Here is a 52,847-nt window from a genome sequence, read left to right as displayed (position 1 = left end):
CCTCTCTGTCTTTGTCTTTTGGTGCGTGGGTCCCCCCACCCGCGCCGTTCACTTTGTTGTTTGGGTTTCAATTTTTAGTTTGTTTTTTGGCCCCCCACGCCCTGGTGTTCACCCGGTGCAGCTCAAGCAGTTCCTCGTCGCCGACCGCGGCGGCGAGAAACCCTATCCACACCACGCTTTCCACCGTGCCGGCCTCGGTCGTGGCCAACCCCTGGGCGAGCACTGCCCGCAGCGCCTCCCGAGGACCGGCGGCTGCCGCCTCCAACGCCTCGACGCGTTCCAGAGTGCGCGAGTGCAGCAGCTCGCGGGCGTGCCGGAGCAGCGCTCGCCGATTGGGGAACCGGTGCATGACGAGCCCGGTCGTGCACCCCGCGGCCGCCGCCACCGCACGGATGGTGAGGTGCTCCAGCCCCTGCTGGGCCAGCACGTCCCACACCGCCTGTGACAGCTGCTCCGCCGCCCGCGGGTTCGCCGCTCGTGACATGGCCGCCCTTCCGTTCGGAACAGACGTTACCGTAACATCTGTTCCGTGACGACGATCGAAGCCCGCCCCTGGGACGACCCGCACGGCGTCTACCTGCGGGAACAGCAGCGTGTAGAGATACTGGCCCGCTACGACGGCGAGGACACCGAGCCCGGCGTGCACCCCAGCGCCGACGACGTGGCGGTCTTCCTGATCGCCTTCGACGACGCCGGCTCGCCCCTGGGCTGCGGTGCCCTGCGTCAACTCGACGACACGTCCGCCGAGGTCAAGCGCATGTTCGTGGAGAAGTCGGCCCGCGGCACCGGCGTGGCGACGGCCGTGCTCCGCGCCCTGGAGCAGGCGGCCGTCGACCGCGGCTGGACCACCGTGAGGCTGGAGACCGGCACCGGCCAGCCGGACGCGATCCGCTTCTACGAGCGCGAGGGCTACGTCCCGATCCCGGCCTACGGCGACTACATCGGCTCCGAGACCTCGCTCTGCTACGAGCGCGTGCTCAGCTCCGGTGTGCCAGCAGATGCTCGATGAGCAGCCGGCACAGCTCCTCGGCCGCCTCCTCCGGGATCCAGTGCGAGACGTCCTCCACGATCTCCAGCCGGTAGGGGCCGGTGACGTGCTTCTCGGTGGCCAGCACGCCGGCCGAGCCGACGGCGTTGTCCTCGGTGCTCCACACCATCAGCGTGGGCACCTCGACCGGCCCGACCGCCCCGCCCAGGTCCATCGCCCGGTACCAGTTCAGCGCCGCCGTCAGCGCGCCCGGCTGCGTGAAGCGGTCCAGGTAGTGCTCGATGTGGTCCTCGGGGACCTTCCAGTCGTAGATGCGGCGCAGCTTGTCGGCCTCGTCGGCCAGCAGCGTCTTCTCCGCCGACCCGGCCGCCCGGAACGTGCCGATGTAGCGGGACCGCTCGTGCTGGTCCTCGTCGGTGGCCCGGGCGTGCTCGAAGGCCGCCGGATGCGGCACCGACACCGCCGTCAGCGTCCGCACGCGCTCCGGCATCGCCGCCGCGGCCGCCCACGCCACGATCGCGCCCCAGTCGTGGCCCACAAGGTCGAACCGCTGCCAGCCCAGCTCGTCCGCGATCGCCGCCACGTCCCCGACCAGCTCCTCCAGGCGGTAGTCGCTGACGTGCTCCGGGCGCACCCCGGGGGAGTAGCCGCGTTGGTCCGGGGCGACCGCGCGGCAGCCGCCGCCCCCGAGCACCCGCAGCTGCTGCTCCCATTCCAGTGAGGACTCCGGAAACCCGTGCAACAGCAGCACCTCGCGGCCGTCCTCGTCCCCGCTGGCCAGCGCGTCGAACGTGCCGGCCGGCGTGGAGATGCGCGTTTTCTCGATCACACGGTCGACTCTAGCGCCCGCCCGATCACCGCTTCTCGATGGACAGGCCACCCTGCTCGTCGTCGATCTTGATCACGGAGGTCTGCGGGGTGGTGTTGCCGCACAACAGGCCGCTGGTCACGGTGTGGCACAACGTCAACGACGCCGGCCTTCCGGTGGGTCGCTCGCGGCCCACCGGCCAGGGGGTCAGGCGCTGTGCTCCAGCTGCCGCTCCGCCTCGACCGGCACGGGCGTGAACCGGGCGATGAATCGGTCCTGCCAGAGCAGCGTCGCGCCCCACACGGCCAGGCCGGCCAGGGTGGACAGCAGCGCGCCGGCGGTGATGTCGGCCGGGTAGTGCACGCCGACGAACACGCGGGAGATCGCGACCAGCGCGGCCACGCCCATGAGGTACGGCCCCCACTTGGCCGAGATGAAGAACCACACCGAGATGGCCAGCGCGAACGACGCCGTGGCGTGGTCGCTGGGCAGCGACACCCCGGGCTCGTGCGTGATCAGCATGTGCACCTGGTGGGTCTGGAACGGCCGCAGCGACAGGTGGAACGTCCGCACGGTGACCGAGAGCGTGAGCCCGATGGCCAGCGTGGCGCCGACCTGCCCGATCCGCCACGCCCCGACCGGCCACCACCCGTCCTGCCTGGCCCGCAGGAAGGTGGCTACGGCCCCGGCGGCGAACAGCAGGAAGACCAGGTACTTGGCGGCGAAGACCATCAGCAGGTCGAGCGGGCCGAACGCGCCGGCCAAGCCGTTGACGATGCCGAAGATCTCGTAGTTCACGCCCGCTCCTCGTGCTCACTGATGTCGATCAAGGATGCCGCACCGGCTGTTGGCCCCCGATTCACCCCCTGGACACCTTCTCCACAGTGCCAGAACATTCGGCGACGCGTGGGTACGGAAAGTCACCGCGAACCGGATGACCGTCGCGTGCGAACGGAGTGACATGTCCAGCTCAGTCACACCCGTCCTGCGGGAACGAGGCCGCAGGCCCACCGGGGTGGCGCTGCTCCTGCACGGCGGCCGCGCCCGCAGCCACGAGCCGGCGACCAGGGCGAACCTCACCTATCTGCGGATGGTGCCGTTCGCGAGGGACCTGGCCCGGCAACCCGGCCTGCTCGTGGCCCAGCTCAGCTACCGCTATCGCGGCTGGAACGACCAAGACCCGGTCAAGGACACCCGCTGGGCGCTGGACGACCTGCGGCGGCGGCACGGAGAGCTACCGGTGGTCCTGGTCGGGCACTCCATGGGCGGCCGCGCCGCGCTGCACGCCGCGGACGACCGGAGCGTGCTGGGCGTGTGCGCGCTGGCGCCGTGGACCGAGCCGGGGGAGCCGGTCGCGCAGCTGGCCGGCAAGTCCCTGCTGATCGCCCACGGCGACCGCGAGCGCTGGACCGATCCGCGCCTGTCCTACGACTACGCGGTCCGGGCCAAGGCCGTCACCGACGACGTCTGCCGTTTCGAGGTGCACGGCGACGGGCACGCGATGCTGCGGCGCGCGCGTGAGTGGACGAGATTGGTGCGAAGTTTTGTCCTTGGTCGCCTGGATTACGAACCGATGCCCGGGTGGATCGCGAACGCTGTGCGTGAGCCGTCGCCGCGGGGCCTTCGGGTGCCGCTGAGCCTGGAAGGGGCCGCCGGATGAGCAGGGACAAGCTCGCCGTCATCGGGTCGGGGGTGTCCGGGCTGACCGCCGCCTACCTGCTGCAACGCCGCTACGACGTGTCGCTGTTCGAGTCCGACGCGCGCCTGGGCGGCCACGCCCACACGCACGACCTGCCGACCCAGGGCGGCGGCTACACCGCCGTGGACAGCGGCTTCATCGTGCACAACGAACGCACGTACCCGAACCTGCTGCGGCTGTTCCAGGAGCTCGGCGTGCCCACGCAGGACTCGGAGATGTCCATGAGCGTGCGGTGCGACGGCTGCGGCCTCGAATACGCGGGGGCGCGGCGGCTGCCGGGGCTGTTCGCCCAGCGCGCCAACGTCGTTCGCGGGCGCTACCTGCGGATGTTGGCCGAGGTCAAGCGGTTCCACCGGCACGCGCGGCGGGTGATGGACGACGAGCGGGCCGGCGACGTCACGCTGGGCGCGTTCCTGGCGGTCGGTGGCTATTCGACGTACTTCATGCAGCACTTCATGGTGCCGATGGTGGCGGCGGTGTGGTCGTCGGGCGAGGCGTCGTCGCTGGGCTACCCGGCGCGGTACCTGTTCACCTTCCTGGCCAACCACGGCATGCTGTCCGTCGGCGGTTCGCCGCAGTGGAAAACCGTGGTCGGCGGGTCGCGGCGGTACGTGGAGCGGGCGGCGAAAGGCCTGTCGGCGGTGGAGATCTCGACGCCGATCCGCGCGGTGAGCCGGACGGCCGGCGGCGTGGCGATCAGGGACGACGCCGATCAGACCCACGAGTTCGACAAGGTCGTCGTGGCCACCCATCCGGATCAGGCGCTCCGTCTGTTGGCGAATCCGACCGCGGCGGAACGCGACGTGCTCGGGGCGTTCGAGTACTCCCGCAACGAGACCTGGCTGCACAGCGACCCTTCCGTGCTGCCGGTCTCGTCGAGGGCGCGGGCGTCGTGGAACTATCTCAAGGCCAGCTGTCACGACGGCGGCGGTCCGGTTCTCGTCAGCTACGACATGAACCGGTTGCAGCGCTTGGACGCTCCCGTCGGCTATGTCGTCACGTTGAACGCCACGGACCGGGTCGCGCCCGACGCGGTGATCGCCAGGATGGTGTACGAGCACCCGATCTACACGCCGGCCGCGCTGGCCGCCCAGCGCCGGTTGCCGTCGCTGAACGACGGAACCGTGGCGTACGCGGGTGCCTACCACGGCTGGGGGTTCCATGAGGACGGTTGTGCCTCCGGCGTGCGGGCCGCCGAATCCCTGGGCGTCACGTGGTAGCGCCCGCGCTGTATGACGTGGAGGTCGCGCACGCGCGGCGGGAACGCATCGACTACGCCTTCAAGCACCGGGTGTTCCTGTGGCTCGTCGACCTCGACGCGCTGCCGTCGCTGCCCCGGTGGCTGCGGCCGTTCGCGCGTTTCGAATCCCGTGACCACCTGGGGATTCCGTCCCGCACCATCCGCCAGAACCTCGACGCCTACCTGGCGTCGCACGGCCTGGAGTGCGACCGGATCCTCATGCTGGCCAACGCCCGCTCGCTCGGGCACGTCGTCAACCCGCTGACCGTGTTCTGGTGCTACCGCGAGGAATCCCTGGCCTGCGTGATCGCCGAAGTGCACAACACGTACGGGGAACGGCACAACTACCTGCTGTTCCCCGACGAAGCCGGCCGGGCCCGCACCGACAAGGAGTTCTACGTCTCGCCGTTCCTCGACCTCGGTGGCGAGTACCTGATGCGGTTCGGCGAGCCCGGGCCGACGTTGTCCGTCACCATCGCGCTGCGCCAGCACGGCAAGACCCCGCTCACCGCCACGCTGCGCGGTCACCGCCGCCCGGCGACCCCGCTCGCGTTGGTCAAGCTGCTGATCACCCGGCCGCTGACCACGCACCGGGTGTCGGCGCTCATCCGCACGCACGGCATCGGCCTGTGGCTGCGCCGGATCCCGATCGTCCCCCGCACCCCGCACGAGGAGACCGCGCAATGACCAAGACCCGTGCAGTTCCGTTGCCCAGCAAGGGGATCTGGCCCGGGCTGGCCACCGTGCCCCGCTCGCCGCTGCGTGCCGTGGCGGCGGAACGGCTGTTCCGCCACGCCGTCCGCACGATCCCGGTGCGCGTGGAGTTCCCCGACGGCCGCGTGCTCGGGGCCGGCGGCCCGGACGCGCCGGTGATGCGGCTGCACCGGCCGGGCCACTTCTTCCAGCGCCTCGGCGCCGACGCCAAGATCGGCTTCGGCGAGGCGTACATGGTGGGGGACTGGTCGAGCCCCGAGGTCGCCGACGTGCTGACCCCGTTCGCCGCCCGCATGGCGACCCTGATCCCTCGGCCGTTGCAGGCGCTGCGGCGGATCGCCGAGCGCACCCAACCGGCCGTCGAGGACAACGACCTGGCCGGCGCGCGGGAGAACATCCACCGGCACTACGACCTGTCCAACGACCTGTTCTCGGTCTTCCTCGACGAGACCATGACGTACTCCTCGGCCTGGTTCGCCACAGCGCCTGATTCTTTGGAGAAGCAGGATCTGACGGACGCCCAGCTCCGCAAGATCGACGGCGTGCTGGACTTCGCCGGCGTCGGCCCGGACACGCACGTGCTGGAGATCGGCACCGGCTGGGGCGCCCTGGCGATCCGGGCCGCGCAGCGGGGCGCCCGCGTGACGACCCTCACGCTGTCGGCCGAGCAGAAGGCCATGGCCGAGCAGCGGATCCAGGCCGCCGGAGTCGCCGACCGCGTGCAGGTGATGCTGCGCGACTACCGTGAGGCACACGGCAGTTACGACGCCGTGGTCAGCGTGGAGATGATCGAAGCGGTGGGGAAGGGGTACTGGCCCACGTACTTCGCCACTCTTGACCGGCTGGTGCGGCCCGGCGGACGGATCGGGTTGCAGGCCATCACCATGCCGCACGACCGGATGCTGGCCACCGCCAACGCCTACACGTGGATGCACAAGTACGTGTTCCCCGGCGGGCTGATCCCGTCGGTGGAGGCCATCGAGGACGCCGTCGCCCAGCACACCGGGCTGCGGGTGGTGCAGGACCGGGCGTTCGGCCAGGACTACGCGCTGACGCTGCGGACGTGGCGGCGTCGGTTCCTCGGTCGCTGGCAGGAGGTCGCCGCGCTGGGCTTCGACGAGACGTTCCGGCGGATGTGGGAGTTCTACCTGGCCTACTCCGAGGCCGGATTCCGCGCCGGCTACCTCGACGTCCACCAGTTCTGCCTGGCCAAGTGAGCAGCTGTCACCCGCCCGGGTGCCGTTGATCTTGGTCGTCGCGGCGTCGGCGTCCTAAGGTGACCCAGGTGGCAACGGCGTCAGAACACCAGAGTCCCGCGTTCGACGTGCTGCTGTCCGGCACGGTGTTCCTGGACATCATCTTCACCGGGCTCGCGCACCAGCCCTCGGCCGGCACGGAGGTGTGGTCGACCGGGCTGGGCTCCAGCCCCGGCGGCATCGCCAACCTGGCCGTCGCGCTGAGCCGGCTCCAGCTCAGCACCGCGCTGGCCGCCGCGTTCGGCGAGGACCTCTACGGCGACTTCTGCTGGGAGGTGCTGGCCAACCAGGAGAACGTCGACCTGTCGTGCAGCCGGCGGTTCTACGGCTGGCACTCGCCGCTGACCGTGTCGATGGCCGTGGACCGGGACCGCAGCATGGTCACCCACGGCCACCCGTCGCCGGTCGGGCCGGACGAGCTGCTCAGCCCGCCGCCGCGCACCCGTGCCGCCTATGTGCACGTCGACCTGCAGGAAGAGCGGTGGATCCGCGCCGTGAAGGAGCAGGGGGCGCTGCTGTTCGCCGACGTCGGCTGGGACCCGACCGAGCAGTGGGCGCCGTCCATGCTGCGCAAGCTCGACGGTTACGACGTGTTCCTGCCCAACTCCGTCGAGGCCATGAGCTACACCCGCGAGGACACCCCCGAGCGGGCCGCCGTGAAGCTGGCCGAGGTCGTGCCGGTGGTCGTCGTCACCCGCGGCGGCAACGGGGCCTTCGCCGTCGATTCCGCCAACGGCGTCACCGTGGACGTCGGCGGCCTGAACATGGCCGCGCTGGACCCCACCGGCGCCGGCGACGTCTTCGGGGCCGGTTTCGTGTTCGGCACCCTCGCCGGCTGGCCGCTGGCCGATCGGGTGAACTTCGCCAACCTGTGCGCCGCCCTGTCCGTCCAGCACTTCGGCGGCTCCCTGTCGGCCCCCGGCTGGCACGACATCGCCAGCTGGTGGCGCCACCTCGGCCGCCGCGACGCCTCCGAGCTGCACGCCTACGAGTTCCTCAACAACGTCCTGCCCACCGACCCCGCCGCCATGGTCCGCCGCGCCAGCCCCACCATCGGCCTCCGCGGCCTCAGCTGACCCCCGCGAGCCTGCCCCCGGCGTGGTCCGCCCCCGCGAGTCCCGCCCAGCGTCACACCGAATCACGCTCTCCAGCACATTCGAATGTCGCATGTGGCCCACGTTCGACCTCCAGCGCCACACGTGGCTACCGGGGGGCGCGGGGTGAGACCCGAGGCTCAGTTCTGCCCGACAGCGTAATTCGGTGTGCCGGAGAGCGGGACTCGCCGGGGTTTTACGTGGGGGCCTGTTAACTGGGGCCCGTGGGGATCGATTCGTTCGCGTCGCCGGTGTGGTTCGCGCTGCTGCTGGGCGTGGGGGCGGTGTTCGGCGCGTACTTCTGGGTGTCGAGGCGCCGACGCCGGCACGTGGTGCGCTTCGCCAACATGGCCGTGCTGGACAAGGTGGCGCCGAAGCGGCCGAACCGGTGGCGGATGGTGCCGCCTGTGATGTTCCTGGTTGCCTTCCTCGCGCTGACGGCCGCGCTGGCCGGCCCGATGGCCGAGGCGAAGGTGCCGCGCAACCGGGCGACCGTGATGCTGGTGATCGACGTGTCGCCGTCGATGGACGCCACGGACATCCAACCGTCCCGGATCAAGGCGGCGCAGGCGGCGGCCAAGTCGTTCGTGGAGGACATGACCGGCGGGGTCAACCTGGGCCTGGTCACCTACGGCGGCTCGGCGACCGTGGACGTCAGCCCGACCACGGCCCGCAAGCCGGTGGCCGACGCGATCGACGCCATCCAGCTCCAGCCGGCCACCGCGACCGGCGAGGCCATCGCCGCGGCGCTGCAGTCCATCCAGCAGTTCGAGCGCGGCCTCGGCGGCGCGGCCGGCGCGCCGCCGGCGCAGATCGTGCTCATGTCGGACGGCAAGCAGACCGCGGGCCGCGACGAGTTCGCGATGGCCAAGGAGTCCAAGGACGCCAAGATCCCGATCAACACCATCTCCTACGGCACCACCGACGGCGTGGTGGTGCTGCAGAACCAGGAGGTGCCGGTGCCGGTCGACGACGACTCGCTGCACCAGCTGGCCGACATCTCCGGCGGCCAGTTCTTCAAGGCCGACACCAGCGACAAGTTGAAGCAGATCTACGCCTCGCTCGGCCAGCAGATCGGCTACGAGACGCAGGAGGCCGACGTCAGCAAGCCGTTCGTGGCGCTGGGCGCGGTGCTCGCGGTCCTCGGCGCGGCCGGCGCGCTGGTTCTGTCCCAGCGCGTTCCCTAACGCAACCAGCGCGCCTCGCCACACGTCCCTATTGTTGACGTCTGTCCACAAAGCGGAGGTGGTCTGGTGCGCATCGGGCGTGTCATCGGGATCGTTGTCGTGGTCCTGATCCTGCTCGTGCTGGGTGTGTTCGTGTACGCCGACTTCTCGTTGAAGCGGACCGACGCGCTCCAGGACTACTCCGGCCGCCCCGCGGCGGGCGCGGGCACGAACTGGCTCATGGTCGGGTCGGACAGCCGAGAGGGGTTGACCGACGCGCAGAAGCAGCAGCTCGCCACCGGCGACGCCGCGGGCTCCCGCACCGACTCCATTCTGTTGCTGCACGTGCCGTCCAGCGGCAAGCCGACCCTGGTCAGCATGCTGCGTGACTCCTATGTGGACATTCCGGGGCACGGCAAGAACAAGCTCAACGCCGCCTTCGCCTTCGGCGGACCGCAGCTGCTCCAGCAGACGGTGGAGGGCGCCACCGGGCTGCGCGTCGACCACTACATGGAGATCGGCTTCGGCGGCTTCTCCGACGTGGTGGACGACATCGGCGGCGTGAACATCTGCGTCGAGCAGCCGATGGTCGACCCGAAGGCCGGCCTGAACCTCCAGCCCGGCTGTCAGGACCTCGACGGCGCCCAGGCGCTGGGCTATGTGCGCACCCGGGCCACGCCCTCGGCCGACCTGGACCGCGTGGTGCACCAGCGGCAGTTCCTGTCGGCGGTGGTCAGCAAGATCACCAGCCCCGGTGTGATGTTCAACCCGTTCAAGATCATCCCGTTGATGTCGAGCGTGCCCGGCGCGCTGACCGTCAACAACGGCGACCACGTGTGGAACCTGGCCAGCCTGGCGTTCTCCCTGGCCAGCAAGGACCTCGTCACCACGACGGTGCCGGTCGGCAGCACGCCGACCATCTCCGGCGCGGGCTCGGTCGTGCTGTGGAACAAGGACAAGGCCACCCGCCTGTTCGAGGCCCTGCGCACCGACGCCGAAGTGCCCGCGGACGTGCTCAGCGGCCACTAGGCTTCATCGGGTGTCGGAGCGCCCGTTGACGTTGCAGGAACTGATCCGCCGGCGGCAGGCCGGCGAGTTCGTCGGCCGCGAGCGGCAGTTGGCCCTGTTCGAGGAGAACCTGCGGCTGCCCGTGGACGACCCTCGCCGGCGCTTCCTGTTCAGCGTGCACGGCGCCGCCGGCATCGGAAAGTCGTTCCTGGTAAGGCAGTTCCGCCGCGTCGCCACCGATCATGGCTTCGCCACGGGACAGGTGGACGAGGCCGCCTACGACCTGCCGTCCGCGCTGGAGGCGCTGGCGGCGGGTTTGGGGCCGTGCAAGGAGTTCACCAAGCGGCTGACGGCGTATCGGCAGCACCGCCAGAACCTCGACGCCGATCCCACCGCCCCCGAAGGCCTGTCGTCGCTGCTCACCCGGGGCACCGTGAAGATCGGCCTCGGGGTCGCGGGCGAGGTGCCGGGGCTCGGGGCGATCACCAAGCCCATCGACGCCAAGGCCGCCGCCGAGGAGATCGACAAGCTGCGGGTCTTCCTGACCCGCAAGCTCCGCAACCACATCGACGTGCAACTGGTGATGTCGCCGGCCGATGTGCTCACCCCGGCCCTGCTGCGTGATCTCACGTCGCTGCGCAAGCCGCTGGCCCTGTTCTTCGACACCTACGAGCGGACTTCGCCCTTCCTCGACCAGTGGCTTCGGGACCTGTTGGCCGGCGAGCACGGCACCCTGCCGCCCGAGGCCGTGCTGGTGGTGGCCGGCCAGCATCCGTTGGACCTGAACCGTTGGGGCGACTACCTCGGCATCCGCACCGACCTGCCGTTGGACGTCTTCACCGACGCCGAGGCGCGCAGCTTCCTGGCTTCCCGCAACGTCACCGATGAGCGGGTCGTCGAGGTCATCCTCAGCCTGTCCGGCAAGCTGCCGGTGCTCGTGGCCATGCTCGCCGAAGCGAGGCCCGCAGAGGTGAGCGAGGTCGGCGACCCCAGCGGCAGTGCCGTGGAACGCTTCCTCAAGTGGGAGCCCGACCCCGCTCGCCGCACCGCCGCCCTCTACGGTGCCCTGCCGCGCCGCTTCTCGTCCGAGGTCTTCGCGGTCGCCGCCGGCTCGACCGACCACTTGTCATGGTTGCTGCAACAGCCTTTCGTCACAGAGCAGGCCGACGGTTACCGCTACCACGATGTCGTTCGGTCGCAAATACTCCGCGTCCTGCGCCGCCGCGAGCCGGGGGAGTGGCGCAAGCGGCACTTGGCCCTGGCAGCCGACGCCCCGGATCTGGAGAAGGCCTACCACCGCTTGTGCGCCAACGGCGCCGCCGCGCTGCCCGAAGCCCTCGTGGGTCTGGTCGAGGCCTTCGCGGTGCGGCGATCGCTGTCGCAGCAATGGGTTCCGATGATCGTCCAGGCCGGCCGCGACGCCGACGCACCCGAGGTTCTCCGGCGTGGCACCGAACTCGCCGAGGCGGTGCCCTACCTCGACTTGATCAGCCTGCTCGTCGACGACCGCTCCCTGCCGGCCGCGACTCGTGCGCTGGCCCATTCCGAGCGGGGCATTCTGCGCCGCGCCGACCGCCACTTCGACATCGCCCTTGCCGACCTGGAGGCCGCTGTCGACCTGGCCCCCGGTGTGGTCACCTACATCGGCGAACGCGGCGAGACCCTCCGCCGCATGGGCCGCCACGCCGAGGCCATGCCCGACCTGGACCGCTTGGTGGCGGCCAAGCCCGATGACGCCTGGGCCTGGGGCTGCCGTGGTGCCGCGCTCCAGGCACTCGAACGGTTCGAGGAGGCCCTTGGCGACCTCGACCAGGCCATCGAGCTGCGGCCGACCTACATCTGGGCCCTGGGCACCCGCGCCGAGACCCTGCGCCGCGTGGATCGCCTCCCCGAGGCGTTGGCTGATTTCGACCGGGCGATCGACCTGGACCCGCACTACCTGTACGGCCTCGTGAACCGGGCGGTCATCCTGTTCACAGCGGGGGAGCGGGACCGCGCGGCCGACGACCTCGCTCGTGTGATCGAGATCGACGGCGAGGACGGCGACTGGGCCCGGCGGCTGCTCGACGCCATCCGGGACCGCTGACCCGGTCGGCTGGATGCTGACCACGCCGTCCGGCGGTGTCGGATCGCACGTCCAGGGCCAACAATCCCCTCCGGAGGTGGTTCGAGGCCATGCGTCGGCATCGGCGGGGTTCACGGCGCGGGCGGTTTGTGCTGCCGGTGCTCGTCGCGGTGCTGGCGGTGGGTGCCGTGGTCACGGCCAATGCCTCCAACGCGGCCCGGACCTGCGGCGGGGAGCTGCCGCTGAGGGTGACGGTCACGCCGGCGATGGAGCAGGTGACCCGGCAGGCGGCAGACGGCTTCGAGCGCGACCACGCGGCGGTGAACGGGACCTGCGTCAAGGTCGAGGTGGTGGCCGAGCAGTCGGCGGACGTGGTGGCGGAGCTGCCGACGAAGCCGATCGACCCGCCGGCGCTGTGGATACCGGACTCGCAGCTGTGGGCGTCGACGGCGGCGGAGAAGGACGCGGCGGTGCCGGGGGTGACGCCGAAGATCAGCGCGAGGGGCTCGCTGGCGACCTCCCCGCTGGTGGTGGTGGGCGGCCAGGACGAGGTGGCGAAGCTGGGCTGGCCGCAGTCGTCGGTGAGCTGGAAGCGGCTGGTGGACCCGGATGTGCCGGTGGACATCGCGGACCCGCTGACCAACACCGAGGGCATCGCGACGCTGGGCCTGGCCGAGGGCATGGCCCCGGCGCAGAACGGGACGCCGCCGCCGGAGCTGATCGCCACGCTGCTGCGGCTGCGTGACTCGACGCAGGCCAACATCGACACCTGCTACCAGCTAATGGCCAGGAACCCGGCCACCGCACCGCTTTTCACGGCGACCGAGCAGTCGGTGATCGCGCACAACGCCGGCTCGAAGGTGCCGGCCGTCGCCCTGTATCCGACCGAGGGCTCGGTGCTGTTCGACTACCCGGTGGTGCGTGTGTCCACGGCCGCGGAGCCGGGTGGAACGAGCGCCGCCGCGGACGCGTTCGAGCGCCGGCTGAGATCCGACACGACGGCGAAGTCGTTGAGCGAAGCGGGATTCCGCGAACCGGGCGGCCGCGCGGCGTGGTCGATGCGGCAGGGCGTGCGGATGGACACGCCGAACCGGCTGCCGACGCCGACCACCACCCAGGTGGCGACCGTGCTGCGGGCCTGGGACGTCATCCACCTCGACGGCCGCACCCTGGCGGTGATCGACACCTCCGGCTCGATGGCGGAACCCATGCCGGACGGGCAGTCCCGCATCGACGTCGCCCGTGACGGGGCCCTGGCCGGCATGTCGCTGATGCCCGACACCACATCCGTCGGCCTGTGGACGTTCGCCGAGCACGCGAACGAGCTCGTGCCGCTCGGCCCGCTCGGCGGCAGGACCACCGGGTCGCCGCAACGGCAGGCGCTGCAACAGGCCGCCGTGACGCTACCCACCCTGGTCGGCGGCAACACCGCCCTGTACGACACGGCACTGCAGGCCTACCAGACGCTGCGCGACGGCTACGACGCCACCAAGGTCAACTCCGAGGTGCTGATCACCGACGGCAAGAACGAGACCACCGGCGGTCTGGACCTCGACGGCCTGGTCGCCGCGCTGCGGGCCCAGGTCGACCCGACCCGTCCGATCCAGATCATCGGCATCGGGCTCGGCCCCGACGCCGACATGAACGTGCTCCACCAGCTCGCCACGGCCACCGGCGGCCAGGCCTACCAGGCCCTGAGCGGCGCCGACTTCCGCAGCGTCCTGTTCGACGCGCTGAGCCGCCGACCCTGCGCCACGTCCAACTGTTGACGGATTTCGGGCATCCGGCACATACGGGTGGCCTACGAACGCGGGATTGAACCGAAGCCGAGCCGGGGCCGTGTGCTGGAGTGGCACCATCGCCACCACCGCAGGGAAGGACCTCGGCTTGTCGCTCCTCACGCGCCTTCGCCGGCAGCCCGACGAGGGCACCGACGACCGCACACCGCCGTCGACAGCGCGCCGCGTCCTGGCCGTCACGGCCACCGTGCTCGCATTCCTGCTGGTCCTGTTCGCGCTGGTGGCGCCGGACGACCTGAGCAAGCTGACCCCGCTGGCCTTTGTGCGCATCCCGGTCGAGGGACTGGTCGGCATCCTGGTGCTGTTGCTGCTGCCGGCGAAGTGGCGCAAGCCGGCCGGCATCGTGGCCGGCGGCCTGCTGGGCGTGCTGACCATCCTCAAGCTGACCGACATGGGCTTCTACGCCTCGCTCAACCGGCCTTTCGACCCGGTGTACGACTGGACGTTCCTCGGCCCGGGCCTGGAGTTCGTGCAGGGCCAGGTCGGCGACGCCCTCGGCTGGGTCGCCGCCGCGCTGGTGATCGTCGTCGCGATCGGACTGATCATCTTCACCGCGCTGTCGGTGGCGCGCCTCGGCGGTTACGTCGCCAAGCACCGCACCGGAGCCTTTCGCGGCGTCGCGCTGATGGCGGTGGTCTGGCTCGTGCTGGCCCCGACCGGCGCGCAGCTCGCCGCCGGGCAACCCCTGGCCGCCAGCAACACGGCCGCGCTGGCCGTCAACGACCTGCGGCAGGTCAGCGCGGACATCAAGGATCAGCGGGAGTTCGCCCGCGAGGTGGCGGCCGACCCGTACGTCGGCCAGCCCCACGACAAGCTGCTCAGCGGCCTGCGCGGCAAGAACGTGCTGCTGGTGTTCGTGGAGAGCTACGGCCGGTCCGCGGTGATGAACTCCAGCTTCGCGCCCGCCATCGACGCCGTGCTCGACGCCGGCACGGAGAAGCTCGCCCAGGCCGGATTCGCGGCCAAGAGCGGCTTCCTGACCTCGCCGACGTTCGGCGGCGGCAGCTGGCTGGCCCACTCCACGCTGGAGTCCGGTGTGGACGTCAACAGCCAGTACCGCTACACCAGCCTGATCAACGGCGACCGGTTCACGCTGGCCCGCGCGTTCAACGACGCCGGCTGGCGCACCTTCGCCGACGACCCGGCCAACACCCGCGACTGGGTGCCGGAGAGCCAGTTCTACGGCTACGACAGCGTCTACGACTCGCGCAACGTCGGCTACAAGGGCCCGGTGTTCTCCTACGCCACCATGCCCGACCAGTACTCGATGAACTTCATCCGCCAGCACGAGCTGACCAAGCCCGGCCCGGCGTTCGGCGAGATCGACCTGATCTCCAGCCACGTGCCGTGGACGCCGGCGCCGCAGATGGTGGACTGGAACTCGATGGGCGACGGCTCGATGTTCGGGCCGCAGGCGGCCAACGGCAAGCAGGTCAAGGACGTCTGGCCGGACCAGGCCAAGGTGCAGCAGGCCTACGGCGAGACCATCCAGTACTCGCTGAACACGCTCATCTCGTACCTGCAGAACTTCGGCGACGACAACACGGTGATGGTGTTCCTCGGCGACCACCAGCCGGGGACCCTGGTCAGCGGCACCGCGGCCGACCACGACGTGCCGATCAGCATCGTGGCCAAGGACCCCTCGGTACTCAACCGGGTCGCCGGCTGGGGCTGGACCGACGGGCTCAAGCCGAGCCCGCACGCCCCGCTGTGGCCGATGAGCGCCTTCCGGGACAAGTTCCTGGCGGCCTTCGGCGACCAGCCCACCCGCTAGCGCCCACGGTGCGCGGCGGCGATGCTGCCGCCACCGTCGACACGCAGGATCTGGCCGGTGGTGTAGCCGCCGTCCTCGGACAGCAGGAAGGAGATCGCCGCCGTGACCTCCTCGGGCCGGCCGATGCGGCCGGCCGGGAGGTTGGCCAGGGACCGCAGTTCCTGCGGCGAGCCGACGGGGGTGTTGCGGCGGAACATCTCCGTCTCGGTGGGGCCCGGCGCCACCGAGTTGACGGTGATGCCGCTGCCGGCCAGCTCGCCCGCCCACACCATGGTCAGGGCGTCCAGCGCGCCCTTGGCGGCCGCGTAGGCGCTGCGGTGGGGCGTGCCGAGCGTGACGATGCTGGTGATGTTCACGATGCGCCCCCAGCCGGCGGCCTTCATGGCCGGCAGCGCGGCCTGCGTCGCCTGGACCGCCACGCGGACGTTGCCGTCCAGGGCCCAGGCCAGGTCGTCCAGGTCGATCTCGCCGACCGTGTCGGGCTTGGCGAAGCCGACGTTGTTGACCACGGCGTCGACGTCGCCGACCTTGCCCAGTGCGTCGGCGGTCGCGCCCCGGTCGAGCAGGTCGACCTCGTGGAACTCGCCGGGGAAGTCGGCCGGCGCGGTCCGGGCCAGGCCGATCGGCACGCCGCCGCCGGCCGCGACGCGGTCGGCCAGCACGCGGCCGATGCCCTTGCTGGCCCCGGTGATGAGAATTCGCCTCGTCATGTCCATAACGCTACGGTTGTGGTGACCGGCCGTGAAATGGCTTGTCTGGTATGCGGGCATAACCGTCCGGGTATGGGGGCACGATGACCTTGTCGCAGCTCAGGGCCCTGCTCGCGGTCGTGGAGCACGGCGGATTCACCGCCGCGGCCGACCGCGTCGGCATGTCGCAGCCGGCGGTCAGCCGCTCGGTCGCCACGCTCGAGACGGAGCTCGGCGTGCCGCTGCTGACCCGCTGCCGCGACGGCGTGAAGCTGACCGACGTCGGCGAGATCGTCACCCGGCACGCACGGGAAGCGTTGCGGCACTTCGACCTCATCCACACGGAGGTCGCCGCCCTGGCCGGCGAGGTCACCGGCACGCTGCGGCTGGCCAGCCTGCCGAGCGCCACCGGCACCCTCATTGCCTCGCAGCTGCGGACCTACCGCCAGCGCCATCCCCGGGTCGCCGTGCGGCTGCTGGAAGGTAGCGACAGCGAGGTGCGGGACTGGCTGGACCAGGGCGTGGTCGACGCCGGCGTGGTCACGCTGCCCGCTCCTGGCCTGCTCACCGCCGAGTTGGACAGCCACGAGATGGTCGCCCTCGTGCCGTCCGATCACCGACTGGCCGCGCAAGACGTTGTCACGTATGAGGAATTGGCCGCCGAGCCGTTCATCCGGTCCTCCGGCGGCTGCGCGCGGGTGTTCAACGAGGTGGCCCACGAGGTCGGCGTGCGGCTGGACGTGGCGTTCGAGGCGCGGGAACCCAGCGCCGTGGTGGAGATGGTCGGGGCGGGCCTCGGCGTCAGCATCCTGCCCACGGTCGGCCTGCCCGAGCAGCCCTCCGACGTGGCGATCCGGACCCTGCGGCCGCGCACCGTGCGGCGGCTGGCCGTGGCGATCAGCGCCAGTGCCGCGCCGGCCGCGAAGGCCCTGTTGGAGCAGATCGCCGGGAGCCGAATCCCGGTACGGTGATCGACATGCGCGCATTTCGGATCACCGAGTGGGGCACGCCGCCGCAGGTCGTGGATGTGCCGGTGCCGCAACCAGGTCCGGGGCAGGTGCTGGTCAAGGTGGCCGGCTGCGGGCTGTGCCACACGGACATCTCCCTGCCGCACATGCCGGCCGCGCTGGGCAAGCGCCTCGGTTGGCGCGCGCCGTTCACGCTCGGCCACGAGGCCGCCGGCTGGGTCGCCGGCCTCGGCGACGGCATCACCGGCCTCGCCGAGGGCGATGCCGTCGCCCTGGTCTCGCCGAACTCGTGCGGGCAGTGCTGGCATTGCCAGCGGGGCCTGGATTCCGCCTGCCCCAACGGTCTCGCCGGCCGCGGCTACGGCCGTGACGGCGGGCTGGCCGAGTACGTGCTCGTCGACGGGAAGCGCTTCCTCATCCCGCTGGAGTCCCTCGACCCCGTTACGGCTGGACCGTTAACCGACGCCGGCGCCACCTCGTACCACGCCGTTCGCCGGGCCCTGCCACGGATCTATCCCGGCGGCACCGTGGCCGTGACAGGCGTCGGTGGTCTCGGGTCCTTCGCCGTGCAGTTCCTGCGACTGCTCACTGCCGCCCGCATCCTCGCCGTCGACACCAACCCCGCGCGCCTGGCCGCCGCCACCTCCCTCGGCGCGGACGCCACGGCGTCCTCCCTCGACGGCGTCCGTGGCGCCGACGCCGTCCTCGACTTCGTCGGCACCGACGACACCATCGCCGCCGGCCTGGCCGCCGTGCGCCCCGGCGGCGCCTTCGGCCTCATCGGCGCGGCCGGCGGCCGAATGGAGGCCCCGCTGCTCCGCGCCCTGCCCAAGGACGGCGAGGTCTTCTCCTTCCAGGGCTCTTCGATCACCGACCTGCACGACGTCATCGCCCTGGCCGCCGCCGGCGCTCTGCGCAACGACGTGCAGCGCTTCGCCTTCGACGACGTCGAGGACGCCTACTCCCGCCTGTCCGCCGGCACCCTGGACAGCCCCCGCGCCCTGATCGTCTTCTGACGGGGCCCCACCCTGTCGGACCAGTGACGCGCGCCCCGGCCTCGCCTACCGTCGGACGTGATGGTCGACCTGGAGATACACCCCGTGCGCCTCGGCGAAGCGCCGGCTCTCGGCGCGGCGGGCAACCAGGACGGCTACGTCCGTGACCGGCTGGACCGGCAGTCCGACGGCCGTGGCCTGCTCATCGCCGCCTGGCTCGGGCCCGTGGCCGTCGGCAGCGTCTACCTGTGGCTGGAGCCGGCCGAGGAGCCCGAGATCCGCCTGCACCTGCCCGGCACGCCCCTGATCACCCACCTCGAGGTGTTCGAGGGCCACCGCAACCAGCGCATCGGCACCCGCCTGGTGGAGGCCGCCGAGCAGCTCCTGCGGGACCGTGGGCACAAGTCGGCCGCCCTGGCGGTGGAACTGTCGAACGAGGGCGCGGAACGGCTCTACAAGCGACTCGGCTATCAGGACTGGGACTTCGGCCGGGTGGACTGCGTTCAGCGCGACTGGCTGGCGGACGGCACCCTGGTCGAGAACCTGGAGGAATGCACCGTGTTGGTGAAGCCGCTCGGCTGAGAAATACCGAGCATCAGAAGCACGTCATCCACGTCCTGATTCTTGGCGGTGAAGGTCCGTTCCTGCTTCTCCAGGTGGCGATGCCATTTCCCGCGATCCGTGCGCCACGCCTTCAGATACTGCACGCACAGGTCCGGCGCGATGAGCGTGCATCGGCCGCGAGCGGCCCGCAGCGCCGATTTCATGCGTTCACGTTCGGCCAGGCCCATGTCGGCCTCGTCGACCCGGCGCAGCACGCCATTGATGAAGTCGAGCCGCTTGGCCAGGAACTTCCGCCAGTAGTCCTCATCCGCGTCCTGAACCCGTTTACCCTGGTCGAGCAGCCAGAACACGCCCTCGGCGAGCACGTCCCCGAACTCCTCGGTGCGCGCACGCCGATCGTCGGCGAACGGATCATAAGGCTTCTGAACCGCCAGGCCCGACGTCTTCGCGATCGGTCGCAACCCTGTGTCGTTCAGTAGGAAGAACCAGTCCTCGTTGTACACGTCCGGAAAGAAGGAATCGCACGAGGCGGTGTTCACGGCCAGCGCCCCGCCGCCGACAAAGGTGTCCTGAAGGCCGCCGGTCTCGCGATGGGCGTGACACACCACGGAATTGTCGGGGAATCCACCGACCGTGAGGCCGACACCGTCGAACTGGTGCAGCAGCCGCACGGCGTCGGTGAGGTGCTGGGGATCCGGAATGGTGATGTCGTCGTCCAGGAAAACGACGTGCTTCCACCCCGCCAATCGCGCGACCAGCAGGCCCATGTTGCGTTTGCGGCTGGTGTCCGTGCCACGAGCGAAGGGCGTGCCGGCCAACAACGAGGTCGTGCCGAACGCCGGCAACAAGGCGGGGGCGACGTCGCGCATGTCCACCGCTGCGATGTCGACCCCGCTGGACCAGGCCAGGCTGCGCGCCTGGTTGGCCCGCGAGTGCTGGCTGTTCAGCGTGACCAGCGTGCAGCGCAGCTTGGCGGCCAGTTCGACGGCCCGGCGGAGGTAGCCGGCCGGGCGCGAGGTGGGCACGATGATCGCGTCGACCTCGCAGGTCCCGAGCCGGGGCTCGACGACCATGGTCAGCAGGTTGCGGTGCGAGCCATGGTGCAGCACGGGATGGTCGAGGCTCGCCGCGGTGATGGCGTGGGTCAAGTGGTGGCCTCCGGCCATTCATGGAGGCGAGTCTCGGCGACGGTCCAGTCGGGGGTCAGAACTTCTCCGTCCACCACCTGCACACGCATCAGCAGGCTGTAGGCACCGTGCCGGTCCAGCTGGTCACGGGCGTAGTCGTCGTTTCGCTCGCGGAATTTGACGTCGGTGAGGGCGCGCACGGCGCCGTAGGTGCCACGGCCGAACATGCCGTTGCAGATGGTGACGGTTCGCGCCATGTTGAACGGGTTCTGGCCGCGGTAGAAGTGCGCCACGTCCTCCAGCAACCGGCCGGAGTGGACGGTGGGCGAGTACATGCGCCTGCCGTTCTCGGTCACCTCGAAGCCGCTGGGCTCGTCCGTCCTGAGCCGGGTTATCTGCTCCACTGGCACATCTACGCGTGACAGCAGTTCCCGGGTCACGCCGTTCCAGTCGACGCCGCCGAGCAGCACCAGGTGCTTGGTGTAGTCGTCCCGGTCGAGCTGGTCGGCCCGCTTGAAGTCGACGTGGCTGACCGAGTTGACCGCGCGGATGTGACCGAACAGCTCGATCAGGGCGTCGGGATCCGCGTATGTGTACAGGTCGACGTAGTCGGGGTCGTTCGGGTCCGTGTAGGAACCCATGGAGTGCACCAGGTCCCGGGGTAGCCGGGCACAGACGATGACGATGTCGTACGGGTCGGGGAACTGCCACAGGCCCCGTGACGGCTCCGCTGTCGCGGCGACCGGGTGGGCGACGCGCTGCCCTGGCCGGAGCGCGGTGAGTGACGCGAGCAACTCGTCGTAGCCGGCTCGCTCCGCCGCGGTGAGTTCCGCCAGGGAAAGCAGGCGGTGCCCGTTGCCCTCGATCGACCGCCGCGTGGCGAAGAACCGGGCGTACTGCTCCAGGCGATTGGCCGGCGGAACCCGGGGCGAGGTGGTGCTCTCCCACGAGGAGATCAGGGGCACGCTTGCCGACCGCTCGCGACTGAACGCCTCGGCCAGGTGGGCCTGCGTGACGACGCGCCCCGGCCATGTTTCTTCCCGCAACGCCCGCAGGCGGCTGGGGAGATCAGATGCGGGAGAGGGCGGGTGCACGGCGGTAAACCCCTTCAGTTAACTTCACCATACCTCGCTGAAGCTGGCACGGTACACCATCCGCCAGGTGTACCGATGTAGGGCATCCACTAGCGTGTCGAAACCCTCTTGTCCACCTGCGGATCGCGCCCTACTCTAGTACTTCACTAAGTTCAGACTGAAGTTGACTGAGCTTGGTGAAGTTCAGGAGGTGGATGATGAACCACTCGGTGAACTACTGCGCACGGCAGCCTCCCGACGAGCCCCGCCGCGGAAGCCGGCGGCCCGCTCCGGTCGGGATCCGTCTCGCCTCACCCGGTTCACGGCCGGCCGCGCCGGCCGGGGCGTCCCCACACCGTCCCTGACCCGCATCACCCGCAGTCGCCGGGAGTTGCCATGAACAGCTCGGATCTGTCCTCCATGTTCGCGATCGCCCTCGGGCTCGGCGTCGTGCTGCTCATCGTCGTGGTCCGCGTGCTGGGCCGCATCCTGTCCTCGGTGCAGAACCTGCTCGGCACGGCCGGCAAGGTCTTCGCCGGCATGCTGTTCGCCTCCACGGTGTGCGGCATCCTGCTCACCACCATCGTGCTGGCGATGGCGAGCGCCTGAACCGCGCCCTCGCCCTACGAGGCGAGGGCGTTGTTCTCGGCGGAGATGCCGGCCGGTGTGACGGCGGTGGACGCGGCGACCGAGGTGGGCGCGACCAGGGAGCTGCCCGAGGGGCCGGCCTGCACGGCCTGGTGGGTGGCGCTCTTGCCGAGCAGGGTGGCCCAGTTGTCGAACCAGTCGGTCCAGCCGTCGCCGGGCTGCCCGGCCAGCGGACTGCCGGTGATGGTCACGGGATCGCCCGGCAGCTCTTCCTCGTAGTAGGCCTGAGCGGCGTCGGGCGCCATGTTCACGCAGCCGTGGCTGACGTCCTCGGTGCCCTGCTGCCCGACCGACCAGTAGGCGTCGTGCAGGTAGTCGCCGCTCCAGGTGAAGCGCACCGACCACGGCACCTTGAGGTCGTAGTAGCCGGGCCCGCCGGGCGCGATGTCGGACGGCTTCATCTCGACGGGGTTGCCCTTGTCGATGGTCAGGTAGGTGCCGTTGGGGGTGTCGTGGCCGGGCTTGCCGGTGCTGATCGCCCAGTCGTACTGGAGCTGCCCGTTCTTGTACACCTGCATGTGGTGCGTGGCGGTGCCGGCGACGACCACGATGGAGTCGCCGATGCTGAACGTCTGGGTGAGCTCGGCGGCCCCGTAGACGCCGGGGGAGATCTGCACGCCGTTGAGGTGCCCGTCGAAGGTGACCTTGGTGTTGGCCGGCCAGTACTCGCGCGGCCGGAAGTTGACGTGCGTGTCGTCGGTCCACGCCCACGCCCCGACCACCGGCTGCGAGGTGGTCAGCTGGAGGGCCTGCTCGACGGCGGCCTTGTTCTGCACGGGCTTGTCGAAGGTGAGCATGATCGGCATGCCGACGCCGTAGGTGGAGTTCTCGCCCTCGAAGATGTGCGTGTGCACGACGGCGTTGGGCGTGACGGTGGTGAACTTGCTGGTGCTGGTGGTGGCCTTGCCGGCGGCGTTGGTCGCGGTGGCCGCGACCGTGTAGGTCTGCGACACGTTGAGCACGCCGGTGCTGGTCCACGTCTTGTCGCCGTCGCTGAGCTTGCCGGTGACGTGCTCGCCGCCGCTGATCTCGACGTCGGTGATCTTGCCGCCGTCGGCGGTGATCTTGATCGGCGTCTCGGTGGCCACGGCCTGCCCGTCGGCGGCCGGGCTGATCGCCACCTTGGCCGGCGGGGGCGGGGGTGTGGTGCTGGTGGGCGCCGATCCGCCGGTCGCCCCGCCGGAGCACCCGGCCACCAGCAGTCCGGTCACGGCCACAACGGCCGCCGGCCACCTCTTCATCACGCCACGCCCTTCCGATAACACAGCCACTGTTCGATCATCCCGCGCGAGGCGCGGATCGCACAGTTCTTTCTGTGTACTCGGACGCTGTCGGGGCCGGGCGGGTTGCTTCGCCCGCCCGGCCCGGAGCAAATTCAGCGCCAGGTGAAGGTGGCGACCGCCTTCGCGGGCAGGGTGTAGCTGAACGAACGGCCGTGCTCGGACACGGTGAACGTGTGCGCGGCGGCCCCGTCGGAGTTCAGCACGAGCAGCGCGGTCGAGCCGTCCGGGTTGCGGAAGGCGACATCCTCGACATTGTTCGCGCCGAACGTGTTCGAGTCGATCCGCACGGCCCCGGGCTTCACGAACTTGCTGGCCTGGCCGAGCACGTAGTACTCCGCGTTGTACGACACCGAATTGGCGGCGTTGTCCACAGTGACCGCACCGGTGCACGTGGTGCAGTGCATGGTGGGGCCGCCGCTCGGGTCGAGCGCAACGTTCCACGTCACCACGGACTTGGCCCAGTTCCGGGTGCCGCCGATGATCAGGTGCTGGGTCTGCCAGACCAGCGAGTCGGAGAACGTGTTGGCGTGGTCGGACGACTGCGAGCCGGAGCACTCGGTGAAGTACGCGTCCTTGGCCGGGTAGGCGTCGTGCACGACCGACTGCGCGTCGGGATTGCCGCCGTAGCAGTGCCACGCCGCGCCGCTGGTGTACTTCGAGGCCTGGGGGTCGCCGAGCACCGTGGACGGGTACTGGGTGTCGTCCCAATTGTGGTCGTAGGCCAGGATTCCGGTGCGCAGTCCGGCGTCACGCAGGGCCGGGCCGAGGTAGTCGCCGATGAACTTCGCCTGGTCGGCGGCGGTCATCGTGGCGCCGGGATAGTCGGCGGGGGAGTACTCGGGCTCGTTCTGCGCCGACAGCAGCGACACCGGCACGCCGGCTTTTCGGTACGACTGCACGAACTTCACCAGATAGTTCGCGTATGCCCGAAGTGTCTGGTCGTCGGTCTTGACCGAGCCGCCGATCATGGAGCCGCTGGTCTTCATCCAGCCCGGCATGCTCCACGGCGTGGCCATCACCGTGGTCTGCGGGTTGAGCCGCAGCGCCTGCCGCAGGATCGGCAGGATGTAGTCCTGGTCGTGCTGCACGGAGAAGTGCGCCAGCTTCGGGTCGGCCGGCCCGTCGTCGTAGCTGAACAGCGAGCGCGAGAAGTCCGAGGCGCCGATGGGCTGGCGCAGGAAGTCCAGTCCGATGCCGCGGCGCGGGTCGAACAGCTTGGTCATGATCGCGTCCCGCTGCGGCGAGTTGGCGATCAGCCAGGCCGACGAGTCGGTGAACGACGCCCCGAACCCGGAGATGGACTGGTATCTCCTGGTCTGGTCGATGCTGATGGTCTGATTGGTGGTCTGGCTGCCGGCGGCGGCGCGGCCGAAGGCGGTGCCCGGCATCGGCGTCAGCAACCGGCTCTGGTCCGCGGTGGTCTCCCACACCGACACCGCCGTCCAGGGCGAAGCGTCGGCGGTGACCGCCAAGGGTGCGGTGAGTGCGAGTGTCGCGGCGATGGCCGCCACGACGGTGGCACGGGACGTCATCGGCCCCTCCCGAGGTCCTGAAACAAAATGGAACAGAACTGGAACAATTGCCGGCGCGGACAGCAAAGCAGTCGCTCCTCGGCACTGTCAACGCCGTGTGAACCGGGTGTTCACAAATGTGTGCCCTAAATCGGAGCGCGGAGTTAGACTGCCGAAATGAAACACGGGGCTGAAACAAATGGCTAGGCGCGGCGGGGGCCGGGCCACCGTGCGGGACATCGCGGCCGACGCCGGGGTGTCCATCGCGACCGTCTCACGCGTGCTCAACGACAGCGAGGACGTCGCGCCGCCCACCCGCGACCTGGTGCTGGCGGCCATCGAACGCCTCGGCGGGCTCGCCCCCGTGCCGCGCGCCCGCCGCAACCGGATCGCCGAGGGCGCGGTGTACGTGCACTGCCCGTACGTGCTCAGCGACTACTTCGGACTGATCGTGTCCTCGGTGGCCGAGACCCTCGACCTGCACGGCCGACGCCTGCTGCTCAACGCCGGCGAGGCCGCCCAGCGCAAGGCCGTGCTACCTGGACTGTCGCTGATGAGCGGCGTCGCCGGCGCCATCATGCTGCTGCCGCCCGAGCCCAGCGAGCAGCTGCTGGCCCTGCGCGGCTCCGGATTTCCCTTTGTGGTCATCGATCCCCGCACCAACCTGCCCCGGGACATCGCCGCCGTCTCCGCCGCCCACTTCACCGGCGCCCGGCGGCTCACCCAGCATCTGCTGGAGCTCGGGCACCGCCGCATCGGCATCATCGCCGGCCCCGGCAACTGGCTGGCCGCCGACGCCCGCCGCGCCGGCCACGCCGCCGCGCTGGCCGAGGTCGGCGTGCTCACCCCGCCCGCGTTGATCCGCAGCGGCGAACCCACCACCGAGGAGGGTTTCCGGCTGGCCACCGAGCTTCTCGGCCTGCCCGACCGCCCCACCGCGCTGATCGGCTTCAACGACAAGATGGCCGTCGGCGCCATGTCCGCCGCCGCCCGCCTGGGATTGCGCGTGCCGCAGGACCTGTCGGTCGCCGGCTTCGACGACATCGACCTCGCCCGTGCCACGCGGCCTCTGCTCACCACCGTGCGGCAGCCGTTGGAGGAGATGGGGCGGATGGCCGTCACCCTGCTCATGCGGCTGCTGGAACGGCATCAGCTGGAGGCGTTGCACGTGGAGCTGGCCACGGAGTTGATAGTGCGCGATTCCACCGCCCCCGCCCCAACCCCCGCGAGTCCCGTCTAGCGTCACACCGAAACGCTGAATCCGATTCATACATTCGGTGTGACGCTGAGCGGGACTCGCGGGGGGTCAACGGTCGATGAAGCGGCCGTTGCCCAGTGGCCAGCGGGTGGACCAGGTCTCGATGTCCTGCTCGGGCACGCCGGCCGTCCACAGCACGGCCTGCCGGACCAGCTGCCGGAACCAGGGATTGCCCCAGGCGCGCGGATCGTGGCCCAGCGCCGTGTAGCAGACCCGGCCTTTCCCGTGCTCCCGCACGTAGGCGATGGGCTGCGGCCCGGTCGGGGTGTCCCGCTCGGCCAGCACCTCGATGTCGGGCCGGCAGTCGATCAGGTAGTACTCGTCGTCGATGGCGAAGTCGCCGAGGTGACGGGTGACCGGGTGTCCGGCCTTGACCCGCACCTCGAACCGGCCCTCGGAGCCGGCGTCGCCGTGCGAGAGATACCGGGAGCCGACCAGGTCGACACCGGCGCGGTCCGCCTCGACGCCGCCGGGGCCGAAGCCGAACAGGTTGCTGGCGTGGATGGCGACCAGGCCCTTGCCGGCGGCCACCAGGTCGGCGAGCGCCTGCTGTTCGGCCGGGTCGAACCGTGGCCCGGACAGGTACAGCACGTAGACGTCGGCCTCGGCAGTGGCGGGCATGGGATCGGCGAAGCGGTGTACGCCGACGCCCCGCGCCGCCGGCAGCCCGGCCTCGGTGACGATCTCCTGCAGCGCCAGTGCGGCGCCGATCAGGTCGTGGTGCAGATCGGTCCCGTCGACGAGCACCAGCGTGGACGGGATGGCGCGCAGCTTCACAGCCACCGACGCTACCGAGAATACGCGGCGTCGACAATACAAAGGTAAGTCCAGAGCCATACCAGTTGAACCAAGGCGAGCCGTGGGCTACCGTCGGTGCGGTGCCGACCACGATCCTGACCAGTCACCTCGGCTACGACTCCGCCGGCAGCAAGAAGGCCGTGCTGCTGCACACCGAACCCACCGAGATCCGCTCGGCAGCGTTGGTGGGCGCGGACGGCACGCGGCTGGAGCTGACGCCGGGTCCTGAGGTGACGGTGGACCGCTGGTCGGTCGGCTCCTTCCGCCGTCTCGACTTCAGCAGCGCCCGCGAGCCGGGCACGTACCAGGTGGAGATCGGGACGGCGGAAGGACTTCAGCGCTCGCTGCCGTTCGCCGTCGCCGACAAGGCTGTGCCGGCCACCGCGATGTCCGACTGTGTCAACTACTTCCGCGCGGTCCGCTCCACCGGCGAGATCGACCGCAAGGACCGCGCCGCCCGCTTCTACGACGACGACTCGGGCCGCACGGTCGACGCCCGCGGCGGCTGGCTGGACGCCTCCGGCGACTTCAGCAAGTTCCTCAGCCACCTCACGTACACGCGGATGATGAGCCCGCAGCAGATCCCGTTGTGCGCGTGGGCCTTCTTCGCCGCGCGGGACAACCTGCGCGCCACCGACCCGGCCCTGTCCGACGCGCTGGGGGCCAAGCTGCGGGACGAGGGCCTGCACGGCGCCGACTTCCTGGTTCGCTTCCAGGCGCCGGAGGGTTACTTCTACACCGGCATCTTCGACGCGCTGACCAAGAACCTCGACGAGCGTGTGATCAACGCGCCGCTCCAGGACAGCGTCCGCACCCAGCGCTGGCAGGCCGCGTTCCGCCACGGCGGCGGATTGGCGATCGCCGCGTTGGCCCGTGCCTCGATGTCCGAGGTCAGCGGCGACTTCACCCAGGCCGAGTACCTGCGGACGGCCCGCCGGGGCTTCGATCACCTGCGGGAGCACAACACCGAGTACAGCTTCGACGGCACCGAGAGCGTCATCGACGACTACTGCGCCCTGCTGGCCGCCGCGGAGCTGGTCAATGCCGGCGAAAGCCTGGTGTCGGCGGCGGAATCCCGGGCCACGTCGCTGATCTCCCGCTACACCAACGGTCCCGGCTTCGGTTACCTCGTCGGCGACGTCGAGGGCCGGCCGTTCTTCCACGCCGCCGAGCCGGGCCTGCCGATCATCGCGCTGCTCCGCTTCGCTGAGGTCTGCCCCGACTCCCCGGTCGCCGCCCAGGCCCGCGTCACCGCGCTGGCCCTGGCCCGGGACGCCGTGCGCCTCAACGAGGAAGTGGACAACCCGTTCGGCGTCAACCGGCAGTACGTGCAGCCCAAGGGGGAGGAACCGCGTACCAGCTTCTTCTTCCCGCACGGCAACGAGACCGGCTACTGGTGGCAGGGCGAGAACGCCGGCATCTGCTCCGCCGCCTACGCCGCCCTGGTCACCGCCGCCCAGCCGGAGTGCGACGACGAACTGCGTGAGCGCCTTCAGGTGCTGGCCGACGACCAGGTGCACTGGGTGCTCGGCCTGAACCCGTTCGACAGCTGCATGTTGCAGGGCCGGGGTCGTAACACCCCCGAGTACCACGCCATCTTCAAGAACGTGCCCGGCGGCATCCTCAACGGCATCACCGCCGGGTTCGCCGACGAGCACGACATCGACTTCATGCCGCCCGCCCCGGTCGCCGCGGGCAACGCGTGGCGCTGGGCCGAACAGTGGATCCCGCACTCCGCCTGGTTCGTGCTGGCGGCGTCCCTGCTGCGGTGATCAGTGTTGGGGCGTCAGCATTCGTAGGGCGAGGACCACACCGCCGGCCACCGGCGGCACGTCCAGCAGCCGCAGCGAGAGTGACGGGTAGAAGTCGGCCAGCCGGGCCCGGAACCGCTCGGCCAGGCGCGGCTGGTTGACGATCACGCTGCCCGCCGCCACCACCGTGTCGCCGACCGCGCCGCGGGCGATCAGCTGACACACCAACAACTTCAGGCCTCGGGCCGCCTCGTCGACCACCCGCGCCGCCAACGTCGAACCCCCGTCGGCCGCCGCGAACACCGCCGCCGCGCCCGGACCCCAGTTCTCCGGCGTCGGCACATCGTTGACCGCCCGCGCCAGGGCCGGCGGGTCCGGGACCGCGTAGTGCTCCAGCAGCGCCCGCATCAGGCCGTCATCCGGCCGGCGATCGTCGTACGCCGCCAGGGCCGCCTTCGTCGCCTCACGGACAATGGCCGGCGCACTCGCTTCGTCGCCGAGCACCCATCCCCAGCCACCCGCGTACAACGCCGTGCCATTGGCGTCCGCGCCGAGGGCGATGGAGCCCGTGCCGGCGATCACACCGATGCCGCGCTCCAGTCCCGCCGCCGGCACCAGCAGCTGGGCGTCGTTGACCATCGTCGCCCGAACCCCAAGGGCCCCAAGCGCTTCCGTCAGCTCGTGGCAGTGCTCCTGCGTGTCGCACCCCTGCGCCCCGATGCCCGCGGCGACGATCTCGTCCTCCTCCGGCACCGCCAGCGACAGCACCGACCGCAGCCACCGCGCCGCCGCCCCCACCGGCGTCGCCGACCACGCGTCCGCCGGCCACTGGTGGTCGCCCACCACCTTCCCGTCCGGCGTCGCGACCCGCACCGCGACCTTCGTGCCTCCGACGTCGACCCCGACCACAACTCTCATAGCCCCGGCACCTTGATGTCGTTGTTGTGGAACACGAATTCCTCGATCGCCACGCCACGGACGGCGGCGACGGCCTCGACCAGGATCTGCACGACCACGATCTGGGCGATGGCGGCCTGCGCGGGAGGCAGGGCGGGCAGGCGCACGGTGTGCACGAGCGGGCCGGGGTCGATGTCCTCGCTGGTGACGAGGATCGTCGGATGACCGGCCGCGGCCAGCGTCTCCGCTGCGGCGAGCTCGCGGTCGCCGCCAAACAGCACGTGCACGCCGCCGCCCGCGGACTCCATGGAGCCGTGCAGGTACTGGCGGGTGCTCATGCCGGTGGACGGAATCCGTGCCACCTCACGGAACAGCAGAGCGCCGGCCTCGGCCGACCCCACGAACGGCCCCGCCCCGACGAAGTCAGCCGACGTCGCCGCGGCGAACAACGGGGCCAGCGCACGGATCCGCGGCCCCTGATCGCGGTCGATCGTCGCCACCACGTCGCCGATGCACGCCCAGCCGTCGTCGATCTTGCCCCCGTGCCAGGCGTCGGCGATCAGCCCCAGCGCCGCCACCGTGGCCGTGAAGCCGATGGTGGAGGCGTAGCTGTCGGCGATGTTGCCCAGATCGACCAGGCCCGACGCGAGGTCCGCGATCGGCGACGGCACGACGTTGACCACCGCGTACCGCTTGGCGAACGGTATCGTCTCCAGCACCGCCAGAGTCTCCGCGCTGCGCCCGCTCTGCGACACCCCGAACACCGGATGCGTGCTCGGCGGGAACGGCAGCGGATGGTCACCCGCCCCCAGCCGCCACGAGTGGATCCCCCGCGACCGCAGCGCCCACACCGGCGCACACGCCGCCGCCAGGCTCGCCCCGATTCCCACGAAAACCGGTCCAGGACCGGAAAAACGACCCCCAGAAGCCAGCTCCGCCACCGAGCCGGCCAGACGGTCGACCGCCGCCGCCAGGTCCGCCGCCTGAGTGGCGCGGGCCCGCGTGTAGGCGATGAAGCCGTCGATCATGTCTGCTCCGTTCCTGCATTTCTCGTGAAGGACGTGCGCAGCCGGTAGCGGTCGCCCGCGTACCGGATGGTGGAGGACAGCAGCGGGCGGCCGGAGCGGTCCCGGACCACCTGGCGCATCTGCAGGATGGGCGTGGCCTCCGGCACGTCCAGGTGCTCGGCGACGGCCGCGGTGGCCGGGCGGGCCTCGATGGTGGTGTCGGCCTGGGCCAGCTGGAAACCGCGGCCGGAGACGATCTCGTAGAGGGACGCGGTGGTGAAGTCCAGCCGGCCGAAGTCCTCAGCGACGTCGGTGGGCAGCACGGACTCGTCCACGGCGATGGGCACGCCGTCGAGCAGGCGGACCCGGTCGAGCCGGAACAGAGGGGTGCCGGGCGCGATCTGGAAGGCCTCGGCCTCGTCGAAACTGGCCGGGGCGGCCACTGCGCGGAGCACGGTGGACGTGGGCGCCAAGCCCATCCGGCGGGCGGTCTCGGAGAACGACTCCAGGGTGTTGGGCCAGTCGCCGCGCTCGGGTGAGGTGACGTACCAGCCGCGGCCGTGGGCCGAGCGCAGCACACCCTCGTCGACCAGCGCGGATAGGGCCTTGCGCAACGTCACCCGGGAGATGGCCAGCTGCTGGCAGAGGTCCCGCTCCGGTGGCAGCCGTGCGCCGGGGCGCAGCTCGCCGTCCGCGATCCGGGTGCGCAGCAGCGACGCCGCCTGCGTCCACAGCGGCTCCGGGTAGGCGGCGGGCAGCACCGGCTGTTCGGCGGTCACACGGGCCCCTGCATCGGCTGTACCTCCTGTCGGCGGATGACCAGAATACCAAGTGGTATTACTTTGGTCTTGTATCGGTCTGCTCGATGAGGCGATCGAACGCGGAATTCAGCTCCTCGTCGACCGAGCGCAACCGGGCCTGCATGTCGTGGTGGGCGACCAGCTCCCGAGCGCCCTCGGCGAACGACACCGCCGGCGCGAAGCCCGGCACCAGCGACCGCAGCTTGCCGGTGTCGAAGAACATCGAGTGCCGGAAGTCCTCCTGGAGCACGTCCCGCCACCCCGGCAGCACCTCGGCGATGGTCTCGCTGGACCGGTGCCGCAGCGCCGGTTCCCGCACGCCGGCGGCGGCCGCCAGCTCCAGGTGGATCTGGTCCCAGGTCAGGATGTCCCCGGAGACCACGTTCACGCTCTCGCCGACGGCGTGCCCGTTGCCCAGCAGCGGCACGAAGGCCCGCGCGAAGTCCCGGGAGTGCATCAGCGTCCACAGCGAGGTGCCGTCGCCGTGCACGACGACGGGCTTGCCGGCCCGCATCCGGTCGATCGCGGTCCAACCGGCCAGCACGGGCACCACGGTCCGGTCGTAGACGTGCGCCGGCCGGACGATCGTCAGCGGGAACCCGCTGTCACGGAAAGCGTTCTCCAGGAACACCTCGCACGCGATCTTGCCGCGGGGATAGCCGAACACCGGCTGCCGGCGGGGCGTCGACTCGGTCACCGGCAGCTGCGGGACCGGCCGGGCGAATACCGAGCAGGTGCTGATGAACACGTACTGCCCGGTGCGCCCGGCGAAGACCTCTGGATGCGGACGAACGTCGTCGACCGTGAAGCCGACCCAGTTCACGACCGCGTCGAAGTCCTGGTCGCCCAGCGCGTCTCGCAGTTGCGAGGCGTCCCGGACGTCGGCCCGCAGCGCGCGGACCCCGGGCGGCGGCTGCCGCTTCGGTTCGGTGCGCGTGACGACGGTGACGTCCAGACCGGAGGCCACCGCCTCGTCCGCGCAGGCGGAGCCGATCATGCCGGCCCCGCCCAGGAACAGCACCTTCATCGCGCCCCCAGCGAGAGTCCGTTGCCGACCAGGTGGTCATAACTGCGTCGCAGCGCCTCGAACGTGTCGATGTGCAGCCGTTCCAGCTCGACGATGTGCCAGCGCAGCCCGGACGGCACGGAAAGCGTTGTCCGCCAGTCGATCCGGCCCTCGCCGATCGGCACCATCACGTCGTCTTCATAGCTGACGGCCGGCCCGTCCTTGATGTGGATGAACCGCACCCGGTCGCCGAGCCGGGTCAGGATCTCGGCCGGATCGGCGCCGCCGAGGACCGCCCAGTACGCGTCGAGCTCCAGCAGCACCCGGTCGTCCATCGATGCCAACAACAGGTCGTAGGCCTGCACGCCGTCATAGAACTGGGAGAACTCGGCGAAGTGGTTGTGGTAGGCGATCTTCATGCCCCGGGAGGCGGCGTGCTCGGCCGCCACGTTCACCCGCTGCACGCCGCGCTTGATCGCGTCCGGCGAGTCGAACTCCTCCCGCTCCATGCTCCACACCAGGACCTCGGCGCCCAGCTCCTGGTTCTGGTCCAGGATGGACTCCGCGTCCGGGCCGGCCGGGAACGGCGCGTGCGCGCTCGTCACGGCCAGCCCGGCCGCGTCCAGCGCGCCCCGTACCCGCGCCGGACCGAAGTGCTCGACCAGGCCGTAGGTCTCGACGCCCCGGTAGCCGATCTCGGCCAGCCGGGCGAACGTGCCGTCGAGATCGGCCCGGGCCTGCTCCAGCACGGTGTACGCCATGACGGCGAGATCGGCGGTCACGCCGGCTTCAGCCTCAGCGCCACCACCACGTTGGGCACCGCGGTGAAGTAGGGGCTGTTCTCGTCGGGGAAGCCGGTCACCTTGGCGGTGCTCCAGCTGCTGTAGGAACCCCAGTAGAACATGGGGATCCACGGCAGCTTCTCCACGAACACCTTCTCGATCTTGTCTAGGATCTGCTGCCGCTGCTCGTCGGTGGTGGCCAGCGGGTACTGCTTGAACAGCTCGGCCGCCTCGTCGTCCTTGAACCGCTCGATGTTCTGGAACGAGGGCGTGGACTGGCCGATCGGGTAGTACAGGTTGGGGTTGATGGTGTCGTTGTAGAACGAGAACGCCCGCGGCGTCGGGCTCACCGGATAGCCCATGGTGGAGTCGAAGTCGCCCTTGGCCGTGCGCGGGTTGATGTCGTCCACGGTGGTGGTGTCGATGTTCAGCTTGATGCCGATGTCCTTGAGCTGCGACACCAGCACCTGCACGCGCGCGGCGATCTCGGTGTAGGAGGCCGGGAAGCTGCAACTGAACTCGACCCGCTTGCCGCCCTTGGCGTAGTAGCCGTCGCTCGCCTTGGCGTAGCCGGCGGCCTCCAGGGTCTGCATGGCCTTGTTCTTGTCCTCGACGAAGCCGACCCCGTCGTAGGCCTTGGCCACCGAGGACTTGTAGGTCGGCAGCGGCAGGCCGGTGACGCTGGTGGCGGGCTGCTCGCCGCTGGCCGCGGCCACCTGCTTGCGGTTCACGCCGAGGCTGATCGCCTTGCGCACCGCGATGTCCGACAGCGGCCAGCGCTCCAGGTTCGGGATGAGGCCGTCGGTGCCGGCCCTCGGCGCCCAGAAGTGGTAGTTCTTGTTCTTGGACGTGAAGGTCTTGTCCGCGTTGGCGATGTAGGCGCCGGCCCAGTCGGCCTGACCCTGCACCATCGCGTTGGTGATGGTGGAGTTGTCCTTGTACGGCACGAAGCGGATCGCCGCGATGGCCGCCTTGGTCTGCCAGTAGTCGTCGTTGCGGGTCAGCAGCAGGCTCTGCGGCGAGAACGTGCCGATCTTGAACGCGCCGGTGCCGACCGGGTTCGGGTCCTGGTAGGTCGTGGGGTCCTTGACCGACTCCCACAGGTGCTTGGCCACGATCGGCGCCGACACGATGCTCGGGAACAGCTGTTCCGACGGGTCCTTGAAGGTGAACACGACCTTGTTCGGTGCCGGCGAGCTGACCTCGTTGTCGGGCACGCCCTGCAGGTTCAGCGCCGGGAACTTCTTCAGCAGCTGGTAGGAGAACACCACGTCATCGGCCGAGAACGGCTTGCCGTCGGTCCACTTCACGGTGTCCTGCAACGTGACCGTGAACGTCTTGTTGTCGTCCGACCACTCCCAGGACCTGGCCAGCCACGGGATGTCCTTGCCGATGTCGGCGGTGTTGATCTGCACCAGCGGCTCGTAGATGAAGGAGCCGTTGTAGGTCACGCCGAGCGCGGTGTTCTCCAGGAACGGGTTGAACACCTGGGTGAGGTTGTCGGACTGGCCCGCGACGGTGACGGTCAGGCCGTTGGCCGATGACGACGACGAGCCGCCGGGGGAGCAGGCGGCCAGCGCGAGGCCGCCGGCGGTGGCGAGCATGCCCGCCAACAGGTTCCTTCTGGTGAGCTGAACCGGGGTGGTCACTGCGCATCGGGCCTTTCTGACGCGGCGGGCTCAGGGTTGTCCGCGTACAGCCAGCACCGTGCGGTGTGGCCGTCGGCGAGTTCGAAGGTCGGCGGTTTTTCCTGCTTGCAGCGGGCCATGGCGAAGGGGCAGCGCGGGTGGAACCGGCAGCCGCTCGGCGGGGAGATCAGGCTCGGCGGCTGCCCGATGTCCTTGACCCGCTTGGCATCCGTGCGGGACGGATCGGGCGCGGAGGAGATCAGCAGCTGCGTGTACGGGTGTGCGGCCTGCTGGGTGACGGTCTCCGACGGGCCGGTCTCCACGATCTCGCCGGCGTACATCACGGCGGTGTCGGCGGCGAAGTAGCGGGCCGAGGCGATGTCGTGGGTGACGTAGAGCATGGCCACCTCACGCTCCTCGGTCAAGCGCCGCAACAGGTTGAGGATGCCCAGCCGGATCGACACGTCCAAACTGGACACCGGCTCGTCGGCCAGGAACACCTCGGGGCTCGCAGCCAGCGCGCGGGCGATGGAGACCCGCTGGAGCTGGCCGCCGGACAGCTCGTGCGGGAATTTCTGGGTGAACTGCCGCGGCGGCACTAGGTTGGTCTGGGTCAACAGGTCGTCGATCACGGCCAGTTGCTCGTCGCCGGCCTTGCCGGTGTGGTGGATGGACACCGCGCGGCGCAGGGTGCTGGCGATCGAGGCGACCGGGTTGAACGAGGCGAACGGGTCCTGGAGGATCAGCTGCACCTTGCTGACGTGCTCGCGGAACGCCTTGCCCTTGGTGGCCTGCACGGGGTTGCCGTGCAGTCGGATCTCGCCGCTGGTCAGCGGGTAGAGCTGGGCCAGCAGGCGGGCCAGGGTGGACTTTCCCGAGCCGGATTCGCCGACCAGGGCGGTGATCCGGCCCGAGTAGAGCTTCAGCGACACGTTGTCCACGGCGTGCACGACCCGCCCCGCGCCCCGCTTGACCAGGCCGCGCACGGGGAAGTGCTTCGTGACGTCGACGGCCTCCAACACCGGTGCGGTCATGCGCTCTCACCCATCTTCACGGCGTGGTCGTCGGAGTACAGCAGGCAGGCGGCCGAGGACGCCCCGATCTGGTACAACCGCGGCTCGTGCTCGGCGCAGGCGTCGAAGGCGGCCGGGCAGCGGGGCCGGAACGAGCAGCCGCTGGGCAGCCGGCGCAGGTCCGGCGGCGAGCCGGGAATGCCGGACAGCTCCTTCTTCGGCCCGCTCAGCGTCGGGAACGACTCCAGCAGGCCGCGGCTGTACGGATGCTGCGGCCGCTCGTGGAAGTCCTGTGCGGCCGCCATTTCCACGATCTTGCCGCCGTACATCACGGCGATCGTGTCGGACATCTCGATCAGCAGCGACAGGTCGTGGGTGATGAAGATGACCGAGAAGCCCAGCCGGTCCTTGAGCTCCATGATCTTGTCGATGATCTGCCGCTGGATCACCACGTCCAGCGCGGTGGTCGGCTCGTCCATGACGATGATCTCCGGGTCGAGCGCCAGCCCGACCGCGATCATCGCCCGCTGCCGCATGCCGCCGGACAGCTCGTGCGGGTAGGAGCCGGCGCGGTCGGCCGGAATGCCCACGATGCCCAGGAGCTCCACGACTCGGGCGGCCCGTTCCGGCGCGGCCATGCCGGGCCGGTGGGCCACCAGGGCGTCCTCGATCTGCTCGCCGACGCGCATGATCGGGTTGAGCGCGTGCATCGCCGACTGGAAGACGATGGACAGCTCCTCCCAGCGGAAGGCCCGCAGCTGCTCGTCGTCCATGGCCAGCACGTCCACAGTGGACCCGTCCGCGTTGGTGTAGCGGATCTCGCCCTGCGGGATGTCGGCCGGCGGCTTGTGCAGCCGGGTGATGGCATAGGCCAGAGTGGACTTTCCGGAGCCGGACTCGCCGGCGATTCCGAGGACTTCCCCCCGCCTCAAGGTGAACGACACGTCGTCGACGGCGGTGACGGCGCCGTAGTTCACCTTGAGGCCGCGGACGTCCAGCACGACGTCCGTGCTGTCGGCCGTGAACGGCGCGCCCGCGGGCCGCGGCTGCCGCTCGCCGGAACGCCTGACCCGCTTGGTTCGGCGACGGGAAACCTGGGCCCGCTGCGCCTTCTTGGTGCCGATGCCGGCCTGTCGCAGCCGCGGGTTGATGAACTCGTCGATGCCGAAGTTGACCAGCGACAGCGCGGTGCCGATGAGCGCGATGGCCAGCCCGGCCGGCACGAACCACCACCAGGAGCCGGTGAGCAGCGCGCTGTCGGCCTGCGCCCAGTACAGGATCGTGCCCCACGACCACTGCGTGACGTCGGTCAGGCCGAGGAACGCCAGGCTGGCCTGGGTCAGGATGGCCGCGGTCACCGTGCCCAGGAAAGCCGCGGCGATCACCGCCAGCTGGTTGGGCAGGATGTCCCGCAGGATGATCTTCGACGTGCGCTCGCCGGTGGCCCGGGCCGCCTCCACGAAGTCCCGCTTGCGCAAGGACAGCGTCTGTGCGCGAAGCACCCGGGCGCCCCAGGCCCAGCCGGTCAGCGAGATCACCAGGATGATGCCGAGCGAGCCGCTGTGCGGGATGTACGCGGCCAGGATGATGGTCAGCGGCAGGCCCGGCAGCACCAGGAACACGTTGGCCAGCAACGACAACAGCTCGTCGCTCGTGCCGCCGAGATAGCCGGCGGTGATGCCGACCAGCACCGACAGGACCGTGGTGATCACCGCCGAGCCCAGCCCGACCAGCATCGACGCCTGCGCGCCGTAGAGCACCTGGGACAGGATGTCCTGGCCGTTCTGGGTGGTGCCCAGCCAGTGGTCGAAGGATGGGGGAGCGGTGGCCGCGTCGCTGACTGCCGACGGGTCGTACGGTGCGATCCAGGGCCCGATCACCGCCAGCACGACAAAAACGAGCGTGATGATCACACCGGTCAGGGTCAGCGGGGCGCGCAGCGCGCGCAGCCACAGCCGGCCCGCCTCGGGCTCGATGGGCTCGGCCGTCTCGGCGAGGACCGCGGGTTGCATGGCCATGATCAGCCCTCCCTCGTCCTCGGGTCGAGGAACACGTAGACGACGTCCGCGAGCAGGTTGGCCACCAGCACCATGATCGTGATCAGCAGGAAGATGGCCGACATCAGCGGGTAGTCCGCGGCCTGCGCCGCCTTGAACAGCGTGGTGCCGAGGCCCGGGTAGTTGAAGACCACCTCGGTGACGATGGAGCCGCCGATCACGAAGCCCAGCGACATCGCGAAACCCGACAGCGACGGCAGCATCGCGTTGCGGGCCGCGTAGGAGTACATGACCCGGCGCCGCGACAGGCCCTTGGCCTCGGCCAGCCGCACGTAGTCCTCGGACAGCGTGGTCACCATCATGTTGCGCATGCTGATCAGCCAGCCGCCGACCGAGGTGATCACGATGGTCGCCGCCGGCAGCACCGCGTAGTACAGCGCGCTGGCGATGAAGTCGCCGCTGAAGCCGATGGTGGTGTCGACCGAGTAGCCGCCGGACAGCGGGAACCAGTTCAGCGTGATCGAGAAGACCAGCACGATGATGATGGCGAACCAGAAGTACGGGATGGACGACAGGAACGTGGTCACCGGTATCAGCGAGTCCAGCCAGGTGCCGCGTTTCCAGCCGGCCAGGATGCCCAGGCCGGTGCCGATCACGAAGCCCAGGATGGTGCAGGCCGTGATCAGGCCCAGCGTCCAGAACATGCTCTGGCCCAGCACCGTGCCCACGGCGGTCGGGTAGTAGGCGTAGGAGATGCCGAAGTCGCCGGTCAGGATGCTGTGCCAGTAGTTGAGGTACTGGGTCCACAGGCTGGCGTCCGGCTGTCCGAACAGGACCCGCAGGGCCTGGATGGCCGCCGGCCCGAGCTTGCCGTGGAACTGGTTGATCAGGTGCTCGGCCGGGTCGCCCGGCATGACCCGGGGGATCAGGAAGTTCAGGCTGATCGCGACCCAGGCCGTGAGCAGGTAGAAGCCGAGCTTCCTGAGCACGGTGCGCATGGCTCGGCTCCCTTCACGCCCTGACGGACGACGTACCAGATGCATACCACGGCATACCAGAGTGGTCAGACGGCACGGTACTGTCTAGCGGCTGAACAGAGTAGTGACGGTATGAAACCGTGATGACAGCATCCTGGACAGGGTTCGGGCGTGCGACAGGTCACCAATCCACCGCATACCACTTCAAACCACTCGGAGACGAGCATGAGATTCAGCCAGCTGGTCGGACCGCGCACGTCCGAGGTCGTCGAGCGGCCCGATCCCACGCCGGCCGACCACCAGGTGCTGGTCGAGGTGCTGGCCTGTGGTGTCTGCACGTCGGACCTCTCGGCCTGGCGCGACCACGATCCGAGCGTGGCGCCGATGCGTCTCGGTCACGAGATCGCCGGCCGAGTGGCCGCCGTCGGCTCCGAGGCGACCCGGTGGAACGTCGGCGACCTCGTCACCGGGCTCGGCGGCGAGGGCTTCGCGTCACTGGCCGTAATGGACAGTGCCGCGCTGCTGCCCGTACCGCGCGATGTCGAGCCCGCTCACGCCCTCGGCGAGCCGGTCGCCGTCCTGGAGGAAGCGCTTTCCCGGTCGCCGGTCGCCGCCGGAAGCCGCGCCGCCGTGGTCGGTCTCGGCTTCATGGGGCTCGGTCTGGTGCAGCTGGCCAAGCGGCATGCCCCCGGTCTGCTCGTCGGCGTCGACCCCGACCCGGCCCGCCGCGCGCGGGCCCTCGCCCTGGGCGCGGACCTCGCCTTCGCGCCCGACGAGGTTCCGGACGAACATCTCGGCACCCGGTTCGACGTGGTGCTGGAGGCCACCGGCGTCACGCCCGGCCTGGCCACCGCCGGCCGCCTGGTCCGGCCGTTCGGCACGCTCAACGTCGTCGGCTACCACCACACCGGCGACGCCAAGATGGACATGGACCTCTGGTACAAGGCCGTCACCGTGGTCAACGGCTTCTGCCCCGACCGCACCCGCACCGTTGCCGCCATGGCCGTCGCCCTGGAGCTGATCGCCCAGCGCCGCTTCAGCTACGCCCCGCTGGTCACCCACCGGTACAGCCTCGACCAGGTCGACGACGCCTTCGCCGCGATGGCGGCCGCAGGCCCCGACTTCGTGAAGGGCGTGCTGGTCAGCCCGTGACGCGCTTAAGTAGCTGTCCGGCTGAACGACGTGCGCAGGCGGTAGCGCTCGCCGGCGTAACGGATCGTCGAGATGAACAGCGGCTCCTGGCCGGCGTTCAGGGCCAGCTGGTGCATGACGAGGATCGGCTCGCCCGGCTCGATCTCCAGGTGCCGGGCGGTGCGGTCGTCGGCCTTGGTGGCCTCGATGGTCGAGTCCGCCCGCACCGGCTCCACGCCGGCCTCGGCCAGCGCCGCGTACAGGGACCGCTCGCCGAAGTCGAGCGTGGACAGGTACGGGGCCAGCGCCAGGGGCAGGCGGGTCAGGTCGAGGCCGATCGGCATGTTGTTGAGCAGCCGCACCCGTTCCAGCGTGAACAGCTGCGTGCCGGGCGCGATGCCCAGCTGCTCGGCCTGGTCGATGGTCGCCGGGTCGACCCGGCTCTGCAACACCTCGGAACGCGGTTGCAGGCCCATCCGGGCCGCCGTCTCGGTGAACGACTCCAGGGTGTTGGGCCACTCCTTGCGTGGCTGCACCGCCTGGCTCACGTACCAGCCCCGGCCCCGGGACGCGCTCAGCACGCCTTCCTCGACCAGGTGCCCGAGCGCGCGGCGCAGCGTAACCCGGCTGATGCCCAGTTGCTGGCACAGCTCGCGTTCCGGCGCCAGGCGCATGCCCGGCTTCAGGATCCCGCGCTCGATCTCCCCGCGCACGAGCGTGACCGCCTGGATCCACAGTGGGTCCGGATACCCCGGCAGGACGGCGGACGAGTCGCTCATGCTTCGCGGAACCTCAGGGTCGGCAGCGGAAGATCCAGGATAGCCGGGCCGGAAGTGCCTCTCCAGCAGGCGCGCGGTCTTCCGTTCTAGAGTCGGGGGCGTGACGATGATCTATGGCTGCATGGGCCTCGGCGGAACCTGGGACGACGCCCCGTACACCGGCGCCGACGTCGACCTCGCCGAGCGGGCGGTGCACGCGGCGCTGGAGATCGGCGTCAGCTGGTTCGACCACGCCGACATCTACCGGGCCGGCAAGGCGGAGCAGGTGTTCGGCGAGGTGCTGCGGCGCGACCCGGGCCTGCGGGAACGGGTCCTGATCCAGACCAAGTGCGGGATCCGGCTGGGCGAGAGCGGCCTGCAGACCTACTACGACCTGTCCAAGCCGGCGATCCTGGAGCGGGTCGACGCCAGCCTGCGGCGGCTGGGCGTGGAGCGGGTGGACGTCCTCCTGCTGCACCGGCCCGACCCGTTGCTGGAGCCGGCCGAGGTCGCCGACGCGTACGGCGAGCTCCGCGCCGCCGGCAAGGTCGGGGCCCTGGGCGTCTCCAACATGTCCGCCGCGCAGATGTCCTTGCTGCAACGGCATCTGGACGAGCCGATCGTGGCCAACCAGCTGGAGATGAGCCTGCACCGGCGGGACTGGGTCGAGTCCGCGGTGCTGGTCAACCACCCCGAGGGCAGCGGCCTGAGCTTCACCGAGGGCACCGTCGAGTACTGCCGCGCGAACGACGTCCGGATCCAGGCGTGGGGCTCGCTGGCCCAGGGCATCTACAGCGGCGCCCCGCGAGCCGCCGCCGATGAGGCCGCGTACGACCTGGTCAACGCCATGGCCGCGGAGAAGGGCACCACCGCCGAGGCCATCGTGCTGGCCTGGCTCATGCGCCACCCGGCCCGGATCGAGCCCGTGATCGGCACCGCCAACCCCGACCGCATCCGCGCCTGTGCCGACGCGGAGGCCCAGGCGGCCGCGATGACCGGCGTCGAGTGGTACCGCCTGTGGACCGCCGCGCGGGGGCACGCCGTGCCGTGACGCCCCCGCGTGGGCGGAAAATACGCCGCCGCTCGGGGGAAGGGTGCGCCGTGTCGTTCCCCGGAAGGCGGCCGACCTGGTAGCAACGGGGGCGTGGACTTCGAGACCGTGCGGGCCAAGCTCCGGGCGCATGGGCGGCCGGCCGCGTTCCGCGGTGGGGAGCTGCTGTGCCGCGCGGGCGAGGAGAGCCACGAGGTGCTGCTGATCGAGGCCGGCTCGGTGAAGATCGTGCTGCCCGGCCAGAACGGCGTCGACTCCATCCTCGGCTTCTACGGTCCCGGCGCGGTGCTGGGCGAGATGGGCGTGTTGTCCGGCGCCAGCCGCTCGGCCAGCATCGTCGCCCGGACCCACGGCCGGGCCGTGCACGTCGAGGGACAGCGCTTTCTCGCCCTGGCCGACGAGGACCCCGAGGTGCTGCGCTTCGTCACGGATCTGTTGCGGCACAGGCTGTCCCTGGCCGACCGGCGCCAGGAGTACCGGGCCTCGCTGGACGTGCCGGCCCGGTTGGCGCGGCAGCTGCTCGACCTGGCCCGGGAACTGGGCGAGCGGGCCGGGGCCGGGTGGGTGGTGCGCGGCGTCACGCAGGCGGAGTTGGCCCAGCTCGTGACGGCCTCGCCGAAGTCCGTGGAGTACGGCCTTGCCTTGCTGCGTCAGGAAGGCGTGCTGCTGACCGACCGCCGCTACTACCACATCGTCGACGCCGATGCCCTGGAACGCAAGCTCGCCGACCCGGGCTGGCGACCGGGCTGAACCGCGAGTCCCGCTCTCCAGCAGCTGAATGTCGAGTTCCGGAACTCGACCCGCGGATGCGAGAGTTCCATCCGGTTGCCCGAGAGCGGGACTCGCGGCGGGTTAGGCTTCGACACGGAGTTGTCCGTGGTGATCAGGAGTGTCGAATGCCGTACGTCGCCGATGAAGCGCGCTACCGCGCCATGCCCTACCGCCGCGTTGGCCGCAGCGGCCTGAAGCTGCCGGCGGTCTCGTTGGGGCTGTGGCACAACTTCGGGGGCGTCGACCGGATCGAGACGCAGCGGGCGATCCTGCGCCGCGCGTTCGACCTCGGCGTCACGCACTTCGACCTGGCCAACAACTACGGCCCCCCGCCCGGGTCGGCCGAGGAGAACTTCGGCCGGCTGTTCGCCGACGACCTCAAGCCGTACCGCGACGAGATCCTGGTGTCGACCAAGGCCGGCTACCTGATGTGGGACGGCCCGTACGGTGAGTGGGGCTCCCGCAAGTACCTGGTGTCCAGTGTGGACGCCAGTCTGCGGCGCATGGGCCTGGACTACGTGGATGTCTTCTACCACCACCGACCGGACCCGCAGACGCCGGTCGAGGAGACCATGGGCGCGCTGCACTCCATTGTGCAGCAAGGAAAGGCGCTCTACGTCGGCGTGTCGAACTACTCGGCGGAGCAGACCCGGGAGGCGGCGGCGGTGCTGAAGGCGCTGGGCACGCCGCTGCTGATCCACCAGCCGTCGTACTCGATGGTGAACCGCTGGGTGGAGGACGGCCTGCTCGACGTGCTGGACGAGGCCGGCGCCGGCTCGATCGCCTTCTCGCCGCTGGCCCAGGGCCTGCTGACCGGCCGGTACCTCAACGGCATCCCGGCCGACTCACGCGCGGCCGGCGACAGCCCCTTCCTGACGAGCGAAGGCGTCGAGCGGCAGCTGGACCGGGTGCGGGCACTGAACGACGTGGCCCAGGGCCGCGGTCAGACGCTGGCGCAGATGGCCATCGCCTGGGTGCTGCGCCGCGGCCGCGTGACCTCGGCACTGGTCGGCGCGAGCAGCGTCCGCCAGATCGAGGACAGCGTGGGCGCGGCGGCCAACCTGGACTTCAGCGACGAGGAACTCGCCCTGATCGAGAAGCTGCTGGCGTAGTGGAGGCCTGCGGTGTCGAGTCTGCTGCCCGTTCGGCCGGGCAGCAGGCCCGCTATCGATCAGCCCGATTGCCGTGCGTAGTGGCCGGCCAGCAGAAACAGACCCTGCCGGCGCAGCCGTGCGGCCGGCGCGTTGACGGAGCTCAGTGCCCGGTCGACCGGTCGAACGCCGCCGATGTGGCGGGTGTACGAGCGTTGCTCGGCATACTCGGCCCGACCGGCCTTTCCGGACAGCGAGCCGGGCCGGACGCGGAAGGCGGCCAGGCTGTCGGCCATGCCGTGGAAGTCGCCGTGGTCGAGCATCCGCAGCCACAGGTCGAGATCCATCGGGAAGCTCAGCCGGCCGTCGAAGCCGCCGACGGCCTCGAAGTGCTCCCGGCGGAACAGCACCGACCCGGGCTCGCCGACCGGATTTCCGCCGTCGCGCACGATCCGACGGGCCACCGCCGTCCGATCGTGCCGGCCGATCAGTCCGCGCAGCCCGCGCCCGGCGACCAGCCTGCGGCCGGCGTCGTCGACGAAATCACGCCGGCAGGCGGTCAGCGACAGATCGGTCCGGCCGATTAGCGCCTGATGTTGTAACCGCAAACAATCGGGTCGGAGCAGGTCGTCCGCGCACAGAAGTTTCACCAGCGGCGCGCGGCTGTAATGGACGGCCAGGTTCCAGTTCTCGGCCAGTGGGAGAACCCGGGGGTTCCGTATCACCCGTATGCGGTAATCGTCGAATGAATGTGCAACAACTTCGGTGCGGTCGGTCGACGCGTTGTCGAGGACCAGCAGCTCGAAGTCGCCGAGATTCTGCGCCAGCACGCTGCGCATCGTCGCGCCGAGGAAGCGTTCCGCCTGGTAGGCGGGCACGCAGACGGAAACGGCAGGCGTCGCGGCCCTCATCGCGCCCTCACATCCGCGGTATCGGCTTCCCGGCCCAAACGTTACCTCCGATCGCCGGCACTCTTGACGTGAACAGGGTCACAACCGCCGTCAGCTGGGGTTAATGGCCGGACGAGCTGGGGATTCATTCCGTGTTCACGCGTCCGATCCGGTAGTTACTTAACGTCACCTCTGGACGTCACGTTCACTCGTCAGCATTATTCGGGACATGCCGTCCGAAACCCGTTCGTCGAGGCAGGCACTCAGACCATGACGCGCACTGAACGCCCCACCGTGACCATCGTCGTCCCGGCCCGAAACGAGGCCCGCAACCTGGAGCGGGTGCTGCCCGAGTTACCCGACGTGCACGAGGTCGTCCTGGTCGACGGGGACTCGGTCGACGACACCGTGGCGACCGCGCGCCGGCTGTTACCCGACATCCGGGTCGTGCGGCAGACACGGCGCGGCAAGGGCAACGCGCTGGCCTGCGGCTTCCTCGCCGCCACCGGCGACGTGATCGTCATGTTCGACGCCGACGGCTCGGCCGACCCGGCGGAGATCCCGGACTTCCTGGCCGCGCTGACCGCCGGCGCCGACTTCGCCAAGGGCACCCGCTACGGCGCGGCCGGCGGCAGCGAGGACATCACGCCGCTGCGCAACCTGGGCAACGCCGGCCTCAACGGCATGTCCAACGTGCTGTTCCGGACCCGGTTCTCCGACCTGTGCTACGGCTACAACGCCTTCTGGCGGGACATCGTGCCGGTGCTGGACCTGCCGGCCGTCGAGCGCGTGGCTCGGGGCGACGGCCTGCTGTGGGGCGACGGCTTCGAGATCGAGACGGTGATCAGCTGCCGGGTCGTCGCCGCCGGCCTGACGATCACCGAGGTGCCCAGCGTGGAGCGCCGCCGCATCCACGGTGAGAGCAACCTGCGCACCTTCAGCGACGGCTTCCGCGTGCTCAAGACGCTTCTCGCCGAGCGGAGACGGGCGACGTTGCTCGGGCGGGCCCGCAGAGCGGGCATCACCACCCTGCGGCCGCACCTGCCGACGCCGCGCTTCGACCTGGCGGAAGACCGCGCGTCGTGACGGTCACCGTCGTCGTCTGCGCCTACACCGAGCGCCGTTGGCCCGATATCGTCGCGGCCGTCGAGTCCGTTGCCGCGCAAACGATTCCGGTCGACCAGCTGCTGCTGGTGATCGACCACAACCCGGCGTTGGCCGCCCGTGCGGCCGGCATCGCCGGCGTCACCGTGCTGGCCAACGAGAATCGTCGCGGGCTGTCCGGGGCACGCAACACGGCGCTGGCCCATGCCGTCGGCGACATCGTCGTGTTCCTCGACGACGACGCGTCGGCCGCCTCGCCGGACTGGCTTGAGCTGCTGCTCGCCCCGTACGACAACCCCCTGGTCGCGGCCGTCGGCGGTGCGGCGACACCGCTGTGGCCGATCGAGCGGCCGGTCACCTTGCCGGCTGCGTCGGATCGCGGAGAGCTGGACTGGGTCGTGGGCTGCACCTATACCGGGCAACCGGTCCAGCTCGCCGAGGTCCGCAACCTCATGGGCTGCAACATGTCCTTCCGCCGCACGGTGTTCGAGGCCGTCGGCGGGTTCACCGAGGACATGGGACGGGTCGGCACGGTGCCGGTCGGCTGTGAGGAGACCGAGCTGTGCATCCGGCTGCGGCAGCACGACCCGTCGGCGCGGATCGTGTTCGAGCCGCGGGCGCTGGTGCGGCACCGGGTCAGCAGCGACCGCCTGAGCTGGTCGTATCTGCGAAGACGGTCGTGGGGCGAGGGAATCTCCAAGGCCGCGGTGTCGCGGCTGGTCGGCGCCGGGGACGCGCTGTCGACCGAGCGCGCCTACACCACCCGGATCATCCCGGCCGCCTTCTTTCGCGAGTTGCTGCGCCTGCACGTCGCCGGCGCCTTCGCCCTGGTCGTGTCGGTGTTGTTCGCCGCCGCCGGTTACGCCCGGGGGAAGCTGGTCCGCGCCGATCGTGAATTGGGGCCGGTGTCGGTGGGGGAGTGGGACCGCTCCGTCGAGGACGCCCCACGGTTCCCTCATCCGGCAAGGGTTCTGGTGCGTGACGGGCTGACCGTGCTGGGCGAGGTGTCGGTCGCCGCCGGTGCGGAGCCCGACGGTTTGTGGGATCTGCCGGCCACCGAGGACGAGCGGTTCGCCACGCCGTCGGTGACGGTGGTCGTGCCCAGCGCCGGTCGGCCGGAGTTGGCGGCGCGGTGCGTGCGCTCGGTGTTGGCGACGGAGTATCCGCGGCTTGAGGTCGTCGTCGTGGACAACCGGCCGGAAGTCCGTGCCCTGCGGGAGTTGGCCGCCTCTGACGACCGTGTCCGCTACGTGCCGGAACCCGTGCGGGGCTTGAGCAACGCCCGCAACCGGGGCGCGGCCGAGGCGTCCGGGGAGATCATCGCTTTCACGGATGACGATGCCGTGGTGGATCCGTTGTGGTTGGACCGGTTGGTGGCGGAGTTTGCCGATCCGGCCGTGGACTGCGTCACCGGGCTGGTGTTGCCGTACGCGTTGGAAACGCCCGCGCAGCAGTGGTTCGAGCAGTGGGGTGGCTTCGGCAAGGGCTTCCGCCGCACCAGGTTCGACGCCCGTGGCGCGTCCGGTTCGGACGATGCGCGGACCGGGCCCCTGTACCCCTTCGCCGCCGGCCTGTTCGGCTCCGGCAACAGCATGGCGTGGCGAGCGATGTCCTACCGTGAGCTCGGCGGCTGCGACCCTCTGCTCGGCGCCGGCAGCGCCACCAAGTCCGGCGAGGACCTGGAGCTGTTCATTCGCTTGCTGCGCAACGGCGGCGTGCTGGTCTACACCCCGCATGCCGTTGTGCGGCACGAGCATCGCCGCGGCCTCGACGAGCTCATCGGCCAGATGCGGGGCTACGGCACCGGTCTGCTGCCCCTGTTTGCCGTGTACGTCGGTCGCCGCCCGGCCGAGCTCCTGGCCGTCGCCCGCCGCATGCCCGGCGGGATCAGGCACTTCCTGGCCGGCGACTCGGCCCGTAACCGCGGCCGCGGCGCGGATTTCCCGCCGGAACTGTCCAAAGCGGAGCTTCATGGCGTGATCGCCGGTCCGTTCGCGCTGCTTCGCGGCCTGCTGACCGGGCCACGCCGCCGTCTCGGCCTGCCCGAGCCTCAGGCCACCGCCGCCGTTCGTGCGGCCGAGGAGACCGCGCCGACGCCGCTGAAGTTGTTGCGGGGTGGGAAATGACCGACCTCGCTTACCGTAGGACCACCGCCATCGTTCTGCTCTCTGTCGCCGCCTTGACCGCGCTCTCGGTGCTCATCGGCGTGAGCGGTCCGTGGCGATTGGCGCTGACCGTCCTGTTTGCACTGACCGTCCCCGGCTGGGCGGTGGCGGCGTATGTGCGGCCCTGGCGCCAATCCTTCGTCTGGACGGTGGCAGTGGGCGTGAGCCTGGCGCTGTCGATCCTGTTGAGTCAGGCGATGTTGTCGCTGGGGTACTGGCATCCGGAGCGTGCGCTGCTGGGGTTTGCGCTGGTGAGCATGGTCCCGCTGGTGCATCACATCATGCGGGGCAACCAGTGACGGCGACGGTCGACGACGGCCGGATGGTGCGAGACGGGATCGCGCTGTCGGCCGGGGCGGCGTTCACGTCGGTGGCGGGCCTGCTGGGATGGGTGATCTCGGCGAGGCTGGTGCCGACGGCGGAAGTAGGTCTGACGGCGGCGTTCACCTCAGGCTTCCTGCTCGTGTCGGGCGTGACGCAGGTGAGCCTGGGCCCGGCGGTGCTGCGCTGGCTGCCGAGGGCGGGCGGCCGGAGCGGGAAGCTGCTGCTGCGGACGTACGCGGTGGTGATGGCCGGAGCCCTGCTGGGATCGTTGGTGTTCCTGGCCTTCCCGGCCGGCCGGCAGGCGGCAGCGGCGGTGCCGGGCTGGGGTGCGCCGCTCTTCGTGGTGGTGACGCTGGCCTGGGCGGTGCTCCAGTTCCAGGACCCGGTGCTGACCGGGCTGGACCGGGCCGGCGCGGTGCTGGTGAAGAACCTGGGCTTCGGCTTGGGTCGGATCGCGGTGCTGGTGCTGGCGGCATCCCTTGGGGCGCTGGGCATCCTGCTGTCATGGGCGGTGCCGACCATCCTCGCGGTGCTGGGGGCGACAGTTGTTGTCGTGACGGCCTCACGACGGCGTGATCGACATCTGGATCCCGGAATCCTGCCCACCAGGGGCGAAGTCGTCAGCCTGCTGGGCCCGACCTACCTGGCCTCGATCGGCCAGTCGCTGATGTACTACCTGGTGCCGCTGATCGTCACGGCCCGCTTCGGACCGGTGCCGGGGGCGGTGTTCTTCGTGGTGTGGACCGCCGTGAACGCGGTGGACGTGGCGGCGACCGGGTTCGTGAACTCGCTGGTGGTGCGGATCGCGACGGAACCGGCCCGGGCCAGGGAGCTCGTGCGGCTGGCCGGCAGCAGGCTGGCGGTCTTCTTCGGACCGATGATCGTGGTCGGCGTGGTGCTGGCGCGGCCGCTGCTGAGCATTTTCGGTTCCGACTACGTGGAATTGGGCAGCACGGCGCTGATGCTGGTGCTGATCGGCTTCGCGCCCCGGCTGCTGATCCTGTTGGCCGTGGGCGTGTTCCAGGCCGACGGCCGGGGCATGCCGGTCGCGGCCTTCCAACTGGCCGGCGCGGCGGTGATGCTCCCGGTGGCGGCGCTGCTGCCGACCGGTGGCCTGGTGCCGCTCGCCGTCGGGTTCCTCACCGTGCAACTGGCCGTGGCCGCCGTCGCCGCCCTGAGCCTGCGCCGACGACTGGAGATCGCTGCGTGACCCCGATGACCGTCGAGCGCCCCGTCGAGACCGGAAGCCGACAGTACACACAGGACTGGCGGCCGCAGATGCTGACCGGTGCGGCGGTGCTGTGCTGGCTGGTCGGGTTCCGCGAGATCGACCCGACGACGCTGGGCAGCCTCGGCCTGGTGCCGGCGCTGTCCCCGCTGCTGCTGGTGGCGTATCCCTTGCTGGTGGCGGCGTTCACGGTCGAGCTGCTGAAAAACCGCCGAACGGCCGTGCTCACGCTGATCACCGTGGTGGCGATCTTCGCGGTGTACGGCCTTCAGCCGGCGGCGGAACCGGCCGCCCGGCTGCCGGTGGCCTGGCTGCATTCCGGCTTCGCCAACTACATCGGCGCGCACGGCGATGTCCTGCACAACTTCGACACGAGGTTCAGCTGGCCCGGATTCTTCGCCCTGCTGGCGTTTCTGACCGAGGCCAGCGGCCTGCACGACACGTCGGTGCTGCTGAACTGGGCGCCGGTGCTGCTGTCGGGGCTGGCCGTGCTGGGTGTGCGGGCGATCGCCGTCGCCATCGTCGGCCCGGGTCGGGCGTCGTGGATCGCGGCCTGGATCTTCCTGGTGGCCAACTGGACCGAGCAGGATTACGCCTCACCCCAGGGCACCACGTACATCCTGCTGTTGGCCGCGCTGGCCATCACCTTCCAGCACCTGGTCAGCCCGAGCCCGCTGGCCGTTTCTCGCGCCGACATCCAGCGCCCGCCGGCACCCGACAACTCGGCCGGCGACCGGCTTCGTGCCGAGGGGCTCGTGGTGCTGCTGGCGATGGCCCTCGCCCCGACCCACCAGCTGACGCCGTACATGCTGGGCGGCCTGCTGATCGTGTTGGTGCTGTGGGGTCGGCTGTGGCCGCGTTGGCTGCCGGTTGTGGTGCTGGCCCTCGCGGTCGGCTGGTTCGTGTTGGCGGCGCGGGAGTTCTGGATCGGGCAGCTGAGCGTGATCACCGGTTCGATCGGCGATCTCAACTCCTCGGTGAGCCAGGGCATCGGCCAGCGTTTCGTCGGCAACGCCGGCCGCCAGGCGATCCTCCTGACCCGCATCGGCATCATGGGCGGGGCGGCGTTGTTGGCGGCCGTCGGATTCCTCGTGCTGCGGCGTAGGGGCAGCAAATCCTTGGTGCTGCCGGCCCTCGCGTTGGCGTCGTTCGGGCTGGCGGTGTTGCAGCCGTACGGTGGCGAGATCTTCATCCGCTGCTACCTGTTCGCCCTCCCGTTCTTCGCGGTGCTGGGCGGCATTGCTCTGGACGCCCTCACCAAACGGTCCTACCTCACGGCAATCGCCCTCGGCCTGTCCATCCTTGCCACCGTCGCCGTTCGTGGCGGCAACGACGCGTATGTGGCTTTCACCAGGGCCGACGTGGACGTTGTGCAGAAGGCCTACGACCTTGCCCGCGACGGCCAGAGCATCGGCACGGTGGTGTCGTATGCCCCGTTGGAGTGGCAGCGTGTCGGGGATGTGCGTCAGGTGTCCGCCGAGGACGGTTGCACCGTCTTCCCGAACGGCGAATCTTGTGTCCTCAAGGCCAAGCTGGACTTCTTGGTGATCAATCATGCCCAGGACGCGTACGGCACTGTCTACTTCGGAGCCCCGCCCGGTTGGACCGGGGCACTGGCCGACCGGTTGATCGCCGACGGCTACTACGAACGCGTAGCTTCCGAAGGCGACAGCCAACTGTTGCAGCGCAGCGTCATTGAACGAGGGAAAGGGAACCGATGAGCCTCGCCCGGCGGCTGATCCGCGAGGCCCGCATCGACCTGTGGGCCGCCACGTTCGGCGTGCTGGTCAACACCGTGCTCGGCAGCAATCTCATCCCACGGCCGTTGCGGTGGCTCGGTTACCGGGCGTTCGGCGCGAGGATCGACACCCCCAACATCTTCCCCGGCGCCAAGCTTCTCGGCCCGATGCGGCACGTCCGCATCGGTGCTGGCACTTTCGCCAACCGTGAGCTCTATCTGGAGGCCGTCGCCCCGATCGAGATCGGCCGTGACTGCCAGATCGGTCCGCAGGTGATGATCGTGACCTCCCACCACGACCGCACCCCGGACGGTGGCGTCTCCAAGGTTCCTCGCGGCCGCAGCGTCAAGATCGGCGACCGTGCGTGGATCGGCGCCCGGGCGATGATTCTGCCCGGCGTCACCGTCGGCGATGATGTCGTGATCGGGGCCGGCAGCGTCGTAACCCGAGACTGCCTCGATCCCGGCGTCTATGTCGGCTCCCCGGCGCGAAAGGTCGGCCCGTGACCGAGACAGCGTTCGTCGTGTTGGCGGCCGTCTTGGGCCCGATCTGGCTTGCGGTCCTCGTCGTGCGGACCGTGCTGGCCGAGAAGGCGGCCGAACCCGGCCTGCCTCTGCGTCGCACCCGCCCGATCCGTCGGCTGGACGTCGTCGCCCTCGTGTTCGGCACGCTGTTGTTCCTGGCTCTCGTCGGCAGGATGATCGCCGCGCTGGCTTGACCCGTATGCTTCGGCATCGTGGGAACGGGTTCAACCTGCGTCTGCGGCCATGCCCTCGCCGCTCACGAGCACTACCGCCCGGGCAGCGACTGCGCCTTGTGCGACTGCTCGCGCTTCCGTGACGTCGCTCCGCCGACCGGCCGATGGGTCCTCCTGCGCCGCCGCCTGTTCGGCCGTTAGGCATTCAGTATTGGTGGGCTTGGGTGCTGTACTGCCGCCCCAGCGGCGTAGTCCAGTGCGTCGTCCCGTCCGCATCCCGCGTCACGCTGTAGTTGTCGTGCTTGACGTGATGATGCCGGCGGCACAGCCCTTGTAGATTCGCAGGCTCCGTGCTGCCGCCGGGCCACGGCGTGATGTGGTCATGCTCCTCGATCGGCCTCGAACACCCCGGCGCCGTGCACGTTCCCCCACTCGACACATGGTCGAACTCTTTCATCAGGGTGGATGGCCGGTACGTGTTCTTGCTGATCGCCGCCGCTCTCCGGTACTCGTCCAGCACGATCCCCCGCCAGCGTCCTCGCATCGCCAGCTCCCGTGCCGCGTCCGCCGCGATCGGCCCGTACCCGGCCAGCTGACCCGGCTCGTCGTCGAGCCCCATCAGCGTCTCCATCCCCACCGTGACGAACGTCCTGACGTTCCATTCTTTCCGCTGGCCCAGCACCCTTTCCATCAGCACGTCACACCGCTTCTGGTCGGTAGTGCGCCCGTCGGCCGGCAGTCCTTGGGCATCCGCGCACACCTGCTGGAACAGCTCCCTGGCCTCCGCCGCCGGCAGGGTCCACATCAGCTTCGCCATCCCGTCCGGCAGCGGCGAGAACTCCACCCGCCGCTCTGCCCGGGCTTTTGTGCACCGCCGCTCGTACCCTTCCGGATCCGCGGTGGCCACCAGCGCCGTGGTCTTTCGACACAGCTGCGACCGGGTAAGCCCGCCAGCGACCTCAGCGAGAACGCGATCCACGTGACTCACCTGCGCCGGGTCTTCCAGGTGTCGGGTCCGCTCCTGCACCGCCGCGAACCGCGCCAGATCGATATCCCCGCCCCGAAACCGCTCTGCCAGCGCCGGATGGCTGCCCAGGGCCGCCGCCGTCTCTTGCAGCCTCATCAGCGCCGGCTCCGCCACCTTGATCGCCATGGCCAGCTCGGTGGTGTCCCGTACCTGCGCCAGCGCCGCCAGCTCGGCGTATTCGCAGCTGGCTCTCAGTCTCCGCGTCACAATGGCAAACGTCAGTAATTCTTCCTGCGTGAGCCCCGCCGGATCGACACTCATGATCAGGTCGTACATCGCCCCGTCGGGCCGCACGTTCTCTATTTCCGGGGTGAGTTCTCCCATGTCTCCAGAATACTCTGATGCAAGATCCAACTCGAATCACTGATGGGTGATTCTTTCATGCATAATCGCGCGCTTGATGGGCTCGGAGGGAGAGGGGAGGGGGGAGGGGAGAGGCGGGAAGGCGGGAGGGGGCGGGAGGGGGCGGGAGGGGGCGGGAGGGTGGG

The 52,847-nt window shown here is 70.1% G+C and carries 50 protein-coding genes; 28 read left to right on the top strand and 22 right to left on the bottom strand.

Annotated features, from left to right (window positions below):
• Positions 1 to 67: 67 nt before the first annotated feature.
• Positions 68 to 484, bottom strand: coding sequence for a TetR family transcriptional regulator (locus AB0M73_RS38585; protein WP_363902063.1), 417 nt, complete (start codon positions 482 to 484; stop codon positions 68 to 70).
• A gap of 45 nt (positions 485 to 529) precedes the next feature.
• Here AB0M73_RS38585 and AB0M73_RS38580 point away from each other — a divergent pair, with 45 nt between their 5' ends.
• Complete coding sequence (locus AB0M73_RS38580) at positions 530 to 1,009, top strand: GNAT family N-acetyltransferase (RefSeq protein WP_363902060.1); 480 nt, start codon at positions 530 to 532, stop codon at positions 1,007 to 1,009.
• On the opposite strand, the gene AB0M73_RS38575 is transcribed toward AB0M73_RS38580, so the two are convergent.
• From AB0M73_RS38575 to AB0M73_RS38565, 3 genes are read right to left on the bottom strand one after another with little or no spacing between them, the layout of a single operon-like run.
• Positions 978 to 1,817 (bottom strand): alpha/beta hydrolase, encoded by an 840-nt coding sequence (locus AB0M73_RS38575; RefSeq protein WP_363902057.1) that lies wholly within the window; start codon positions 1,815 to 1,817, stop codon positions 978 to 980. The genes AB0M73_RS38580 and AB0M73_RS38575 overlap by 32 nt on opposite strands.
• 25 nt (positions 1,818 to 1,842) lie before the next feature.
• Positions 1,843 to 1,992, bottom strand: coding sequence for a hypothetical protein (locus AB0M73_RS38570; RefSeq protein ID WP_363902054.1), 150 nt, complete (start codon positions 1,990 to 1,992; stop codon positions 1,843 to 1,845).
• Positions 1,993 to 2,003: 11 nt separating this feature from the next.
• Positions 2,004 to 2,594 carry a phosphatase PAP2 family protein gene (locus AB0M73_RS38565; RefSeq protein ID WP_363902051.1) on the bottom strand — a complete coding sequence of 197 codons (591 nt, stop codon included), beginning with the start codon at positions 2,592 to 2,594 and terminating at the stop codon, positions 2,004 to 2,006.
• Between the two features lie 163 nt (positions 2,595 to 2,757).
• Between AB0M73_RS38565 and AB0M73_RS38560 the strand changes: the two genes are divergently transcribed.
• From AB0M73_RS38560 to AB0M73_RS38515, 10 genes are all read left to right on the top strand, one after another.
• A complete protein-coding gene (locus tag AB0M73_RS38560; RefSeq protein WP_363902048.1) occupies positions 2,758 to 3,456 on the top strand; it encodes an alpha/beta fold hydrolase in 699 nt (232 codons plus the stop codon).
• Positions 3,453 to 4,715: an FAD-dependent oxidoreductase gene (locus tag AB0M73_RS38555; protein WP_363902045.1), complete on the top strand. Its 1,263-nt coding sequence runs from the start codon at positions 3,453 to 3,455 to the stop codon at positions 4,713 to 4,715. The genes AB0M73_RS38560 and AB0M73_RS38555 overlap by 4 nt, the downstream gene beginning before the upstream one ends.
• Positions 4,709 to 5,422, top strand: a complete 714-nt coding sequence (locus tag AB0M73_RS38550; protein WP_363902042.1) for a DUF1365 domain-containing protein — start codon at positions 4,709 to 4,711, stop codon at positions 5,420 to 5,422. The genes AB0M73_RS38555 and AB0M73_RS38550 overlap by 7 nt, the downstream gene beginning before the upstream one ends.
• Positions 5,419 to 6,666 (top strand): cyclopropane-fatty-acyl-phospholipid synthase family protein, encoded by a 1,248-nt coding sequence (locus AB0M73_RS38545; protein WP_363902039.1) that lies wholly within the window; start codon positions 5,419 to 5,421, stop codon positions 6,664 to 6,666. The genes AB0M73_RS38550 and AB0M73_RS38545 overlap by 4 nt, the downstream gene beginning before the upstream one ends.
• A 68-nt stretch (positions 6,667 to 6,734) precedes the next feature.
• Complete coding sequence (locus AB0M73_RS38540; protein ID WP_363902036.1) at positions 6,735 to 7,781, top strand: PfkB family carbohydrate kinase; 1,047 nt, start codon at positions 6,735 to 6,737, stop codon at positions 7,779 to 7,781.
• A 242-nt stretch (positions 7,782 to 8,023) separates the two neighbouring features.
• Positions 8,024 to 8,986: a VWA domain-containing protein gene (locus AB0M73_RS38535; protein WP_363902033.1), complete on the top strand. Its 963-nt coding sequence runs from the start codon at positions 8,024 to 8,026 to the stop codon at positions 8,984 to 8,986.
• Between the two features lie 66 nt (positions 8,987 to 9,052).
• Positions 9,053 to 9,994 (top strand): LCP family protein, encoded by a 942-nt coding sequence (locus tag AB0M73_RS38530; RefSeq protein ID WP_363902030.1) that lies wholly within the window; start codon positions 9,053 to 9,055, stop codon positions 9,992 to 9,994.
• A 10-nt stretch (positions 9,995 to 10,004) separates the two neighbouring features.
• On the top strand, positions 10,005 to 12,059 hold the full coding sequence (locus AB0M73_RS38525; RefSeq protein WP_363902028.1) for a tetratricopeptide repeat protein: 2,055 nt from the start codon (positions 10,005 to 10,007) through the stop codon (positions 12,057 to 12,059).
• An 89-nt stretch (positions 12,060 to 12,148) separates the two neighbouring features.
• Positions 12,149 to 13,807, top strand: coding sequence for a substrate-binding and VWA domain-containing protein (locus AB0M73_RS38520; RefSeq protein WP_363902025.1), 1,659 nt, complete (start codon positions 12,149 to 12,151; stop codon positions 13,805 to 13,807).
• A gap of 118 nt (positions 13,808 to 13,925) precedes the next feature.
• The gene (locus AB0M73_RS38515; RefSeq protein WP_363902023.1) at positions 13,926 to 15,611 is read left to right on the top strand and encodes a sulfatase-like hydrolase/transferase; all 1,686 of its coding nucleotides are present in this window, start codon (positions 13,926 to 13,928) and stop codon (positions 15,609 to 15,611) included.
• On the opposite strand, the gene AB0M73_RS38510 is transcribed toward AB0M73_RS38515, so the two are convergent.
• Positions 15,608 to 16,321 carry an SDR family oxidoreductase gene (locus AB0M73_RS38510; protein WP_363902020.1) on the bottom strand — a complete coding sequence of 238 codons (714 nt, stop codon included), beginning with the start codon at positions 16,319 to 16,321 and terminating at the stop codon, positions 15,608 to 15,610. The genes AB0M73_RS38515 and AB0M73_RS38510 overlap by 4 nt on opposite strands.
• Positions 16,322 to 16,404: 83 nt before the next feature.
• On the opposite strand from AB0M73_RS38510, the gene AB0M73_RS38505 reads away from it, so the two are divergent.
• Genes AB0M73_RS38505 through AB0M73_RS38495 form a run of 3 tightly spaced genes read left to right on the top strand, consistent with a single transcriptional unit; the run spans position 16,405 to position 18,845 of the window.
• On the top strand, positions 16,405 to 17,271 hold the full coding sequence (locus AB0M73_RS38505) for a LysR family transcriptional regulator (RefSeq protein WP_363902017.1): 867 nt from the start codon (positions 16,405 to 16,407) through the stop codon (positions 17,269 to 17,271).
• Positions 17,272 to 17,276: 5 nt separating this feature from the next.
• A complete protein-coding gene (locus tag AB0M73_RS38500) occupies positions 17,277 to 18,284 on the top strand; it encodes an alcohol dehydrogenase catalytic domain-containing protein (RefSeq protein WP_363902014.1) in 1,008 nt (335 codons plus the stop codon).
• 60 nt (positions 18,285 to 18,344) lie between these two features.
• The gene (locus AB0M73_RS38495) at positions 18,345 to 18,845 is read left to right on the top strand and encodes a GNAT family N-acetyltransferase (protein WP_363902011.1); all 501 of its coding nucleotides are present in this window, start codon (positions 18,345 to 18,347) and stop codon (positions 18,843 to 18,845) included.
• On the opposite strand, the gene AB0M73_RS38490 is transcribed toward AB0M73_RS38495, so the two are convergent.
• On the bottom strand, positions 18,767 to 19,975 hold the full coding sequence (locus tag AB0M73_RS38490; protein ID WP_363902008.1) for a glycosyltransferase family A protein: 1,209 nt from the start codon (positions 19,973 to 19,975) through the stop codon (positions 18,767 to 18,769). The genes AB0M73_RS38495 and AB0M73_RS38490 overlap by 79 nt on opposite strands.
• The gene (locus AB0M73_RS38485; RefSeq protein WP_363902005.1) at positions 19,972 to 21,048 is read right to left on the bottom strand and encodes an XRE family transcriptional regulator; all 1,077 of its coding nucleotides are present in this window, start codon (positions 21,046 to 21,048) and stop codon (positions 19,972 to 19,974) included. The genes AB0M73_RS38490 and AB0M73_RS38485 overlap by 4 nt, the downstream gene beginning before the upstream one ends.
• Before the next feature lie 375 nt (positions 21,049 to 21,423).
• Here AB0M73_RS38485 and AB0M73_RS38480 point away from each other — a divergent pair, with 375 nt between their 5' ends.
• On the top strand, positions 21,424 to 21,636 hold the full coding sequence (locus tag AB0M73_RS38480; protein ID WP_043715563.1) for a hypothetical protein: 213 nt from the start codon (positions 21,424 to 21,426) through the stop codon (positions 21,634 to 21,636).
• 14 nt (positions 21,637 to 21,650) lie between these two features.
• Here the strand turns inward: AB0M73_RS38480 and AB0M73_RS38475 are convergent, their stop codons facing one another.
• Both AB0M73_RS38475 and AB0M73_RS38470 read right to left on the bottom strand, forming a co-directional pair.
• Entirely contained in the window at positions 21,651 to 22,916 is a 1,266-nt protein-coding gene (locus tag AB0M73_RS38475) for an Ig-like domain-containing protein (RefSeq protein ID WP_052394103.1), read from the bottom strand.
• 134 nt (positions 22,917 to 23,050) lie between these two features.
• Positions 23,051 to 24,490 (bottom strand): glycoside hydrolase family 30 beta sandwich domain-containing protein, encoded by a 1,440-nt coding sequence (locus AB0M73_RS38470; protein ID WP_363902001.1) that lies wholly within the window; start codon positions 24,488 to 24,490, stop codon positions 23,051 to 23,053.
• 178 nt (positions 24,491 to 24,668) lie between these two features.
• Between AB0M73_RS38470 and AB0M73_RS38465 the strand changes: the two genes are divergently transcribed.
• A complete protein-coding gene (locus tag AB0M73_RS38465; RefSeq protein WP_363901998.1) occupies positions 24,669 to 25,709 on the top strand; it encodes a LacI family DNA-binding transcriptional regulator in 1,041 nt (346 codons plus the stop codon).
• A gap of 66 nt (positions 25,710 to 25,775) precedes the next feature.
• Here AB0M73_RS38465 and AB0M73_RS38460 read toward each other — a convergent pair whose 3' ends face one another.
• Positions 25,776 to 26,504, bottom strand: coding sequence for a ThuA domain-containing protein (locus AB0M73_RS38460; protein WP_363901995.1), 729 nt, complete (start codon positions 26,502 to 26,504; stop codon positions 25,776 to 25,778).
• A gap of 101 nt (positions 26,505 to 26,605) precedes the next feature.
• On the opposite strand from AB0M73_RS38460, the gene AB0M73_RS38455 reads away from it, so the two are divergent.
• Positions 26,606 to 28,297: a glycoside hydrolase family 9 protein gene (locus AB0M73_RS38455; protein WP_363901993.1), complete on the top strand. Its 1,692-nt coding sequence runs from the start codon at positions 26,606 to 26,608 to the stop codon at positions 28,295 to 28,297.
• On the opposite strand, the gene AB0M73_RS38450 is transcribed toward AB0M73_RS38455, so the two are convergent.
• The 9 genes from AB0M73_RS38450 to AB0M73_RS38410 are packed head-to-tail and all read right to left on the bottom strand — an operon-like array spanning position 28,298 to position 38,404.
• Entirely contained in the window at positions 28,298 to 29,194 is an 897-nt protein-coding gene (locus AB0M73_RS38450; RefSeq protein WP_363901990.1) for a BadF/BadG/BcrA/BcrD ATPase family protein, read from the bottom strand.
• A complete protein-coding gene (locus AB0M73_RS38445; RefSeq protein ID WP_363901987.1) occupies positions 29,191 to 30,201 on the bottom strand; it encodes a hypothetical protein in 1,011 nt (336 codons plus the stop codon). Before AB0M73_RS38445 ends, AB0M73_RS38450 begins: the two co-directional genes overlap by 4 nt.
• Positions 30,198 to 30,959: a GntR family transcriptional regulator gene (locus AB0M73_RS38440; protein WP_363901984.1), complete on the bottom strand. Its 762-nt coding sequence runs from the start codon at positions 30,957 to 30,959 to the stop codon at positions 30,198 to 30,200. Before AB0M73_RS38440 ends, AB0M73_RS38445 begins: the two co-directional genes overlap by 4 nt.
• A 58-nt stretch (positions 30,960 to 31,017) precedes the next feature.
• Entirely contained in the window at positions 31,018 to 32,007 is a 990-nt protein-coding gene (locus tag AB0M73_RS38435; protein ID WP_363901981.1) for an NAD-dependent epimerase/dehydratase family protein, read from the bottom strand.
• A complete protein-coding gene (locus AB0M73_RS38430) occupies positions 32,004 to 32,768 on the bottom strand; it encodes a sugar phosphate isomerase/epimerase (protein WP_363901979.1) in 765 nt (254 codons plus the stop codon). Before AB0M73_RS38430 ends, AB0M73_RS38435 begins: the two co-directional genes overlap by 4 nt.
• On the bottom strand, positions 32,765 to 34,417 hold the full coding sequence (locus AB0M73_RS38425; RefSeq protein WP_363901976.1) for an ABC transporter substrate-binding protein: 1,653 nt from the start codon (positions 34,415 to 34,417) through the stop codon (positions 32,765 to 32,767). The genes AB0M73_RS38430 and AB0M73_RS38425 overlap by 4 nt, the downstream gene beginning before the upstream one ends.
• Complete coding sequence (locus AB0M73_RS38420; protein ID WP_363901973.1) at positions 34,414 to 35,430, bottom strand: ABC transporter ATP-binding protein; 1,017 nt, start codon at positions 35,428 to 35,430, stop codon at positions 34,414 to 34,416. The genes AB0M73_RS38425 and AB0M73_RS38420 overlap by 4 nt, the downstream gene beginning before the upstream one ends.
• A complete protein-coding gene (locus AB0M73_RS38415) occupies positions 35,427 to 37,427 on the bottom strand; it encodes a dipeptide/oligopeptide/nickel ABC transporter permease/ATP-binding protein (protein ID WP_363901970.1) in 2,001 nt (666 codons plus the stop codon). The genes AB0M73_RS38420 and AB0M73_RS38415 overlap by 4 nt, the downstream gene beginning before the upstream one ends.
• 2 nt (positions 37,428 to 37,429) lie before the next feature.
• Positions 37,430 to 38,404 (bottom strand): ABC transporter permease, encoded by a 975-nt coding sequence (locus AB0M73_RS38410; RefSeq protein ID WP_363901967.1) that lies wholly within the window; start codon positions 38,402 to 38,404, stop codon positions 37,430 to 37,432.
• A 204-nt stretch (positions 38,405 to 38,608) separates the two neighbouring features.
• Here AB0M73_RS38410 and AB0M73_RS38405 point away from each other — a divergent pair, with 204 nt between their 5' ends.
• Entirely contained in the window at positions 38,609 to 39,535 is a 927-nt protein-coding gene (locus AB0M73_RS38405; protein WP_363901964.1) for an alcohol dehydrogenase catalytic domain-containing protein, read from the top strand.
• Positions 39,536 to 39,540: 5 nt separating this feature from the next.
• On the opposite strand, the gene AB0M73_RS38400 is transcribed toward AB0M73_RS38405, so the two are convergent.
• Positions 39,541 to 40,293, bottom strand: coding sequence for a GntR family transcriptional regulator (locus tag AB0M73_RS38400; protein ID WP_363901961.1), 753 nt, complete (start codon positions 40,291 to 40,293; stop codon positions 39,541 to 39,543).
• A gap of 106 nt (positions 40,294 to 40,399) precedes the next feature.
• Between AB0M73_RS38400 and AB0M73_RS38395 the strand changes: the two genes are divergently transcribed.
• The 3 genes from AB0M73_RS38395 to mgrA all read left to right on the top strand — a co-directional run bounded on the left by AB0M73_RS38395 (position 40,400) and on the right by mgrA (position 43,206).
• Positions 40,400 to 41,323, top strand: a complete 924-nt coding sequence (locus AB0M73_RS38395) for an aldo/keto reductase (RefSeq protein ID WP_363902066.1) — start codon at positions 40,400 to 40,402, stop codon at positions 41,321 to 41,323.
• A gap of 93 nt (positions 41,324 to 41,416) precedes the next feature.
• Positions 41,417 to 42,073 (top strand): Crp/Fnr family transcriptional regulator, encoded by a 657-nt coding sequence (locus tag AB0M73_RS38390; RefSeq protein ID WP_052394095.1) that lies wholly within the window; start codon positions 41,417 to 41,419, stop codon positions 42,071 to 42,073.
• 146 nt (positions 42,074 to 42,219) lie between these two features.
• Positions 42,220 to 43,206, top strand: coding sequence for an L-glyceraldehyde 3-phosphate reductase (gene mgrA, locus AB0M73_RS38385; RefSeq protein ID WP_363901957.1), 987 nt, complete (start codon positions 42,220 to 42,222; stop codon positions 43,204 to 43,206).
• 59 nt (positions 43,207 to 43,265) lie between these two features.
• Here the strand turns inward: mgrA and AB0M73_RS38380 are convergent, their stop codons facing one another.
• A complete protein-coding gene (locus AB0M73_RS38380; protein ID WP_363901954.1) occupies positions 43,266 to 44,096 on the bottom strand; it encodes a glycosyltransferase family A protein in 831 nt (276 codons plus the stop codon).
• Between the two features lie 249 nt (positions 44,097 to 44,345).
• Here AB0M73_RS38380 and AB0M73_RS38375 point away from each other — a divergent pair, with 249 nt between their 5' ends.
• From AB0M73_RS38375 to AB0M73_RS38345, 7 genes are read left to right on the top strand one after another with little or no spacing between them, the layout of a single operon-like run.
• Positions 44,346 to 45,161 (top strand): glycosyltransferase family 2 protein, encoded by an 816-nt coding sequence (locus tag AB0M73_RS38375; RefSeq protein ID WP_363901951.1) that lies wholly within the window; start codon positions 44,346 to 44,348, stop codon positions 45,159 to 45,161.
• A complete protein-coding gene (locus AB0M73_RS38370) occupies positions 45,158 to 47,305 on the top strand; it encodes a glycosyltransferase (protein ID WP_363901948.1) in 2,148 nt (715 codons plus the stop codon). Before AB0M73_RS38375 ends, AB0M73_RS38370 begins: the two co-directional genes overlap by 4 nt.
• A complete protein-coding gene (locus AB0M73_RS38365) occupies positions 47,302 to 47,643 on the top strand; it encodes a hypothetical protein (protein ID WP_363901945.1) in 342 nt (113 codons plus the stop codon). Before AB0M73_RS38370 ends, AB0M73_RS38365 begins: the two co-directional genes overlap by 4 nt.
• Positions 47,640 to 48,878: a hypothetical protein gene (locus tag AB0M73_RS38360; protein WP_363901942.1), complete on the top strand. Its 1,239-nt coding sequence runs from the start codon at positions 47,640 to 47,642 to the stop codon at positions 48,876 to 48,878. The genes AB0M73_RS38365 and AB0M73_RS38360 overlap by 4 nt, the downstream gene beginning before the upstream one ends.
• On the top strand, positions 48,875 to 50,617 hold the full coding sequence (locus AB0M73_RS38355) for a hypothetical protein (protein WP_363901939.1): 1,743 nt from the start codon (positions 48,875 to 48,877) through the stop codon (positions 50,615 to 50,617). Before AB0M73_RS38360 ends, AB0M73_RS38355 begins: the two co-directional genes overlap by 4 nt.
• Positions 50,614 to 51,141 (top strand): DapH/DapD/GlmU-related protein, encoded by a 528-nt coding sequence (locus AB0M73_RS38350; RefSeq protein WP_363901936.1) that lies wholly within the window; start codon positions 50,614 to 50,616, stop codon positions 51,139 to 51,141. The genes AB0M73_RS38355 and AB0M73_RS38350 overlap by 4 nt, the downstream gene beginning before the upstream one ends.
• Positions 51,138 to 51,353: a hypothetical protein gene (locus tag AB0M73_RS38345; RefSeq protein WP_363901933.1), complete on the top strand. Its 216-nt coding sequence runs from the start codon at positions 51,138 to 51,140 to the stop codon at positions 51,351 to 51,353. The genes AB0M73_RS38350 and AB0M73_RS38345 overlap by 4 nt, the downstream gene beginning before the upstream one ends.
• A 184-nt stretch (positions 51,354 to 51,537) precedes the next feature.
• On the opposite strand, the gene AB0M73_RS38340 is transcribed toward AB0M73_RS38345, so the two are convergent.
• Positions 51,538 to 52,683, bottom strand: a complete 1,146-nt coding sequence (locus AB0M73_RS38340; RefSeq protein ID WP_363901930.1) for a DUF222 domain-containing protein — start codon at positions 52,681 to 52,683, stop codon at positions 51,538 to 51,540.
• Positions 52,684 to 52,847 lie beyond the last annotated feature (164 nt).

Origin of the sequence: Kutzneria sp. NPDC051319, from assembly GCF_040682195.1 — a bacterium.
Lineage (GTDB): Bacteria > Actinomycetota > Actinomycetes > Mycobacteriales > Pseudonocardiaceae > Kutzneria.
This window is presented reverse-complemented; position numbering and strand designations above follow the sequence as displayed.

Excerpts from the sequence above, each read along its gene's own strand:
- AB0M73_RS38585 (WP_363902063.1), bottom strand. The coding sequence starts at position 484 with ATGTCACGAGCGGCGAACCCGCGGGCGGCGGAGCAGCTGTCACAGGCG.
- AB0M73_RS38560 (WP_363902048.1), top strand. The coding sequence starts at position 2,758 with ATGTCCAGCTCAGTCACACCCGTCCTGCGGGAACGAGGCCGCAGGCCC.
- AB0M73_RS38555 (WP_363902045.1), top strand. The coding sequence starts at position 3,453 with ATGAGCAGGGACAAGCTCGCCGTCATCGGGTCGGGGGTGTCCGGGCTG.
- AB0M73_RS38545 (WP_363902039.1), top strand. The coding sequence starts at position 5,419 with ATGACCAAGACCCGTGCAGTTCCGTTGCCCAGCAAGGGGATCTGGCCC.
- AB0M73_RS38520 (WP_363902025.1), top strand. The coding sequence starts at position 12,149 with ATGCGTCGGCATCGGCGGGGTTCACGGCGCGGGCGGTTTGTGCTGCCG.
- AB0M73_RS38510 (WP_363902020.1), bottom strand. The coding sequence starts at position 16,321 with ATGACGAGGCGAATTCTCATCACCGGGGCCAGCAAGGGCATCGGCCGC.
- AB0M73_RS38505 (WP_363902017.1), top strand. The coding sequence starts at position 16,405 with ATGACCTTGTCGCAGCTCAGGGCCCTGCTCGCGGTCGTGGAGCACGGC.
- AB0M73_RS38500 (WP_363902014.1), top strand. The coding sequence starts at position 17,277 with ATGCGCGCATTTCGGATCACCGAGTGGGGCACGCCGCCGCAGGTCGTG.
- AB0M73_RS38495 (WP_363902011.1), top strand. The coding sequence starts at position 18,345 with ATGGTCGACCTGGAGATACACCCCGTGCGCCTCGGCGAAGCGCCGGCT.
- AB0M73_RS38480 (WP_043715563.1), top strand. The coding sequence starts at position 21,424 with ATGAACAGCTCGGATCTGTCCTCCATGTTCGCGATCGCCCTCGGGCTC.
- AB0M73_RS38475 (WP_052394103.1), bottom strand. The coding sequence starts at position 22,916 with ATGAAGAGGTGGCCGGCGGCCGTTGTGGCCGTGACCGGACTGCTGGTG.
- AB0M73_RS38470 (WP_363902001.1), bottom strand. The coding sequence starts at position 24,490 with ATGACGTCCCGTGCCACCGTCGTGGCGGCCATCGCCGCGACACTCGCA.
- AB0M73_RS38465 (WP_363901998.1), top strand. The coding sequence starts at position 24,669 with ATGGCTAGGCGCGGCGGGGGCCGGGCCACCGTGCGGGACATCGCGGCC.
- AB0M73_RS38450 (WP_363901990.1), bottom strand. The coding sequence starts at position 29,194 with ATGAGAGTTGTGGTCGGGGTCGACGTCGGAGGCACGAAGGTCGCGGTG.
- AB0M73_RS38445 (WP_363901987.1), bottom strand. The coding sequence starts at position 30,201 with ATGATCGACGGCTTCATCGCCTACACGCGGGCCCGCGCCACTCAGGCG.
- AB0M73_RS38435 (WP_363901981.1), bottom strand. The coding sequence starts at position 32,007 with ATGAAGGTGCTGTTCCTGGGCGGGGCCGGCATGATCGGCTCCGCCTGC.
- AB0M73_RS38420 (WP_363901973.1), bottom strand. The coding sequence starts at position 35,430 with ATGACCGCACCGGTGTTGGAGGCCGTCGACGTCACGAAGCACTTCCCC.
- AB0M73_RS38415 (WP_363901970.1), bottom strand. The coding sequence starts at position 37,427 with ATGGCCATGCAACCCGCGGTCCTCGCCGAGACGGCCGAGCCCATCGAG.
- AB0M73_RS38410 (WP_363901967.1), bottom strand. The coding sequence starts at position 38,404 with ATGCGCACCGTGCTCAGGAAGCTCGGCTTCTACCTGCTCACGGCCTGG.
- AB0M73_RS38405 (WP_363901964.1), top strand. The coding sequence starts at position 38,609 with ATGAGATTCAGCCAGCTGGTCGGACCGCGCACGTCCGAGGTCGTCGAG.
- AB0M73_RS38400 (WP_363901961.1), bottom strand. The coding sequence starts at position 40,293 with ATGAGCGACTCGTCCGCCGTCCTGCCGGGGTATCCGGACCCACTGTGG.
- AB0M73_RS38395 (WP_363902066.1), top strand. The coding sequence starts at position 40,400 with ATGATCTATGGCTGCATGGGCCTCGGCGGAACCTGGGACGACGCCCCG.
- mgrA (WP_363901957.1), top strand. The coding sequence starts at position 42,220 with ATGCCGTACGTCGCCGATGAAGCGCGCTACCGCGCCATGCCCTACCGC.
- AB0M73_RS38380 (WP_363901954.1), bottom strand. The coding sequence starts at position 44,096 with ATGAGGGCCGCGACGCCTGCCGTTTCCGTCTGCGTGCCCGCCTACCAG.
- AB0M73_RS38375 (WP_363901951.1), top strand. The coding sequence starts at position 44,346 with ATGACGCGCACTGAACGCCCCACCGTGACCATCGTCGTCCCGGCCCGA.
- AB0M73_RS38365 (WP_363901945.1), top strand. The coding sequence starts at position 47,302 with ATGACCGACCTCGCTTACCGTAGGACCACCGCCATCGTTCTGCTCTCT.
- AB0M73_RS38350 (WP_363901936.1), top strand. The coding sequence starts at position 50,614 with ATGAGCCTCGCCCGGCGGCTGATCCGCGAGGCCCGCATCGACCTGTGG.
- AB0M73_RS38340 (WP_363901930.1), bottom strand. The coding sequence starts at position 52,683 with ATGGGAGAACTCACCCCGGAAATAGAGAACGTGCGGCCCGACGGGGCG.